The following is a 57,671-nucleotide window of genomic DNA, read 5'->3' on the forward strand; positions in this document are numbered from 1 at the left end:
AGTTAAATTTAAAAATAAAAAACGAATAAAATTCGTTTTTGGCGGAGATAGAAGCACAAAGTTTAATTTTTGCACTTTAGCCCCGCTTTTGGCAATACCATGTTATAGGCAGCCAAGTTTATTATTTCTGTTTTTGATTTAATACGTCAATTAAAAAGTCACATAAAGTCATTACAGAATTAACAGCAAGTTTTGCGTGATGTCGTTTTGTTTTAAACTTGTTAGCATGTCTGTCGCCTGCATTGTTACTTAGTCCAGCAAGTCCATTTATTGTTGTATCAAGACCTGATAATATTTGAAAAACAAAATCGGGAATTTCATCCTTTTTTATGTCGATTTTAAGTGCTTTTTTGGCTCTTGTCCATAAGTTTGTAATGTTTCCATCATTTTTGATTTCAACATTTTCTATTGTTTCTATGATATGTATCAAGACAGCTTCACAAAGTGTTCTTGCATTTGTAATGGCTCCGTTAAAATCGTCAGTCGAAATTTTTTGTTGACATTTTTCAATTTGTTCGCTTACAAATTCGTGTCCGATTGTTGAAATTGTTTCAGGTTCAATAAAATTTCCTTGCGTATCTGCAATTTTGTAAATGTTTGCTTTTTTGATTAAAGCAAAACCGTCATACTTTATTAGTTGATTAATTTCTTCGACAACTTTGCCTAATGTCTTTTCATCTCCTCCAAATCGTCTTGGGTCTACAAATTCTTCAAGGATTAATTTTAAACGAGGTGTCCCATTACTTTCGACAATTTTTTCTTTTGAATAGACCCAACGTGAAGGAAATCCGTTTTCATAAACGTCATCAAAACCACATTCGTTATAAAATGTCACAAGTTTCGGTCCTGACAAATATGGAGCAGAGCCTATATCTCCTGCAATGATTTTTCCGAGTTGTTCTGTTACTTTATTTGATATTTTCACCTTGTATGTTTCTTATGTGAGCTTTCAGGATTGGTTGCCTATAACATTATTATATACGCAAATATATATTAATCAACTTAAATAAACAATATCTACCTATGTAAACGGTAACTAATTTATATTTAGTTATATATATCAATATCATGCTTTTCGTATTTCGTATTGTTTTTATCAATATTTTGTAGATATTTGTTTTTTAACAATACAAAAAACGAATATCGTATGGAGGCATTATCCATAGAATTGAATATATCCGCATATTCTTTTGAATTGGGAAACCATCACGGAAAGGAAATCATCTGGATCACGTTTCCGTATGACAACAAACTGATCGCAAATCTCCGAAAACATACCAAAGCCAAATGGAGCAACTCCAATAAAAAATGGTATGTGCCAGATAATTCGATGTACAGGGAAATGTTCAGGCTCGAAGCCAAATATATCGGGACAGCGCTCCTGTCACACATACATGAGATAAACCGCCCCGCCTTCGAGCGCTATATCCAACAATTGAAACTCAAAGCATACAGCCAAAATACGATTCGGACATATTGTGCCGAGTTTGCCCAACTGCTCAAGATCCTCAAAAGCCATCCCGTCGACGAACTTACACCCGAAAGGGTCCGTGCGTATATCCTCTATTGTATCGATACGCTCAAACTATCCGAAAACCTGATCCACAGCCGTATCAATGCCATCAAATTTTACTTTGAGCAAGTGTTGTTCAGAGATCGTTTTTTTATAGAAATACCTCGTCCCAAGAAACCGAGTCTTCTGCCCAAAGTGTTATCTGCCGGCGATATCAAGAAAATGTTTGCCACTCTCGAAAACAACATCAAACATCAGCTTCTGCTCAAGTTATGTTATGGAATGGGGTTAAGGGTAAGCGAAATCGTCAACCTCAAAATTACTGACATCGATAGCAATAGGATGCAGGTACTGATTAGCCATTCCAAAGGGAAAAAAGATCGTTATGTCGTACTTCCAGAGTCGATCCTGGAGCTATTGCGAGCATATTACCTGCAATATCGTCCCAAGGAATACCTGTTCGAGGGACAGCGCGGAGGACAATATTCCGTTAGGAGCGTACAGGTCGTATTCAAAAAGGCAATGCAGAAAGCGAAAATCAACAAAAGGGTAGGAGTACACAGCCTGCGCCATTCGTATGCCACGCATTTGGTCGAGCAGGGTACGGACATCAGGTTCGTACAGGATTTGTTGGGACATTCAAATATCAAGACCACGATGGTCTATACACACTTGACCGATTCTAAAAAACGAAAGATAACAAGCCCCTTGGATAATCTATAAAATATTCAGAAAATATCCGCCATTTTGATATGGTAAAGTAAAACTAAGCCACATCCCGCATATCCACAGGTACTACCCGGGAGATACCCTGCTCGACCATAGTCACACCGTAGATAATGTCCGTACTGGCAATCGTGCGTTTATTGTGCGAGACGACGATAAACTGGGATTGTTGTGAGAATTCGCGTATGATATTGTTGAATTTGTCGATATTGGTGTCATCCAGTGGAGCATCCACTTCGTCGAATATACAGAATGGTGCTGGTTTCAGCAGGTATAAGGAAAAGAGCAGAGCTGTGGATGTCAAGGTCTTTTCTCCGCCCGAAAGTTGGTTGATGGACAAAGGTCGTTTGCCTTTCGGTTTGGCGATGATATCGATATCGGATTCCAGAGGGTTATCGGGGTTGCTCAGCACAAGGTCACAACTGTCTTCGGCATTGAATAGCGATCGGAAAACCTTGATAAAATTTTCGCGTACAGCTGTAAAGGCGTTCAAGAATTTTTCGTTGGCGGTGTCGTCGATTTCCTGGATAGTGGCCATCAGCGAGGATTTGGCTTCCAATAAATCGTTTTTCTCTTTGGAAATGAAATTATAACGTTCCGTAATCTCGTCGTAGGCTTCTTTGGCCATCGGGTTGATTGTACCGAAGTCATCCAGTTGTTTTTTCAAACGCGTACATAGTGAACCCAGTTCTTCGGCGGTCTGTTCGATGTCAGGCATTTCCCCTTCCAACAGCTCCTTGATGTCAATATTGAACTCTACGGATAGGCGTTCTTTCAAACTGTTCAAGTCTATTTGCAATGCTGTTTTCTTGTCCTTTATTTCGGTGATTAGAAAGTCGAGTTGATCTTTTGTCTTGCGCCGGGAAGCAATCTCTTCTTCGAGGTCGTTTATGGCTTTGCGCGAGGCATAGAAGTCCTCCTCCATTTCCCGCAGGGCATTTTCCAACGATTCCTTTTGTGCATACAGTTCTTTGAGATCTTCGTCGTTGGTATCGGTAAAGGTCAAAGCTTCCTGCATGTCGGTTTTGATCAGTTCCAGGTCGGTAGCATTTTTGTTTATACGGGTTTCTAGGGCTTCCTTTTGGCTCTCCCGGTATTCCAGGTCTTTTTGTACTCCGGATACCTTATTCTGCTGTTGATGCAGACGGATATTTTCCTGGTTGAAGGCGTTCGAACGTTCGGATAGCAGATCACTGAGATCCTGAAATGAGGTTTGCAGGTCGGCCAGTTGTTTTTGCCGTTCTTCACTTTCTGCCTTTAGTATTTTCAGTTCCGGCTCGGCTTTGGTCAGCTCCTGATCAATAGCCGCAAGCTTTTGTTCGATATCTTGCTTTCTGTTTTGGCTGGAAGAGATAAAGGCCTGGTATTGTTCCTGCTTTGTCTTGACGGAAGTCCATTCGTTCTGTACCCTGTTCAATTGGATACGTAGTTCGTCGATAATTTCCTTTTGGGATTGGGACTTCAAAGAAACCAAGAGACCTGCTTGCTCGTTTTCCGTAGCTTGCAGATCTGCTATGTGCTGATTAAGGGCTTTGATTTCCTTGGCCAGATTTTCGAGGTTTTTGGCACGACCGATACGTTTTCCTTCGAAAAGACCTACGGATCCACCGCTTAATCCCAGTTTATGTCGGCTGAATTTCCCTTCGTGATGTAATATCACCACATTCGGATCCGGCAAGACTGTTTCTATAGACTTCGGGTCGTTGGAGCGGAGAAGGTAAACGTTTTGCAGCAATTGCAGGCATAGGTCTTTGTACTTGTCTTCTACCTTGATGACTTGCATGGCTGGTATCAGTTGCTCGTGTGCCGGATCAGTTCCTTTATTCTTGGGTTTGCTTACCCCGTCCAGGACAAAGAAGTTTGCTCGTCCTCGTGAGGCATCACTGAGTAGGTTGATGGCCTGTATCGCATCTTCCGTCGTGTCGACCACATAGTGATTCATGACAGATTCCAGATAATTCTCAATGGCAATCCGATATTCTTCCTCGCAAAATAAAATGTCTGAAAACAACGGATACTGCTTTTGCCAACCTGCATTCTTTCGCAGAAATTTGATGGATTCGGGGAAGCCTTCCAGGTTGTCCACGAGGGATTTGGTCAGGTTGTATTCGTTTTGCTTAGCGTCCACGAGGCGTAGCTCTTTGTTCAATTCCTGTTGGATTTGGCTCAGGCGGTTTTCGGTAGACTGTATCTGGGCTATCAATGCGTTTTCGGCAGCCAAAGCTTGTTGATATTGCTCTTCCTGGACAGATAGTTTTTCCTGCAATTCCTCAACGACGGTGTTGAACTGTGTCAGCTCTTCCACTTTGGATGAGGTGTCGTGGATATTGCGTTGTGCCTCATGTTCCAAGGCTTCTTTTTGGATGTTTAGGACAGCAATATCTTTTTCTGTCTTGTAGATACGGTTTTGGTACTCGTTGTTTTCCCGATTTGCAGTGTCCAGCTTGTTTTTTGCACTGAGCTGTTGGGCTCTCAATTCCTCGACTTCTTCTTTCTGCTTGTGGATGTCGGTCTGAAAAATTTCCAATTTGGCCTGTTCTTCATACAGTTCCTCATGCAATCTTTTGAGCGTGGAATCTACATGTGTCAATTGTTGCTTGTCCAGATTGAGTTCGGTAAGGATACGCGATTGCCGTTCCTGCAAATGATGAAGACGCTCGTTTTTTATTTTCTTTTCCGATTCGTATGTGCGAACTTTATTGACATATTCGTTGGTGGCCTTTTGTTGGGCGCTGAGGTTTTTCTCCTTGGCCAGAATATCTTCCCGATCCTTACGAAGTTGCTGCTCCTTAGTGTCGATCTGTACCAATGTTTCCGACATCTTGCCTTGCAGGTCTTTTTCTTTTTCACCAAGCGATTGCAGATCGGTGCTGAAATTGTCGATACGGTAGTAAGCCAATCCTATACTGGCCTCTTTGTATTCTTCTTTGAGTTTGAAATACTTGTCTGCTTTTTTCGCTTGGTTTTCAAGGGACTTGAGATTTTTGGTGATTTCGTAGAGGAGGTCGTCTACACGTTCCAAATCACTTTCGGTATCTTTTAGCTTGCTTAATGTCTGTTTTTTACGAACCTTGTATTTGGAAATTCCGGCGACTTCTTCGAAGAGGTTGCGTCTGGAATTGTCCTTATTGGCGATGATTTCGTCGATCATCTTCAACTCGATGATGGAATAGGTGTCTGTGCCGATACCTGTGTCTAAAAACAAGTCGGTAATATCTTTCAGACGACATTTGACATCATTGAGCCGGTACTCGCTTTCACCATTGCGATAGAGTTTGCGTGTCACGGTCACTGTCGTGAATTCTGTGGGGAGAATGTTTTTGTTGTTGTCAAAAGTCAAGGATACCTCTGCGAGGTTCGCCGGTTTGCGGTTTTTTGTGCCGTTGAAAATGATGTTTTCCATCTTTTCAGAACGTAGGGTCTTGGTACTTTGCTCGCCCAATACCCAACGTATTGCATCCACAACATTGGATTTCCCGCAACCATTTGGCCCGACGATGGCGGTCACACCTTCGTTGAAGTTGATGGTGATTTTGTCGCCAAAACTTTTGAAGCCTTTGATTTCAAGTTTAGTTAACTCCATACAGATATTCGTAAATTATCAACTGACGAAATTATAGATTATTGTAAAGAATGAAAAAACAGGTTTTGCACATTTTGGAAGATTTCCACAGTGCTGTGAGGTGCGGGGTTGGGGATGCGAGTTGCCGGATACCTGTCAACTGTCCTCTGTCCACTGCCCACTATCCACTAAATAACTTTGTTTTTGTGGTTTTTTAAGCGATAATTATTTAAAATTCAATATTATTATTCCTAACTTTGGCGAACTCTTTATAATACTAGTATACACTACATTTAAATGGACAATCTGACATATTTGAGTAACGCCGATTCGAGCTACGTCGACGGCTTATATCAAGCGTACAAGGCCGATCCTAACTCCGTTGATTTTGGATGGCAGAAATTCTTTGAGGGATTCGATTTCGGACAAAGCAACGGGGCTCCCCTGGATACCGAAAATGTTTCTGAACATGCACTAAAAGAAATCAATGTTTTGAATATGATCCACGGCTACAGAGACCGTGGTCATTTGTTTACGCTCACCAACCCTGTGCGTGAACGTCGCAAATATTATCCCGGAAAAGAGCTCGAAACTTTTGGTCTTTCCGAAGCTGATATGGACACCGTGTTCAATGCCGGTGTAGAAATAGGATTGGGGCCAGCCAAATTGCGCGATATCCGTCAATTGATCGAAGATACATACTGCCGTTCTATCGGTGCTGAATTTAAGTACATTCGCAATCCAGAGAAAATTAAGTGGTTGCAGGATCGTATGGAAGCGGATCGTAATAAACCTAACTACAACGTCGAACAAAAGAAACGTATCCTGCAAAAGATCAACCGTGCCGTGGTATTTGAAAACTTCCTAGGTACAAAATTCCTGGGTCAAAAACGTTTCTCCCTGGAAGGCGCCGAAAGCTTGATTCCGGCGTTGGATTCGGTCATGGAAAAGGGTGCCGAACTTGGTATACAGGAATTCATGATCGGTATGGCTCACCGTGGACGTTTGAATGTGTTGGCCAATATCATGGGCAAACCATACAAGACGATCTTGTCCGAGTTTGAAGGTAAGATGTATAAAGAAGAGGATCCTGAATTGCAGTTTGGTGGAGACGTCAAATATCACTTGGGATATTCGTCAGATATCACTACAGATTCCGGCAAGAATGTACACTTGTCCCTTGCTCCGAACCCTTCTCACCTGGAGACAGTAGATCCTATCGTGGAAGGTATGGTTCGCTCGAAGATCGACATGAAATACGATGGCGACTCTTCCAAGATCGCACCGATCCTGATTCACGGTGATGCAGCTATTGCTGGACAGGGAGTCGTGTATGAAGTGACCCAGATGTCCAAATTGGATGGTTACAAGACAGGGGGGACGATCCATATCGTCATCAATAACCAGGTCGGTTTTACGACCAACTATAAAGATGCCCGTTCGGGTACGTATTGTACGGATGTGGCCAAAATTACCTCTTCTCCGGTATTCCATGTCAATGGAGATGATGCCGAGGCGGTGGTGTATGCGATCAATCTTGCCGTAGAGTACCGTCAAAAATACAAAACCGATGTTTTCATTGATTTACTGTGCTATCGTCGATTTGGACACAATGAGGCTGATGAACCGAAATTTACACAGCCTTTGCTATACAAAGCGATTGAAAAGCACGCCAATCCAAAAGAAGTTTACGCCAAGAAACTGATTGAAGAAGGTTCCATCGATACGGCCTATGCCAAAGAGGTGGAAAAGGAATTTCGCGATTATCTACAGACTCAACTGGATGCTTCCAAAGCTACAGAGAGTATAGAGGACGAAGTGCCTATGTTTGGCGGGGCATGGAAAGGCTTGCATCCGGCTAAAAAAATAGAAATATTCAAAGATGTGGATACGGCTGTATCGGCAGATATTTTCTTGGAGCTGGCGAAGCAGATCACCACATTGCCAAAAGACAAAAAGTTCTTCCGCAAAATATCGAAGCTTTTTGAAGATCGGGCTGCGATGATTGATAAGGACTCGTACGATTGGGCCATGGGCGAATTGATGGCCTACGCGACCTTGTTGAACGAAGGCAAACGTGTCCGTATATCCGGTCAGGATGTACAGCGGGGGACCTTCTCTCACCGTCATGCGGTATTGACCCTAGAAGATTCAGAAGAGAAATATGTGCCGCTTAGCCAGGTGAATGGTGGAGAGCGCTTCAATATATACAACTCTTTGCTGTCCGAATATGCAGTACTTGGTTTCGAATACGGTTATGCGTCGGCCAATCCGCAATGCCTGACAGTATGGGAAGCCCAATTTGGTGATTTTTACAATGGTGCGCAGATCGTTGTGGATCAATACCTCAGCAGTGCAGAGACCAAATGGAAACGCTCTAACGGCTTGATCATGATGCTACCGCATGGTATGGAAGGGCAGGGGCCAGAACATTCTTCGGGTCGTATCGAGCGCTTTCTGGAACTATGTGCCAATGACAATATGATCGTGGCTAACTGTACGACACCAGCCAATTACTTCCACCTGTTGCGTCGTCAATTGGTACGTGATTTTCGTAAGCCATTGGTTGTGTTCACACCGAAAAGTTTGCTGCGTCATCCGAAGGTTGTTTCGACATTGGCAGACTTTACCAAAGTTTCATTCCAGGAGATCATTGATGACAGCACAGTCAAAGCTGCTTCGGTCAAACGCGTGTTGTTCTGTTCAGGAAAGGTGTATTACGATCTATTGGAAAAACAACAGGCCGATAAGCGCAAAGATGTAGCGATCATCCGTATCGAACAGTTATATCCGGCTCCTGTACAACAATTGGAGGCTATCCGTAAAAAATACAATAAAGCCACCGATTTTATCTGGGTACAGGAAGAGAATGAAAATATGGGTGCATGGCCATATTACTGCCGCAAGTTCAGAAAAACGAACATTGAGTTTACAGATGTCATCACGCGCAGTGAAAGTGGAAGCCCTGCAACGGGATATATGAAAAAACATATAGCACAACAAGAAGAAATCGTTAACAAATCATTTGCATAAAACACTGAATTAAATCCAAACGTTGTATATTTACTTGTATAACATTGGTTTGAAAAGAAAAACACATATGAGCTTAGAAATCAAAGTCCCTACCGTCGGAGAATCGATCACAGAAGTGACATTGGCGCAATGGCTAAAACAAGACGGCGACTACGTCGAAATGGATGAAAACATCGCTGAACTGGAATCAGACAAAGCTACCTTTGAGCTGCCTGCGGAAAAAGCAGGTATCCTTCGTATCATCGCCCAAGAGGGGGATACATTGGAAATCGGTGCGGTGGTATGTACTATAGAAGATGGTGATGCACCGGCTGCTGGAGAGAAAAAAGCAGAGGCTCCGGCCGATCAGCCTTCTTCGGCTCCTGCGGCAACAAAAGAAGAGGAAGCATCCGAAAAACCAGAATCGTATGCTGCCGGTACAGCTTCGCCTGCTGCTGCAAAAATATTGCGTGAAAAAGGCATCGATCCATCCACAATCAAAGGAACAGGAAAAGATGGCCGTATCACAAAAGAAGATGCCGAAAAGGCTCAGGTACAGGCTGCTGCTCCTAAGGCAGAGGCTAAACCTGCAGCGACTACAGCTCCGGCCGCTACACCTGCGGTGAGCGGAGTACGCAACGAGCGTCGTGAGAAGATGAGCTCACTGCGTAAAACCATTGCGAAGCGTTTGGTATCGGTCAAGAATGAAACGGCTATGTTGACTACGTTCAACGAAGTCAATATGCAACCCATCATGGATTTGCGTGGCAAATACAAAGATGTTTTCAAAGAGAAACATGGTGTAGGACTAGGCTTTATGTCCTTCTTTACGAAAGCTGTCACAACAGCATTGAAAGAATGGCCTGCAGTCAATGCCCGTATTGACGAAAATGAAATTGTGTATTCGGACTTTGCGGATATTTCCATTGCCGTTTCGGCCCCTAAGGGATTGGTCGTTCCGGTAATCCGTAATGCAGAATCCATGTCTTTGTATGAAATCGAAAAGGCTATCGTCGAATTAGCAGGAAAAGCACGCGACAATAAGTTGACCATTGAAGAAATGACCGGAGGGACGTTTACGATTACCAATGGAGGTGTATTTGGCTCCATGATGTCTACGCCTATCATCAATGCGCCACAGTCCGCTATATTGGGTATGCACAATATCGTGCAGCGCCCGATAGCCGAAAATGGTCAGGTCGTGATCCGTCCGATGATGTACATTGCTCTGTCTTATGATCACCGTATCATCGATGGCCGCGAGTCTGTCAGCTTCCTTGTACGTGTAAAACAATTGTTGGAAGATCCTGCAAGACTACTTTTGGAAGTGTAAAACACACTTAGATATTCCTAATCCTTAAAAGGTCGTCTTTGTTAAAACAAGGACGACCTTTTTTTGAGATGCTCTAATATAATATGAGTTTTACGTAAGAAAAATCAAAAAACACTAAGTTTTAGCCTGCTTATACTTTGTAATATTAGATTTATAAAGTATTTTATATTTATCTTTGAGGCTACCTACAAAACAGGTAGCCTTTTTAATGGATATACACTTAGACCCTCAACTGATAACCAAATTCATTATGTTCTCCATCGTAGGAGCATCGGGTGTTGTTGTGGATTTTAGTGTTACGTGGTTATTCAAGGAAAAAGTCCGTATCCATAAATACATTGCCAATTCATTAGGTTTCATCGTTGCGACGATCAGCAATTACCTGCTCAATCGGTTTTGGACTTTCTATACTGTCGATGCACAGGCCAAATTCAACGAGTTTTCCAAATTCTTTTTTATCGCTTTGATTGGATTGGCTATCAATAATGCCATCCTCTATCTGTTTCACGAAAAGCTGAAATGGAACTTTTACCTATCGAAGCTTGTAGCAATCGGTATCGTATCGATATGGAACTTTTCGTTTAACTATCTGTACACATTTACCTCTTCCTAAGTTTTCATGAATAAATTTGTCAAACGTTTTACCATCTGGCATTTTCTTGTCCTCTGGTTTGTCATCAATCTGGTACAGGGCTGTTTGATGGAATTGCACGTAGACGAATCCTATTATTGGTTGTACAGTAAATTTCTGGATTGGGGGTATTACGACCATCCGCCAATGGTCGCTGTATTTATCAAGATTGGTAGCTGGTTGTCTCAGGCTGAAATAGGTGTGCGTATCGTGACTATTTTGACCAATGTCGCTGCGGTGTATTTCCTTTGGCAGATCGTCAAACCGTATGCCGATAATATTTGGCTATTCAGCACCTTATACTTTAGTTTTGCTATTTTTCATGTATTCGGTTTTATCAATTCGCCGGATAGTCCGCTCTTGTTTTTTGCGGTACTGTATCTCTATTTTTTGAAAAAGTATATCCAGGAAGAGAGGGTGGGATTTTCTACAGTGCTGTGGCTTTCGATTGCAATTGCCGGACTACTGTACAGTAAATACCATGGTGTCTTATTGCTGTTTTTTACATTGTTGGCCGAATGGAGATTGCTCCTGCGTGGTTCTTTTTGGTGTATTGTTGCTATTTGTACAGTACTCTATCTACCACATATACTCTGGCAGGTACAGCACGATTACCCTTCAATCCAGTATCACCTCTTTGAACGCAATGCAAGGGCTTACCAGATTTCATTTACCACGGACTATATCAGCAATCTTCTGTTGGTCATCGGGCCATTGACGGGTTGGTATGTCTACTACAAATTTTTCCGTCACAAGAGTGCCGATCGTTTTGTCCGGGTTTTGAAATTCATTTTTTGGGGATTTGTACTTTTCTTTTTCAGTACCTCGCTCAAGAGCTATGTACAGGCACAGTGGGTATTGCTCGCTTATATACCGCTGTTTATCATCGGGTATATTGCCCTTGCCAGACAATCCGTTCCGCGATGGTTTTATAGCTTATTGTACACGACTGCCGGACTCATCCTCATCTTACGTTTTCTGCTCATTCTCCCTATTCCGGCTATACAAAACATATCTGCCATAAAATCATTTTGGGGTCACAAAGATCTGGCAAAACAACTACGCACCTATACCAATGGCAAGTATATTATCTTTGACAATGGTTTTCAAGACCCGTCCTCCTATAATTTTTATAACCAGACCTTGACGGCCTTTTCTTACAATAACCGTTCATACCGAAAGACACAGTACGATTACTGGCCGATAGAAGACAGTGTGCGCCACAAGGATGTAATCTTTGTCCGTCCACACTCTTTCGAAAGCCCTGATCAAGATACCATACATACCCGACTGAAAGGGGATTGGTACGCTATTCGTGTAGATAGTGTGCGATTGTACCAAAAGGTTGATATTACGTGTGAGGATATTCCGAAAAAAATGGTCGCAGGCAAACAGTACCCAATCACATTAAAAATCCATAATCCGTATGGTGAAGAGATCGCATTTGCCAATGAGGGACAAAAATGGCCACTTTATTTCGAATACGGCTATACCCAATATATCTGGGATGCAGGCACATTTTTTGAATTTAAGGAAGATTATCATTATCTTAGGGTTCCATCAAAACAAAGCGTGTTGATCAAACTGAGTATTACCGCACCGGAGGAAACGGGCGATAGATTTCTGATGTTCTCCTTGCGTACCGAGCCCTTTGGCGGTCCCCGAAACAGTAAAAAATATCCTGTCTATGTCTCGCAAAAATAAACTTATCCTAAAATGAAACCACATAGAAGCATAGGGATTTTAGATTCTTCAACATCAAAAAAAAGAACACATGTAGGAAAACAAGTTTTCAACCATAGTCTATCCGCCAGTAGGCGGACAAGTCATGAAGCTACTGCAATGCCCTTGGGCATTCCTGCCTGCCAGACAGGCTTTAGAATGGTCATTAAATACTATGTCTCTATGTGGTTAGAAAAAATATCATGTACTAAAATTCTTGTCTTTTTCATCTTGGGTTTGTTGTGTCAGCAGGTATCTGCGCAACAATTGGAAGGAAATGTGGATTTTCATGGTTTTGCCGATAATCGGGAATATGGTGCTTCCGATAGATATCCACAGACTATTTTTGGAGCCCGTATCACACCCGAAGTCGGACTGTTGGTCGATGGTGTACACCGTATACGGGCGGGCGTATCGTATCTACATGAGTTTGGTACGAAGAACATCTTGAAACCTGTACGCCCGGTAGCTTATTACAACTACATGGACAAAGGTTTTGATTTCAAGATCGGTATGTTTCCCAGGCATGAATATCTCGACGAATACCCGAAAGCTATATTGAGTGATACGATCGGTTATTACCAACCCAATATCGAAGGTATGCTTGTCAGGTATAGCAACGAGAATTTCCATCAACAACTTTGGATCGATTGGAACAGTCGGCAGACCAGGGTGGATAGGGAGCAGTTTATGGTCGGTCTATCGGGGAATGTACACTTGGGTTCCTTGTTTTATGTGAAACACTTTGCCGCCCTGTGGCACAATGCCGGCGTCATGGCGGATCAGTCGGATCCCGATGATCATATCCGGGACAACGGAGCGGCTTCATTACATTTAGGTATGGATCTAAGTGACAAGAATTGGCTGGATTCCATCAATGTCAATGTAGGGGGGATCATCAACTACGATCGGTTACGGAATGTATACGACTGGCAGACGCCTAAGGGGTTTATAAGTGAACTGTATGTAGAGCATTCCCGTTTTTTTGTGCGGAATACCTTTTATACCGGACAATCCCTCTCCATTCCTTACGGTGATGTGTTTTATACATCCAAGCAATACAACAGACTGGATGTCGGATGGGTGCCTTTGCGGAACAAAAATCTCGAAGGTCGGTTTACGGCTGGGTTCCATTTTTCCGAAGGGGTAATGGATAATCAGCAGCAGTTTATATTGAGGTATAATATCGGAGGTAAACTACGTAAGTAGGCTCTGTTTTTTTCATGATGAGGGTGTCTCTAAAAGGGTCTGGCAATTTATTTAATCGTCATTTCGAACGAAGAGAGAAATCTATGGATGAATTTTAATCAACTTATTTTCAACTTGTTGAAAAATTGCTTAACCATAGATTTCTCGTCGTACCTCCTCGAAATGACGGCATGATGGACTTTTTAGACACTCCCTTTTATTCTTCATCCGTAGTGTGCTTCGCTTAACACTACGGATAGTAGAGGGCCTTGTTTACTCTGCTACCAATTCATTGTGTATCATGCGATAATTGTATTGCTGGATAAAGGCTCGCAGGTACTTGACCAATGTGTCCTGTTCAGGAATATTTTTGTGCAACAAATCCTTTTCCAGCCGACTATCCGATCGAAGATTGAACAAAGAGGTCGGTGCATCGCCATTGTACGTCATGAAGTAATCTCCCATAAAGAAATTGAACGATGATCCACCGATATTGTTGACCAGAAAATTATTCTTGGTTGTATCCAAAGCATCAAAACCGAATGAAAAATAAGGTTCGTCATAATGCAGGTAATTTAGTACGGTCGGCATAATGTCTATTTGTTGCACCAGTTTGTCCGATACGCCTTTGAGGTTACCGCCGGGATAATAAAAGATAATGGGGATCGCAAATTGATTGGGGAGTGTGTGGTATTCGGGTAGATAGCTTTGGCTGGAATGATCTGCACAGATGACAAAGAGCGTGTTTTTGTACCAGGAACTTTGTGATGCTTTGACAAAAAACTGCCTTAAAGCGTAGTCAGCGTATCCGGTCGGTTCGTGTAAAGGTAAAGGCCCCTTTGGAAACTTTCCCTTGTACTTTTCGGGAACTTTGAAAGGATGGTGTGAAGATAGCGAAAAGAAACTGGCAAAGAAGGGCTCTTTGAAAGTGTTTAGTTTGTCTGCCATGAACTGCATAAATGGCTCATCCCAAATCCCCCACATCCCATCGAAATCCTTATCGTTGTTGTACTCGTTTTTTCCAAAATACTGTTGGACCCCGGCCAATTGCATATACGCCGAAAAGCCCATACTCCCATTGGGTGCCCCGTGGAAGAAAGCCGTTTCGTAACCTTTGTCTCCCAGCAATTTGGCTATACTGGTCGTCTTATTGCCTGAATAGACCGATAATACAAAAGGCTCTCCGATCGAAGGTATGCCCGAAATGACGGAAGGAAGTGCATCAATGGACTTACGGCCATTGGCATACGATCGATGAAAAGTGTAGGCTTCTCCGATCAGGGAGTCAAGGAAAGGTGTGTAGCCCTTGTATGTACCATTATCGATATGCTTGTTATAGAAACCGATATTCTCCTTGCCAAAACTTTCCATAATCAGGAAAACTACGTTGAGCTTTTGAAAGGGGAGGCTGTCCTTGGGCAAGTGAATGACCGGATAGATTTTTTGTAGTTCTTCCGGATCATAATAATGTACCTCCTTGAGATCCACTGCTTCCAGGGTTTTCATGATGGCAAATGGCGTGTTGAGTACAATGTTCATCTCCTCAGGAGATTTGACATAATCTCCGGCGTTGCTCAATGTAATCGGTCGTGTACTATGCGCCCAATCGCCCCGCACACCTCCTATAAAGAAAAAGGCCACGACAAACATCATCACGAACTGAAAAAGATAGAGTTGCCAGCCCGACCGTCTGGGTTTCTCTACGGCGAAGGTGTCGTACAGCTTAATCAATATAAAAATAAGGGCGATAAATAGGAGTACCAGGTACCAGTAGCCAAGCAAGAAATCCCCTGCCAGTCTCAGTTTGTTCTCCTCATTGGCAAACTGCCCAAACACCGTGCTCGTTGTCCTTTTTAGGGTAAAGGGGTAATAAGCAAAGTCGATCAGGTTCAGGGCGATGCCTATGCTATTGGGTATGACAAAGGCATACTTGGACATCTTTTGGTATAGTGGTGTATATTTGAAGGGTACCGGCAGGATAACCATCAAGATATACAATATATTGAGGTATAGTAAAGCGACGAGATCAAACCGAACACCGCCTAGCATCATCGTGATGAATTCCCCTGTTTGGATGGCCGGAAACATATCCCTGTTAAAGAGATAAAATCCATACCTTAGTCCGGCATAGATAAGTAGTAAGCCTACAAATTGACTTAACAATACCCAGTAGCTACCTAAAAAACCTTTTGCTTTACATTTCCAGGACTTCGTGTTATCGTTGATCATACGGCAAATTAATTAAAATTTTGTTATTTTAATAGACGTCATTGCGAACTGAAGCTGTGGCTTAGCGCGGTGGGGTGAAGCAATCTAAAACCATTAAGGTGTGATGAGAGTCTGGGATAATTCCATAAATCCTTAGATTGCTTCGTTATTCATTCTCGCAATGACGTTGGTTGAATATTAATACCTCAAAAAATCCTGATAGACTCCTTGATAAAAAGCTTTGGCAATATTGAGCAGGCTGTCTGTCTTTGCCATGGGAAAATCCTTGTTCTGCAAATAATTGAGGGACTTGCCCACATTGTCGAAGGATACTACCTGTTCGGGCGTAATAATGCCAAAGGCGTCTTTTGAATTGTAAAAAGTTACCGGTGTTGTGGTGGTATTGAACAAGTCTTTGCTCCAATGATACCTATTCGTCGGCAAGTCTAATTGGCGAAGTAGCGTATGCGCCAAGTCGGTCTGTCCACCTATGCGGTGGAACACTTTTCCCCGGTATTGTTTTTTGATGACATCGCCATAAAACAACAACGGGATATGAAACCGTTGTGGTTGGGACAGATCCCATTTGTCGGCTGGAAGCCGATGGCCGTGATCTGCAATGAAAATAAACAGGGTGTTTTCGTACCAGGGTTGATTTTTCGCTTGGCTAATAAAGTCGTACACGATAGAATCTGTATAATGGGCTGTACTCCTGAATTTGTTCGCATTGGTGTCATCCCCAAATTTGTATGTGCCATTCAACCGAAAAGGTTCATGGTTGATCAACGTGAAGATTGTCGAAAAGAAAGGGGTAGGTTCTTTTTTTAAATCTTTCAACATCTTCTGAAAGACCAAATGGTCGTACACCCCCCACGAAGTACGTTCGGCATGTATGCTAAAGTTGCTGATATCAACGACACGGGATATACCATGTGTCAGCATATAAGACTTGAAATTATAAAATTCACTTTGACCGCCATGGTAGAAGGAAGTCGAATAACCAATTGAATCCAATTCCTGACCTATGGCAGGCATATTTTCATGTTTGGTGATATGTTTGATAATACTCTCAGGACCTTGTGCCGGGAAGCCACTCATCGTACCAATGATACCTTTATCCGAACGGTCTGCGGCCGCATAGACTTGATCAAACAGGATGCCGTCAGCAATAAGTTTTTCCATTTGGGGAGTTACACCTTCTTCTCCTCCCAAAGATTTGACCAGATTACCAACAAAGCTTTCTAAAATAACGAGGACAATATTGGGGCGTTTGGTTTGGAGTACCCACAAGGCAGAATCAGGTTCATTTTGAAAGACAGGTTGTAGTATCTGCTGTATTTCCTCTTTCTCTTTGTAAAAGTAATAAGGGTTCTTCGAAAGATTGCTGCCCGAAAAATAATCACTCAACAATGCCCAATGGGTATTGACAGCAGCATGATTGTAAAATGAATGGTCTGTAAAATAGGCTTTGCTGGGGTTGAGTGTTGCCGGTCCGTAACCTCCACGGATAAACGTGAATAAGATAAAGGCACCGATCAGTAGCTTGGAAAAATTGGGTACGAGCCCCTTGATATTGTACAAGTGTACATTTTTAAACATCTGTCGATACAGATAATACCCGCCACCTACACCCAAAGCAATAGCGAGCAAAGGAATAAATACGGGTGTAGCTTCTGCCGAGGCTACTGCCCCTGAAGGGGAAGCCCAAAAGGCGTCAATGGCTCGTTTGGAAATCTTGTCTCCCCATTCTCTGTAAATATTGATATTGACAAAGGAAACCGCAAAGAATACAAATAGTAATATACCTGTATATATACCAAGGATTTTACGTATGGATGGAGGATTTTTAAAGAAACTCAAGGTGCAATAGACCAAGAAGGGAAGAGCACAAATGTAGGATGCTGTCGAAAAGTCCAAAGCAAGTCCGTGAAAATAAATACGGAATACATCTATCCAATTGGAAATCCCTATTTTCTCATAAAAAGAAAATATGAATACTAACCTGTCTGTAAAACAGATGATTAGCCAAAATAAGAAATAGCGTATGAGAGCTTTTGCTTCATTTACGATGAGGGGCATGCATATTCCATTAAACGGGCAAATTTACATTAAATTAACACACAATTCATCATCTTTTAACGATTTTTAATAGAATGTTAATCTTATCTTCTCCCAATCCTTATCAGATTTATTGTGCTTTATACTGGTCCCCTGTCCGGCGAGGTGTGCCCAAAAGCCATAGTTGGTTGCCGGAGCATAGTCTACAAGTTGTTGTTCGAACCAAGCAGCGCCATCCAACCAATTTTGCTTATATTCGTAAATGAAATGCAAGCCGAGTATTTCACGGTCTTTATAGGAGAGATTGCCTGTTTCGTTGAGTGTACGCATGAGTTTGTTGATACCTTCATTTTCCGTCTGTCCCAACGCCCATTTTTGCAACAGGTCCGGATCTGAAATGCTCGTTTCGGTATTCATGAAGAATCGATTTGAAAATTTCTTTAACATGAACCGAAAATAATCTCTACGCAACAGCCCATCTAAGATGTGGTTGATGTTTTTTTTGTTCTGCGAAGATATTCGCTCGGAAAGAAAATGATAGGTAAGGATAGGCGATAGGGATCCAATGGCCAGATAAGGGGAGAGCCGTACGTAAAGGTCTTGATGGCCTGCCTCTGTTTGGAGAACGGATTCCAATTCGGCCAAAGCTGCCTTTTCACCATAATCGTATGGAAATTTTGTCTTACCATGCGTAGGCAATATCGTTTTTTCCAGATGGGGAGGAATATGGATTTGTGCAATATCGGGTAGGGCCTTTCTGACAGAGCTTTCTTTTTCTATTTTCTTGCGGAAAGTATTGAAATCTTCGGGGATATCGCGAATAGGGAAGGGAAGGTCTTCCTTGTGGTATAGGGTGTGACCTATGAAATGCTTAAGGTTGATTTTGATCTTCCATAAAGCCTCTTCTACTCGTTCAGAAATGTCCGTTTCGCGTTTGGCAACTTCCCGGTGATGGTACACCTCGTCCACGTCATATTTTTGGACAAGGTGAGGAATAATCTCTTCGGGCAGTCCTTCGTAGGTCAACAAGTCTCCACCCAAATGCTGGATTTTCTCTTTTAGAGACATGACAGTCCGTAAAGTATATTCGCGACGTAACTGTCCCGTGTTGAGAAAACCACGTTGGTTGACTTCGTAATATCGGGTATCAAAGATGTATACCGGTACGATGAAATCAGCCTTCTGGACGGCATTGTACAATATTTCATTGTCATGTATCCTTAAATCGTTTCTAAACCATACCAGAATAACCTTTTTGCTCATTGATTTGTCTTTAACTTAGAGACCCTCCTAAGAAATATCCAATAATTCTTTTATACTTTTTTGTTTGTCGCTGATCAATCCATACATATCTAAAGCATATACTGCAAAACAAACTTTTGCGTATTTGCTCTTTTGAAATCGTCTTCCGCCAATAGCCGGATAAATCTATACACCCCGGTAATTTATCGATGTTTAAACAATGAAAAGTGTATGTAAATACAACAAATATAGCATATTTACGTGCAATTATAGGGATTGTGAATCAATATTGACATAATATAAACAAAACGTTGCTGAAACAAAATGGAATAGATACGGTTTATATAGATACAAATTCAGTAGTGTTTTGATATGGAGGTTTTGGTTAGTGGTCTTCACTCATATTTGGGAAGGGCAAGTGTAAGCTACCTTCCGGACGACGGTTACCATGTGTACGGCCTGTCACGTGATACGCGCTTACTGTCGTACAAAACGAATATTCCTATCACAGCCAATATTACCAATGTCGACCTTATCAGGCGAGGGAAGGCTTATGAGGATTTTCGTCTGGACACGTTGGATTTAAGTTTTTATTTTACACAGATACCTGACTTAGACGATACGATAGCCATTCGGTACGAATTACTGTGTTTGCGCCACTTTATTTTGCTGTCTCAACGCAATGGTTGCAACAGGATAATCTATGTAGGCCGTATGTACGATAAATACTGCTTGGAAGGTATTAAAGCTTTGTTTGTAGAACTTCAGGTGGCTTACACCATCGTACTCAAAGATATAGCTATAGGTACAGATACGTCATTTGGACGCTTCTTGACAAAAATATCGGCAAACAGGTATGTATTTCTGTTTCGTCCGACAGAGAGATGTACGTTTTGTCCATTTGTGTTGGAAGATATTTTTCGATGGATAAAGCAGATACCGTGGAAGGAGGCTTTCGTGAATGAAGAGATTGAGTTTGGTGGTGCGCAGCTATGGGAATTGAAAGATATGTTAGTTGAGCAGGCCAAATATTTGAAAATCAATAATATGAAACGGATATTTTCCGTTCCGAACAAATATGCAGTACAATTATTGAATCAATTTCTTTATGGTATGCGCGCAGATTTGTACGATGAGTATATTCACCATATTACGAAAGGAAAATTTGCCGACAATTCGAAATGGCAGTCTCGGTTTTCATTTGAGTTTACGCCTATCCTATTCCAACCCTTTCCACCACTCGGTGTTTGATGGGATATCGTTCATGTAGACGATTTGCCCAATAGCTGGTAAAATGAGATTGACTTGATTTTCCTTGGCAGCTTTGGTCACACGTATCAAAGGTTCGTCCCAAGCATGGTTGGCCAATGGAAACTTTGCCGAATGTACGGGAATGACGTATTGTGCATGTAAATCTTTGGAGGCAGTGATCACTTCTTCGGGCATCATGTGTATGTATTTCCACATTTCGTTGTACTGTCCGTTTTCCAGAATAGCAAAATCAAAAGGTCCGTATTGATTACCTATTTCCCTAAAGTGTTTGCCATAGCCACTATCACCGCCTATGTATATTTTTTTTGTGCCTTGCAAGATAAATGAAGACCATAGGGTCGTATTTCTCTTGAAGGTACGTCCGGAAAAGTGCCTTGCAGTGGCCGATGTGAATTTGAGCCCTGCGACACTGGTCGAATCTCCCCAATACAGTTCTGTTATATTTTCATTTGGGTAACCCCATTTTTCGAGATGTGCTCCTACGCCAAGTCCTGTTACGATATGTTTGACTTTGTGCTTGAGCTTCATAAAGGTATTGTAATCCAAATGATCCCAATGGTCATGCGTGATGACGAGAATGTCAATCTCGGGCATGTCTTCAGCCGTATAGCTGTACTCGCTATTGAAAGCACGGACACTGAGACGCACGGGGGTGGCATATTTGCTGAATACAGGGTCAACGAGAATTTTTTTCCCATCCAATTGTAAGAGGTAAGAGGAATGTCCAAACCAAACGTATAGATTACTGTCTATGGGCAAGTGGTGGAGGTTGTTCTTTTTGACCGGGATCAAGCTTTTGGGAGAATTTCTTTCTCTTTTGCTTATGAAACTACGTAAAACATCGGTGTAGGAAGTACCTTCGGCCAGATCCGGAGTGTGTTCTATATTGTTAAATGCACCATCGCGATAGTTTGCTTTGCTTTCCATAAGGGCTAGACGTTCACCCGAAGGAACAGCCCCGAACCGATCATGACGCATATATAGAAGTCCTCCCACGATCAAGAGCACTATGAGGATAAGTAGAATTTGCATGCTTCGGACCAAAAATTTTTTCATACTGAATTGAATTTTCAAAACTAGTAGAAATTATCTAATCTAAAAGTCATAAAGACTTCCGAAGCATTACTTAATAATCCTTTTTATCTTATTTGATTTTTTGATCAATTTGTGTAGCCCTTCGTAATCTTCTTCTTTTATTTTGTCGTGAAGCTTCTGTAGCTGTTTGATATGTTCTTCGAGAACTTCCAATACGTTTGCGCGGTTTTGCTTAAAGATAGGGGTCCACATATCGGGCGATGATTTGGCCAGACGTACCGTAGATTCAAAACCCGATCCGGCTAATTCAAAAATACGGCCTTGGGACTTCTCTTTTTCCAGTACGGTCAATGCCAGTGCAAAAGAAGTCAAATGCGAGATATGGGATACGTAGGCGGTATGCATATCGTGCTCTTCGGCATTCATGAAGAGAGACTTCATTTCCAATTGTTCGGTGATGGTATCGGCCAGATCGAAAGCGTCTTCATCGGATTTAAAAGCCTCTACATAAACCATGTTCTTGTCCTTGAAAAGATCGGGAATTGCTGCTTCGGGCCCGGAATATTCGGTTCCGGCCATAGGGTGGGCGGCAACGTAGCGACCCCGTTTTGGGTGATCGGCAATCTGTTGCAGGATATTGATCTTAGTAGATCCCATGTCGATGACTACATGATCGGTGATGCGATCCAGGATATGAGGTGTAAGCTGCATGATGGCATCCACGGGTACGGTGAGGATAATGACCTTGCACTGTGCGATCGCTTCATCCAATGTCAGAAATTCGTCTACCAAATGAAGCTGGAGTGCTTTTTTGCGGTTTGCTTCGCTTTTATCAACACCGATGATTTTGTCGTATTGTTTGGTTTCTCTCAACTTTATGGCTGCCGAACCCCCAATCAATCCTACACCTACTATGGCTATATTCATTTTTCTACGATACTAATGTTTAATTGTTCGCAAAGTTAAGATAAAGTATTCTTAATACGATCAATTGCTTCTTCAAAAACCGAAGGTGGGGCGCATAAGCTTATGCGGATATAGCGTTCGCCTGCCGAACCGAATATACCACCCGGCGTGATAAACACATGGGAATCGTACAGTACCTTGTCGCAGATTTCGTAGCTATCCTTGAAATGTGTAGGAATTTTTGCCCATACAAATAATCCGACCTGGTCTTTGCTGTATGTACATCCCAATAGGTCCATAATTTCAAAAACTTTTTCTCTGCGTTTGCGGTACTCCTCGTTCAGTTGTGTGTACCAGGATGTATCGACTTTCAGTGCGGTAGCAGCGGCCAGTTGTAAGGGGAGAAACATTCCCGAATCCATGTTACTTTTGAAACGTAGAATTTCATTGATCCGTGTTTCGTTAGCGATCAGCATGCCGATGCGCCATCCGGCCATGTTGGAAGATTTACTTAAGGAATTCAATTCTATAGCCACATCCAATGCACCTTCTACAGAAAGAAGGCTTTGGGGCTGGTCATTCAATATAAAACTGTAAGGATTGTCATGGCATATCAATATGTTATGTTTCCTGCCAAAGGCAATGATCCTTTCGAAAAAAGTTGTATTCCCCAATGCACCTGTGGGCATATGCGGATAGTTGATCCACATCATTTTTACGGCTGACAGGTCGGACTTCTCAATTTCTTCCAAATCGGGAAGCCAGTGTGTATCTTCTTTCAGTTCGTAGGGAACGATCGTTGCCCCGCTGATACGTACCGCACTGGTATATGCCGGATAACCGGGATTAGGTACAAGTACCTGATCGCCATCTTGAAGATAGGTCATGCAGATATGGACAATACCTTCTTTGGAACCAATGAGCGGTAATATTTCTGTGTTTGGATTGAGTGTGACGTGATAATACCTTTGGTACCAATCGGCCATGGCCTGTCTGAGCGCCGGAGCACCCTTGTAGCTTTGGTATCCATGGGTGTTGGGCAAGGCTGCTTGTTCGCTCAATACCTTGATGACATCGGGGTGGGGTGGGAGGTCCGGGCTGCCTATACCCAGATTGATGATTTTGTGGCCAGCTTTGTTCAGCTCGTCGATCTCCCTCAGCTTTTTCGAAAAGTAGTATTCTTCCGTATGTTGTAACCTTTTGGCAACCTGAATGTCCATGATGTTTGAATTTGGCACTAAATTTATAAAATCTAAATGGTTTTGTGGATATTCTTGCAAAAGATTTCAATCACTTGTTTTTTTCTGTATTCAACAAGGACTTTGGAAGTCTTTAGGATGATCTTTTTTATGATTCTTGTGATGGTAATACTTTGCTTTCCGGACGGTGGATATCCAACAATTCTGCTTTTTTCAAAAAAATGTTTGTATTGACAGAAAAAGTTATGTATCTTCGGGTACGTACCCAATTATAAACTCTCGATTTGCCTAAAGATTGTCATTTCATGTTTGGGTAAACAATATATTGTTGGGGCTTATTTATGGTGAGAATCACACTTTGTCGTTAGTATGGATTTGTGGTCATGGTCATATTCAAAAAAATATAAGAGCACAACTATTGTGGTATAGAAATGGTATACATCAGGTTGTGTTACAGATATTGATAAAGAGTTAATGTTGAATTAATATAGAGTTTGTTTATTTGCATTGAAAAGTCCTGCCAGAGATAAAGAGGCAGTTATATTTTAAACAGTACTTTAGCGTATGTATCATCTGTATAGTGAACACGAACTTTTATTGGCTCTTAAACATGGAGACGATAGGGCTTTTGCAGAGGTTTATGAGCGCTATTGGGAACCTCTTTTTAAGCAAGCCCTATCTATGACTCATGATGAGGATATGGCGAAAGACATTGTTCAGGATAGTTTCGTTTGTCTTTGGGAGAAAATTTCGCATACCGAGATTACTAAATCTTTGCGGTCCTATCTGTTTATAGCTGTTCGTTCACGTGTGCTTAATCAGTTTGCACATGGAAAAGTGCAGGCGAAATATTTGGAATCCTTGGCTTCGTACCTTACCGAAGGTGAAAACCAAACAGATCTTCCTTTGCAAGAGAAGGTACTACAAGAACAGATAGATCGACAGATCGCCTCACTGCCTGAAAGGATGAGGACAATCTTCGAGATGAGTAGAAAAGAGTATATGAGTTACAAAGAAATAGCTGATGAATTGTACCTCTCGGACAAGACTGTGAAAAAACAAATCAGTAGAGCGCTCAAGATTTTACGGGTGAAATTAGATTTTCTCTTAAGCTTAACCATTGTTCTTTTCTTCTTTTGATAACCAAAACCTGGTTTCTTTTTAAAATTTTCAATTTTTTTCTTTTTGTGTACTACTTCCATGGTGGGTATCCTGTCTTCAATATATAGAGATACTGACTGATATACATGTATGGAACATAAGGAAGTTAAAGAATTATTGAAAAAATACCTGGCAGGCACATGTTCTCCCGAAGAAAAACGACGTATTGAAAGTTGGTATGCGGACCAATCCGAAAAACGTGATGAAAAGATATTTCAATATGATCGGGAAAAAATAAAGGAAGAACTTTGGGTAGATATTGTCAAAAACAAATCTGCCGGCAAGCGAAAGATCCGTTTGCGGCAGGCAACTATAGCCGCGGCAGCGGTTGTTCTGCTCGGTTTATTTCTCTATATTTTCAAAGAACCAATTTTACATCCGCAGCACAATGTTGTACAAGCCGAAAATTCACCTGTATTGCCCGGAGGCAATAAGGCCATATTGACGACAGGTGGAAAGCAGTATGTACTGAGCGATATGGCTGATGGCGTGGTCGAACAAGGAGATCATTTTAGAGTGGTCAAACAAGAAGATGGTGTTGTTTCTTTTGATGTAATCGAACAGTCAGGCTCTGCTGTGCCTGTTCTCAATACTATTGAGACTCCCAAGGGAGGGATATATAGGGTGACCCTGCCCGATGGATCGAAAGTATGGCTCAACAATGCATCTTCTATATCCTTTCCATCTAGTTTTGAAGCGCATCAGCGGGTGGTGCATATTCGAGGTGAAGTGTATTTTGAAGTTGCTCACGATGGCAGTCGCCCCTTTAAGGTATTGACACCACAACAGGAGATCGAAGTTCTGGGGACGAAATTCAATATTAATGCATATGAGGAAGAACCATTTGTCCGGACCACATTGATACAGGGCAGTGTCAAGGTCAAAGGACAGTCCAGCACACAGATACTCAAACCGGGATATGAAATGATATCTGCAAAAGACGGGCAGGATAAGATCGCACGAGCTGATATGTCTTCCGTCATGGCTTGGAAGGAAGGTATATTCCGGTTTGAGCGTGTACGCCTAGATGTACTGATGCGCCAACTGGCCCGATGGTATGATATAGACCTGGTCTACCAGGGCGCACTACCCAAGGATGAGTTTGTAGGTCAGATACGAAGAAGCGAACATATTGATAAAGTATTGGAAGTATTGCAGGACGGAAACGTAGATATCGTCCTGGAGGGTAGAAAATTAATTGTCGGACAAAAAAAATAAATGTATGGAAGAAAGAACCGTAGCATAGGCTTGGACAAAAAAACGGAAGTGCTACCAACACCTCCGTCAAGACCTTATCAGATAAGGTGTCCAAATCAGAAAAAATGACGTTTGTAAATCAAAAATCCTTAATTCAAACATTGCAAAAATATGAATTTAAACTGTTTAGGTAAAATACCTATCTACAAATTTCACTGTTCACAAATATTTCGACTTATGCGATTGACCATATTCTTTGTGATTTTGGGTACGCTGTTGTCTACAGCCAAGACCTATTCCCAAAAAGTCAGTTACAAAGGTGAGTATGTTTTGTTGGAAAAAGTTCTCAAGGACCTAGGCAAACAAAGCGGGCACCACCTTTTCTACAAGTACAATGAGATCAAGGATGTCCGGATCCGTAACATAGCATTGGTCAGTGTGGATCTTGAGACCGCTATGAAAGAGATTTTGGACGATCTTCCTTTCGAATATAAGATCAAGGACAATACCATCATTGTCAATAAATCATCAAAACCGAAAACTAACGTATACGCAGAGCGTACGAAGGTACAGACGCCTATATCGGGAACAGTGAGAGGAGTGGGAGGAAGGATACTTCCCGGGGCAACAGTATCGGTCAAGAATACAAATATTAGTACGATTACGAATCAGGAAGGCGTATTTCAATTGACAAATGTACCGTCTGATGCTGTGCTTGTGGTCAGTTTTTTGGGCTATGAACGGCAGGAAATCAAGATCGGTAACCGACAAACCATAGACGTCGTTTTGTCCGAAAATGAAACTTCTGTGGAAGAAGTGGTCGTGATCGGTTACGGTACCGTAGACAAAAAGGATCTGACAGGTTCGGTAGGAATAGTAAAGGTGGAGGAGTTGACCAAAGCTCCTGTTGCGTCTTTTGACCAGGCATTGGCCGGTCGGATAGCTGGTGTGCAGGTCTCTGCGGCAGAGGACGGACAACCGGGATCGGGGATGAATATTGTTATTCGTGGAGCTAACTCCTTAACGCAGGATAACTCACCATTATACGTCATCGACGGTTTCCCTATTGAAAACCCGGAGAATGCAGGTATAAACCCGGACGATATCGAGTCGATAACCGTATTAAAAGATGCTTCTGCCACAGCTATTTATGGTTCGCGGGCAGCAAATGGTGTCATTGTAATCGAAACCAAAAAAGGGAATGTAGGTGCTCCCGTTATTACCCTTAATTCATCTGTCGGCCCACAGATGACACCTAAAAAGATGGAAATGCTGAGCGCATACGAATTTGTGAAATATCAGATAGAGCGCTACGGCAATAGTGGTATGGTAAGGTACACACCTGCAGATCTGAACCCATCGCATGCCTCTTATGATCCGGCAGGTGCTTCCTTGGAATCTTATCGGAATATACAAGCTATAGACTGGCAGGACGAACTATTTAAAACCGGCCTTACCCAAATACATAATTTTTCGATCCGGGGTGGAACCAGGGAAACGAGATACTCTATCTCGGGTTCTGCCTACGATCAGGATGCGATCATCCTCAATACAGGGTATAAACGTTATCAGGCAAGAATTTCACTAGACCAGACCATCAATAAGAAGTTCAAGGTCGGGATGAACGCGAATTATAGCTACCAAAAAGGTTACGGACAAATTTTAGGACGTACTTCCGCGACATCTTCTACGACTATCAGCGGCTATCTGCTATATTCTACATGGGGATATCGTCCTGTCACCGGAAGAGAGGGGGATCTTGATTATGAATTGGGAGATATATTGGACGATATTGTAGACGAAGATGTTGACGATGAGGGTTCGGACTTCCGTATCAACCCCTTAGTTTCTGCCAGAGAAACGTTGCGCGAGCGTATCACGAACAATTTTACAACAAACGCCTACGCCACCTATAATTTTACAGACGACCTGGAACTGAAAGTAACTGGTGGTTTGACAGGTGTAATGTATCGCAACAATGCTTTTTACAACAGTAAAACGGTGCGAGGGACACCTTTGCGACCCAATAATATCAACGGTGTTAACGGATCTATCCGAAACAATCAACGGTTTGATTGGCTGAACGAGAATATCTTGACCTATAAAAAAAGAATCAACAGGGTGCATCGTCTGGAAGCGATGGTAGGGATGACTCACCAATCTAGACGCTCGACATTGGACGGGTTTTCCGCTATACAGGTTCCTAACGAAGAACTTGGGATATACGGTTTAGCGCAGGGATTGCCTTTAGAAAACTTTATCGGTGCAAGCGAAAGCAGGTTGCAGTCTTTTTTTGCGCGTGCAAATTATAACTACAGATCTAAATACCTCTTTACCGCGACTATGCGGGCAGACGGTTCGTCAAAGTTTTCGCCTCAAAACAGATGGGGATACTTTCCTTCCGGGGCATTTGCATGGAATATGGGAAGAGAAAACTTCTTTAAGGATATCCCTGCTGTTTCCGATGCCAAGCTGAGGATCAGCTACGGAGTAACAGGTAATAACCGTGTCAGTGATTTTGCTTATCTGCCTGCTGCTGAATGGAATGACCTAGCGAGTTATTCTTTCAACAATGTCCGTTATTTCGGGTTGAATATGGATCGATTGAGCAATCCTAACTTGAAATGGGAAAGTACCACACAATTTGATATTGGTTATGACTTGAGCTTATTTAAAGAACGTATCAACTTTGTGTTCGACTGGTATCGCAAAACGACAAAAGACCTGTTATTGAATGCACAGATACCCTACACCACAGGGTATAGCACTGCCTTTAAAAATATCGGAAGTGTACGCAATCAAGGTCTGGAATTCACTTTAAATACGGTCAATGTTCGCAGCAAAGATTTTATATGGGAAAGTAATTTCAATATCAGCTTCAACAAAAATAAGATATTGGCATTGAATGAAGATCAGCCGAATATGCTTTCCACGATGAGTTCCTTCGTCACCAGAATGGCGCAGGAGCCGATGTACATCGCTGAAGTGGGCGCACCTGCCGCTATGTTCTATGGACATATTTGGGACGGTGTTTACCAATACAGTGATTTTGACGAAATATCCTCCGGAGTGTACAGACTAAAGACGAATATTCCCGATAATGGCGATTCAAGAACGACTATTCAACCGGGAGACATCAAATACAAAGATCTGAACGGAGACGGTGTGGTCGATGCGAGCGATAAGACCGTTATAGGAAGTGGCTTGCCAAAGCATTTGGGCGGGTTTACCAATAATTTTAGCTACAAAAATTTTGATTTGAACGTACTGTTCCAATGGTCTTATGGAAACGATTTGCTCAATGCCAACCGTTTGATATTCGAAGGAAATATCACCAATGTGCATCACTTTAATCAATATGCAAGCTGGGCAGACCGTTGGACACCCGAAAATCCGAGCAACACCATACACCGCGCAGGTGGAGGCGGCCCACAGGTCATTTCTTCCCGTGTCATTGAAGATGGTTCGTACCTGAGACTGAAAACAGTGATGCTGGGATACACCATTCCGCAATCGGTGGCAAAGCGCATAGGACTTAGTTCCTTGAGATTGAATGTCGCCGCGCAGAACCTGTTGACATGGACCAATTATTCAGGTATGGATCCTGAGGTATCTGTGCATAATAGCGTGCTGACCCCTGGGTTTGACTTTTCGGCATACCCGCATGCCCGTACGTTGGTTTTTGGTCTTAAAGCGAGATTCTAAAATTATAGTAATGATGGTGACTATTAAAAGAAATATTATGAAAACATTAAAGAGTTTATTTGCCGTGCTCATTATTTTGATAGGCAGTTCCTGTTCAAATTTTCTAGACACCGAGCCGGAAGATTTCCTTTCTCCCGAGTTTTTTTACAAAAATGAAGAGCAGATAAATACGGCTTTGATCGGGATATACAACAAGATGTCCGATACACGAAACGGAGCCCCGCTGTATTCGTCAGCATATTTTACCTTTATGGGAACCGAAGGCGATGACGGGCTATACCGCAAAGGACCGGAGCGTACCCTGCCCGGACAGTTTTTATACAACCCTAGTGCGACTCACGTGGCCAATTTATGGAGAGCATTGTACGAGGGGGTAAACCTGGCCAATATGATGCTCGAAAAGCTGGACGATGCTGATATGGACGATGCCAAAAGAGAAATAGTAAGAGGAGAAACCATGTTTTTGAGAGGGTATTACTATTTTCTGTTGGTGTCCAACTACGGAAATGTACCGATGCCATTGCAGTCGACTGATACACCGGATTTCAATGACATAGAGCAGGCTCCTCCAACGAAGGTCTACGAGCAGATTACCAAAGATATGGAAGCAGCCTATGAGCTTGTTCCTACCGCTACGGAGGTAGGTTTCGGTGGCAGGGTCAACAAGTCTGCCGTTGCGGGGATACTTGCCCGCGTATATCTGTATTGGGCAGGTGAACCGATCAAGGATGTCTCGAAATACCAGAATGCCAGAGACTGGGCCTACGTTGTGATCAGTTCTGGCGAACATGAACTGAATCCATCTTTCGACGATGTATTTAGAAGATTAGCGGCAGATGAATACGATATCAAAGAATCTATTTGGGAAGTAGAGTTTTTTGGTAACCGTACCGACCGACCAAGACAGGCAGGTATGTTGGGGAACTATATCGGTATATATACGACTAGTCCGGAGGTAGGAGTCAGTAATGCCAATGTATGGGGATCAGGTAGGCTTTACCTATTGTACGAAGAGGGAGATTCCCGCAGGGACAGGACATTAGCTCCGTTTACCTATTCTCCATCGGACTCCAATATTGAGTCACCCCTCGCCAATACTGCTATTTGGACACGCTATGCCGGTAAATACAGGCGGTCGGAAGAAACGTTTGCTCCTAAATCACAGGGATATACACCTATCAATTTTCCTTTGCTCCGTTATGCGGATGTGTTGCTGATGTTTGCGGAAGCAGAAAATGAATTGAACGGTCCGAGCCCGGATGCAGTCAAATATTTCAATATGGTTCGACGTCGAGCATTTGGATTTCCTTATACCGATGCAGATCTACTGATCCCGAATCCTATAAGCGATGTGGCGGATGAGGATAAAACCGATAAAGTATCTTTTCTATTGGCGATTCAGGACGAGCGTTCCAGAGAACTGGCGTTTGAGTGTCTACGTAAGTTTGATTTGGTGAGATGGGGGACTTATATTTCTTCGATGAGAGCGCTTTCCGACCTTTATCTGACGGCAACCGAGCCTTCGGTTCCTTCAGCACAGGCGAGAACAGTCGCAGCGGCATTGGGAATGATTACGAATAGACATAAGTTGCTTCCGATACCTACGCGTGAGATGAATCTGAATAGGAAACTGGTACAGAATCCAGGATGGTAACGCTAAGAATTATATCATGAATATTGAATTTATAAAATATAAGATTATGAAAATAATGTATTTTTATCCGATATTATCCTGCTTGCTGTTTTTATTCGGTTGCAATAAGGATAACGATCTGATGGTAGATGCACCTTCGTTCAACGTTATTGACTATGCGGTGAGAGATGGTATTGATAGTTTGGGAAATCCTGTACAACAGATCGTATTTAATCTGGAAGGTAATGCCGATATCATTTCCTTCTATTCAGGGGAGGTATTTCATGAATATGCTTACAGAGACGGACATGTCATAGGCGTGGATGCGCTGACGATGTCGTTTGAATACCTTGCGGCGGTAGGTGCGGGAACAGATCCCGACTGGGACCAGCTGTCCGTACATGCGACTAATAGTTTCGATGGTACGGTGACCGAAGCAGGAGAGGGCTGGACAGATATCACGGCAAGGTTTGCTTTACCGAAGGCACATGATGCGACCACTCGTACCACGACCAGTGCAGATATTTCTGATCTGTTGGTCACCGGACAACCCTTGTACATTGCATTCAAATATATCACACCTCCGCGAACAGCATCGGCGGCATATACCACATGGGACATACATGAATTTAAAGTGAATGCAGAGACGGTTTTAGGAACAGAGACGGTTGCCAACCAAAGGGATGCAGCTTTGCCCTTATACCATTTTGGACCTGATGATGCCGATACACCGGGTAGGTCAGCTCGCACGGTCAGTCAGCCTACACGCTTGCGGTTCCGTGCAAATATCCTTGCAGAGAATCTCCCTTTTATGGCTGGAGTCTGGGCTGTATCACCTCCTATTGTTCTGGAGAAAGAGATAGATTTAGGGCCAGATAGACCCACTGGCATCAAAAGCCGCATTGATCCCGTATTAAAAGAATATGCGTATGTCTATGATAAGCCCGGTACCTACAAAGTTGCTTTTGTAGCATCTAATATCACGACCAAAGGTGAAGCAAAAGTAGTAAAAGAACTGAACATCATTGTTCCGTAAGAAGTAGTGGCACAGATAGAGATAAAACCTTAACATCGATATTCATGAGAAATAAATGGAGTTTTTTACGTTTTGTACAGGTTCTCCTGACATTACCTTTTTTGACGATCTCCTGTGGAGATAAGGAAGGAATTTATGATAGAGAAGGCCTTTCTCATCCTTCAGAACCTGTTATTACTACGCTGTCGCCGGAGACCGGGGTAGCGGGCGATGTAGTCACGATAACCGGAAACGGCTTCGGGACCGATCGTTCCAAAGTGAAGATCCGGTTTAGCACGATAGAGGCGACTGTTATTTCAGTTAACGACACGAAAATAGAAGTGGAAGCGCCTGAGGGATTTTCGGATAGGACAGCAAGTGTCCGGGTATTCGCTTCGAGCATGCCCTCCAATGCCGTAGATTTTTACTACATAGGTAACACTGCCCCCTTGCTTACCTCCGTGACTTCTACGTGTTTTTATAATTCTACAGTGGTTATCGCTGGAGCACACTTTAGCTTGAAAAAAGAGGACAATATCGTGAAGTTTGGGACGATAGAGGGGACAGTCGTAGAAGCGACAAAGAACACCTTGACGGTGCTTGCACCCGATTTAGGCGCTGCGACAAGTGCGGATATTACAGTAACCAAATTCGATCAGGTCTCGAATGCCTTGAATATTGATGTGGATATTGACCAAAATAAAGTTGCCACATACAGTTGGACGACGCATACGGCAAGGCCCGGACTTGTTTACAAAACCGGTGAGTTCACCTTGTTTGGTTCAACGACACGAAGGGTACATGTTTTGGACGTTACGTTGAATGCATCCAACACGTTGGGAATCGGCTTTTCGACCACCAATGCCGCTACCGTTACGATGTGCAATAACTATAGTGCGGTGGCCGGCATCAATGCGGGATATTTTCCGTTGGGCGAAACAGTGGACAAGGATCCTTATATAAGGATCAACGGAGAAACGGTACAGCAGGGCCATACTTCGGGTGTGAGTGTACATTTTGCAAATGCAGCTTTACTTATACACAACAATGTGGCGTCGGTCAGGCGATTGGGAACCAGTGGAGGTACACTGAATCAGGTGGCCGCTGCCATCCCGGTTTCGGAGGCCGAGAACATAATTGTGTGCGGGCCGATGCTGCTCGTTGACGGGGTAATCGATATTGTGAATCCCGATAATTCACATAATACACAGTCTACTGCGAGGACGGGGCTGGGCGTGACGGGCGATGGTAAACGTGTGTTTATGGTGGCTGTAGACAACAAAAATGGAGTGACGGGTGTAACCACGACACAATTGGCGAAGATATTACAGGCGTTAGGATCGCGCAATGCCATGAACTTCGATGGTGGGGGATCGACGACGATGTTTGTCAAGGATCATGGTACCAACGGCCTCGTCAATGTTCCGAGCGAAGGTGTGCAACGGGCTGTCCGGAGTATAGTTTACGTGAAGTAGATATGATAGGAGTTCGCACAGATAAATTTTAAATAGAAAAATAATACAAACATGAAAAGGATAAGAAAGAAGTTGGTAGTCATGGGATGTCTTTTTCTGGTGTTGGGCTGTAATGCGCAGAACACACCTGAAGATAAGCCGGAAACGGAATGGGCGTTTGCCAAATATTTGACATTGTCTAAAGCGCATGATCAGGCGTCCAATACAACCTATTATCTCACCCGGATAAAACATAAAGATGACAACGGTCATATCATCAGGCTTCACACGCAATTTGCAAACAGAGCGGAGGGAGAGACCGCCAGGGCTTTTGCGATACGGAACGAAACTGCTGTGACGATCAATGGTTCGCAGGGATTGGATAACCTGCCCGATAACCAGCGACAGCCCACAGGGATCCAGATTATAGACGGGGAGATCATACAGGATTTGAATACCACGGCGTATACGTTGGGGATTAAAGACAACAACGAACTCCTGGCGTATGCACCCGGTACCACTGCACAGGATATCCTGAACGATGGGACCAATACTGCGCTTACGGCTTTTTACCCGCTTATAGAAAACCATGAATGGGTATCGGACGAAGTGCTTGCAATAAGAGGCAATTCGGCTGTAAAGCATCCCCGTCAGGTGATCGCCCAGTTTGACAATCTTGACCTGTTGATTTTCAGCTGCGGTGGAAGAGGGTTTGACGGGGATGGCATGACTGCCAAAGAGATGATGAGGATATTGAAAGAGTTGGGCGTGCGATTCGCGTTTAACTTAGATGGTGGAGGCAGTACATCAACGGTGATTAAAGATCAGCTGATCACAAAAAAAATCGATAACAACGGAACCCGGGAAAGATTGCGTCCTAATTTTCTGTATGTCATGGAGGATAATTAACAAATTAAAGAAAACCAAAGAGTTATAAACATTGAATTTTTAAAAAAATAGAGTTATGAAATACTACGCATTTATTTATCGTACATTGATCATCATGACTATTGGCTCTCTGATGCTACAGGGATGTAAGAAGGGGGAAAACAACGACGACGATGGATCATCTGGTGAGTTTGAACTGGTAGGGTATACTGTTCAAGATGGCGTGGATACCGAAGGCAATCCCAAAAAGCGGGTCACTTTTCAGCTGAGCGGTACAGATGGACTTGATATTGCTTTCTTTTCGGGCGATATCGGTGGAAATTATGAAAACAGAGACGGCAGTGTTCAGAAGCTGGAAGAACTGAATCTGTCGTTCGAAACCAACTGTAGCTATGGAGATCAGGGTTGCGATGTGGATGTTTTCTCGATCATGGCTTCGACTGATTTTAACGGCGGCGATTCGGAGGCCGATATACGCGCGGCTGAATGGGAGAATATCACCGACAGGTTTACGATCTCACCGTTTGAGTCTGGAACTACAGTATATCACGAATCGGGTGTTGTGAACATTGCAGACTTGACCAGCGAGGGAAAACCACTTTATCTGGCCGCACGGCATATCACACAAAGTCAGGTCGTAGATGGTGTACTTGACAATATATATACGGCTTTCCGTGTTCGTAACTGGACAATGAGTGGTGGAATGGAAGGGGAAGCCCCAGTTGTATTGTCCACTACGATTGGGGAAGCGGGATTTAAGTTTGTTGAAATTGGTAATTTCCGTAGTGGTAGAAATGTGCTCAGCGCTACGACTCTCACGTTACGGGGGAACCACGGTAATGTTACTGCTAATATGGAACATTTGGATACAGAGACAGAATGTTGGGCGATCGCCGAGCCGATAACGCTGTCCGATATTAGTATTGAGCCCGACCGTCCGCTTCGGGTGAAGCAGAGCCATCAACCGGCAGTAAAGACTTTTGCTTTCAATTATAACGGTCCGGGCGAATATAATGCCGTATTCGTATTATCGAAAGATGATGGTAGTGGTGAAAGTGTGGCTAAGCACGTGACGATCGTCATCCCTGAATAATCGCTGTGACAGAGAGTTTTTTAAGATAGACAAATATTGAATATATGAATAGAAAGGAAGGTAATATAAATTGTCTAAAGCAAGCATTGGCATTTTGTGGGCTGTGGATAATGATGTCATTGTTTACGTGTGGTATTGCGCAACAGCGTCCCAAGATTGCTTATACCCCGGCAAAAGACCTTACACTCGTTGGCAAGATCGCTCCGACCGAAAAGATATTCCATCGGATAGATACCAATGTGTTTGACGATTTGCCTAGGGCTGTAAAGAAGCGTGTCGTGCAATCCGGAGGGTTGGCGGTGTCTTTCAAGACCAATAGTCCGACGATATATGCAAAATGGTGCACAGCCGGTACGACAGCTTCGGCGACGATGACTGGTGTGGCGTACAGAGGATTGGATCTTTATATCAAGAGAAACGGCCGTTGGCAATATGCCGGTATAGCCAGGCCACGTGAAGGGCAGGACTGCGCTTCCACCACGATTATACAGGGAATGGACAAGGAGGAAAAGGAATGCCTCTTGTACCTGCCATTGTACGATGAGACGACTCGCTTGGAAGTAGGAGTAGATGATGGCTCGACGATGCAGGCAGGCGCCTATCCCTTTCAGAAAAGGGTATTGGTATACGGGTCGAGTATAGTACAAGGTGCTTCCGCCAGTAGATCCGGACTTGCTTATCCGGCTAGGCTGTCGCGGGAGACAGGTATTGAGTTTCTCAATCTGGGAATGGGAGGGAGCGCTAAAATGGAAAAAAGTGTGGTCGATATGATTGCTTCCTTTGAAGCAGACGCCTTTCTGTTGGATTGTATACCCAACAGTTCGCCCAGTCAGGTGACCCAACGTACGGCCTATCTGATCGAAACCATTCGGAAGAAGCACCCCGATGCACCGATTATCGTGATGCAGAGTGTCATCCGGGAACGCGGATATTTCAATCTGGCATCGGGCAAGCGTATCAGGGAACAGAATGATAATGTCAAAACTGAGGTGGAGAAACTGCTCAAAAAGGGCATGAAAAATCTTTATTTTATTCCGGCAGATGACTTTTTGGGTCATGATCATGAGGGTACCATTGACGGAACCCACCCTAACGATATGGGATTTGATCGGATGATCAATGTCATCAAGCCCAAGTTAATGGAGGTACTTGTACCTATCGTGAATTAAGATTTGTGTTCTGACGTTACAAACGTCTTTCTCACTTCCCTTCGTTGCAACTTTCTCGATGCGGGGCGTGTTTGGGATAGAGGGACGCATAAAAATGAAGAGTGATTAAATATCTCGTCTTTCCGGCTCCGAGTGGTATATCGAGGATGTAATGAAAATTGCGACTGCATCGCATATATTTTGTGGTATTCAGTCATGTACAAAAAAATAGGAACAAAAAAAAATATTATGATACTAAAAAAGATAATAGCCGTAATGTTTGTTGTGGGAAGTATGTTATTCACTCCTGCGCATTCGTTAGATTTAATTAACAACTCAAGCGATCCGAAAGAGGAGCAAAGCCAAAAAGAACCGGTATTGATTTCTTTTACGATGAATGTTAAGGGAGGGACTCAAGCAACAAGCGGTTTTCACGTTTTGCTGTCCAAAGATTTTAAGGGAGGTGCTACCGCTAAGAACATAAATAGAGCCAAGTGGATAGATATCACCGACAGGTTTACGTTACCCAAATTGGAAACTGGAGATGAAGAAAAAAGTACATTTACCAAAGTGAGTGCGGATATTTCTGATCTTTTGAGTTCGGGCGGAACCTATACTATTGCATTCCAGCAGGTCGTTAAGGATCAAACGGTGCACGGCGCACAAAGCCAGATTCGGATCAGAAATTTCGAGATTGTAAAAGGAGAAGCCGGAAAAACATTAGTTGATCATACCAAAGCCGAGTGGGAATTGTTTACCAAAGGTAAATTTCGTCCGAACAGACCGAATATTTCAACTTCTCAGATCGTATTGCGTGGCAATCATGGAAAGACTTTGGACTACCTTCAAGCGGAGACAGAAGCATGGGTTGTTTCAAAACCACAAACTTTGGAAGATTGATAATTGGTACTTAATAAAATTCAGATAAAATTATGCGGTGGATAATCATTGGATGGATAGGTGTAAGTATTTTTGCTAGCGACTTCCTTTTTGCCCAGGGACCAGATATGGAGAGAAGACAACAATATCTCAAGGAAGTCCTTCAGATCAATATTGATCAACTGTTTCGGGAAAACACGCGTCGTGTGAGCGTACAGGATAGTGTTTGGACGGACTGGTTAAAGCGTTCCGGCGAATTGCCACCGGATTTTTCCCAAATGCGATCTACACCCATGCTGCCCGAGCCTTTAGTGCAGTACGAGGATGGACGAGAAACAGCCATCACCACGGACGCTCAATGGCAAAAAAGGCGCGATTGGATCAAAGAGCAATACCAATATTGGGTATCGGGTCATTTTCCTCCTGCTCCAGACAATCTCCAGGCCGTTATCTTGTCGGATACATTGACCAGAGGTGTGAGGATTCAAATGATACAGTTGAACTTTGGCCCCGGACATAGAGCAAAGATGACGTTTGAGCTGATGATTCCACAGTCTGAACAGGGTGATGAGAAGCGTCCGGTCTTTATGACACAGTGGAATCATCGGGACTGGGCACAATTGGCTGTCAAGCGGGGGTATATCGGCTGTGTATATGCGGGGGCCGACTTGAGGGACGATACGGATCCCTATATGTATATCTATCCGGATTATGACTTTAGCGGATTGGCCCGTCGGGCTTGGGGAGCTTCTAGGGTCGTAGATTATTTATTCACCCGGAAGGAGGTCAATACTGATCAAATTGCTATTTCGGGACATTCTCGCAATGGCAAGCAATCTTTGTGGGCAGCGGCTTTTGATGAGCGTATAGCAGCAGTCGTCTCGAGTAGTTCGAGTACCGGGGGAGATATGCCTTGGCGTTACTGTGATCCGCAATACGCTAGTGAGACATTGGATTATGTCACTGCTTGGAATGGACATTGGTTTCATCCGCGACTTAACTTTTTCTCCGGAAGAGAACACAAACTACCTGTGGATCAAAATCTATTGGCCGCATTAGTTGCGCCCCGAGCATTGCTGTTTCATTATTCTATTCTCGAGTCGGGGCTCAATTCCTGGTCTATCGAGCAGAATTATTATTCGGTAAAGAAAGTATATGATTTTATGGGTGTGCCTGAGCGTGTCGGTGTGCACACGCGGATGGGGGGGCACCTGCCTGTGCCTGCGAGAGATGTCGAGCAGACCATTGACTTTTTGGATACTTACTTCAAACGGCGTGACCAAAAGTGGCAAAACCAGCTGTATTTTGCCTACGACTATGAGGACTGGCTGAAACGAAATGAAGCTGAGCAGACGCAAGCCAAGGCAATCGGGAAAGTGCGTCTCTCCGATGCGTACAAGAGCTTAGAAGAATGGAATAGCAACAGAGATCATATTGCTTCAAGTTTGAATTGGCTATTGGGAGAAGAGCCTCCTGGTATCAGGGCTATTGATGTAGGTTCTTGGCCACGTCCCCAACACGATTGGATTGAAGGGACAAACCCTAAACCCGTGGTGAAGGGAGCCAAAGCTGTTTATATCAGTCCTTATGCGGCACTTGGTGACGGAATTTCTGCTGTATTGTACTGTCCGGCAGATAGTAAGGGTAATATGATGTTGCCTGAAAGCGGCAAGATCCCTGTGATCATATATTCACACCAATATGCGTACTCTACTGGGTTTTCCAAAGGTTACGACAAAAATGGACGTAAGGGAACAGCCGAACTGTTTGCTGAGTTAGTGAAAAGTGGTTTTGCCGTACTGGCAATCGATATGTACGGTTTTGGAACGCGTATCGAGGAAGCCAAAAATTTTTATACGCGCTATCCCAAGTGGTCGAAGATGGGCAAGATGGTTCGTGATGTGAGAAGTTGTATCGATGCAGCAGAAGATTTAGCGTATTTGGATAATGATCGTATTTACTTGTTAGGAAATACCATTGGTGGAAGCGTCTCTTTGATGGCGGCAGCATTGGATAGTAGGGTAGCAGGGGTGGCCCTTGTCGCTGCCTTCTCGCCGTGGCGAACGGCAAATAGTCAATACGAATCCATTCGCACGTATTCCCATCTTCACGGCTTTATGCCGCGTTTAGGTTTTTTTGCAGGACAGCCGGAGGACGTACCGGTGGATTTTGGTGAAATCATGGCTATGCTGGCACCTAAACCAGTACTCGTCGTCGCACCGGATATGGACCCGCATACCGATCATAAAGCTTTGCAGGAAATGTTAGCTTCGGTGAGATCCGTTTATCGGTTATATGGAAAAGAAAAACAGCTGCATACGGCTTACCCTCATGACATCAATCGTTTGTCGAGGGATCGGTATGGACTGGTTAGTAGTTTTTTTGTAAATTTAACTAAATGAAGAATAAGATGAAATATATAGGGATAATCCTGTTGCTGTTCGTCGTGGCCACAATAGGTTGTCATGCACAACAAAAGACAAAGCAAAGAGCAGAGAATTGGTATTCGTACAGCAAGCATTACGATGAACCATCCGAAACATTTTATTACCTTACCCGTATCAAGCACAAGGACAGTCAAGGCAACCTGAACAAGTTGAGGATAGCACACAGTACGGTATTGGAAGGCGAAGCAGTACATCAGTTTGCGAAGCGTATGGGAGCAGTTTTGGCCTTCAATGCTTCCATGGGGATAAAAAGAAAAACGGATGAGGACAAACTGTTGCCCGTAGGGATACAGATTTTGGAAGGGAAGATACTTCAACAACGCAAAAGCAGAGTTTACACGCTTGGCATCAAACCGAACAATGAACTGGTCGCCTATCCTCCGGGTACAACGCCGGAAATGATATTGAAAGACGGTACAGCAAATGCGCTGACGGCATTTATTCCATTGATCAAAAATTTCAAGCCTGTGGATGAAAGTCTGTTGGATTTGGTGCCAAACTTTAAAGCGGTACATCCTCGACAGATCATTGCGCAGATGGAAAATCTGGATATCGTGTTTTTAAGTTGTGGAGGTAGAGGTTTTGAAGGGAAAGGTATGTTAGCGACAGATGTTATACGCATTCTACAAAAAGAAGGGGTAAAATTCGCCTTTATGTTGGATGGTGGAGGAAGTACTTCTACCGTAATCGATGATACATTGATTACTCCCAAAATAGATAAACACGGCACTAAGGAACGCTTACGTCCAAATTTCCTATATTTCATGTCTCATCAGTAGATCAGGGCAATCGCATCAAAATAAGCCCCAGAGGGGCGAACCCTATGGTAAGGGCAAGCAACCCCACATCCAAGCTCCTTAGAGCCTGTTCCGATTATCGGAAAGCGACCATACCGTAAGGTCATCCCTATGGGATTTGATATAGAGATGACGGCTTTTTTACCGAAAAGGCATGCCTACGACATTTTTCATGACGGTAATATGTCCTATATCATACGACTGTTTCCATTGTACACCCTACCTTATCAAGGTTTTGGCGTTTTGATGCGGTTGCCCTATCAGTAGATGATAAGTGTAATAAATTTTTAATAATTTAAAAAAACATAATTTTGCAGTATGAAGACTATACACATTATTATATTCCTTGTTTCATTTCTATTTTCCGGTCGGGCTTATACCCAGGTAGATGAGGTTCAAAATCAGATATACAAGGATGACAACTATACGATTACCAAGCATTATGACGGGCCGTCCGAGACATTTTATTACCTTACCCGCATCAGGCACAAAGACAGTCAAGGCAACCTGAACAAAATGAGGACGGCACACAGTACGGTATTGGAAGGCGAAACGGTACATCAGTTTGCCAAGCGTGTGGGAGCATCGTTGGCCATCAATGCTTCTATGGGTATAAAAAGAAACAGTAAAGACGATAAGCTATTGCCTGTAGGTGTACAGATTATAGATAGCCATGTCGTACAAGACTTGCCACCACGTAAACATCGATATATCTTAGGGATCAAAGCCAACAATGAATTGGTCGCTTATCCTCCCGATACGACACCGGAGATGATATTAAAGGATGGTGCCTCAAGTGCCTTGACTGCATTTATTCCATTGATCGAAAATTTTAAACCGGTGGATGACGGTGTATTGAGCCTGACACCTGCATTTCAAGCCGTACATCCGAGACAGATCATCGCACAAATGGAGAACCTGGACATTGTGTTTTTGAGCTGCGGAGGGCGAGGTTTTGACGGAAAGGGGATGACGTCCATGGATGTTATCCGCATACTAAAAAATGAAGGGGTGAAATTTGCCTTTATGCTGGACGGAGGGGGCAGTACCTCTGTCGTCATAAACGGTACATTGATCACTCCCAAAATAGATAAACAGGGGACCAGGGAACGTTTGCGTCCTAATTTTCTGTATTTCCTGCCGTAATAAGACGGTTTGAAGAGTGAAATACACTTGTGCGCAGCGTTGCGCACAGGTGAAAAAAGAAGGTTTCTGCTACAAATCATGTCTCCACCTAAATTTATAAATCAGGGATTAAAAACATTATTTTAAATTAATATTTGCAATAACAAAAATGTTCCGTACCTTCGGGTACGTACACAATTATAGGTTCTACTGAATACCATGATAAAAGAAACATTATTTTATAATGCGGGAATTATACTGAAAGACCGGATTTTTTCTGGTGGAGTTCTCGTGGAAGGCACAAAGATCAAGGCGATCTATGAAGACAAAGATATTGATCTGCAACGTTTTGGAGATTGTATTTTGATTGATCTTCAACAGAAATATTTATCGCCAGGTTTTATTGATATCCATGTGCATGGTGGGGGGGGGTACGATTTTATGGATGGTACAGAAGAGGCATTTGAGCAGATAGCTACTGCTCACGCCCGGTACGGTACCACCTCTTTGGTGCCTACTACATTGACGACTACGCAAGAGCGATTGGTCGAGACGTTGGAAAGCTACGAAAGGATACAGAAGAAGCAGATCGATGGCGCACAGTTTTTGGGAGTACATTTGGAAGGTCCTTATTTTGCAATGAGCCAACGAGGCGCTCAGGATCCCCGATATATCCGCAATCCTGATCCGGCAGAATATACGGCTTTGATCGAAAAGTATGACAGTATCGTTCGTTGGAGTGCAGCACCCGAATTGGAAGGAGCATTGGAATTTGGCCAATACTTACGTTCCAAAGATATCATTGCTGCTATAGCCCATACAGACGCTGTGTACGAAGATGTGGTGAAAGCCCATGAGGTTGGTTATCGTTTGATGACACACTTTTATTCTGCGATGTCGGGTGTCACCAGGCGCAATGCATTCCGATATGCCGGTGTAGTGGAGGCAGGGTACCTCATCGACGACTTTGATGTGGAATTGATAGGAGACGGTATCCATTTGCCCGAGCCTCTTTTGCAGCTTATTTATAAAGTCAAAGGGCCGGACAGAATGGTGCTGATAACAGATGCTATGCGTGCTGCCGGCACGAACGACGAGCGTTCTATCCTTGGGAGCTATGATGATGGGATCGAGGTACTTGTTGAAGATGGGGTGGCCAAATTACAGGATCGGACAGCCTTTGCCGGGAGTGTGGCGACAGCCGATAGATTGGTGCGTACCATGTTGGGATTGGGCAATGTGCCTTTGGAAGAGATTATACGTATGATCAGCCTGAACCCTGCACGTGTGATGAAAGTGGCTGCTCAAAAAGGTTCGATAGAAGAGGGTAAGGATGCAGATTTGGTTGTCTTTGACGATAAGGTCAACGTTAGTCTTACCATGGTAAATGGTCGAATAGTATACAATGAGCTCGTACCTGCACAGATAGCGTAATAAATTGACGAAACCTGCACGAGCTACTTATCAAAGGGACATAAATAAATTGGCTCCTGCAAGCTTCATCACCTTTAAAACTTAGCGTAGCGATCTCATTGATGCCGCTAAAAACAGGCAAAATATCAATAAAACAATTTATTCGGATAGAAAAATAATATGGAAAAAAAAGTAGATAACCTTAGGGTCGAGACGTTCCCTACCCGGGAACAAATGGGTCGTGTAGCGGCTGAAGATGTACGTGCTGCTATTGAGGAGCTGCTGAGGAGACAAGAGGAAGTCAGCATCATTTTTGCAGCTGCTCCTTCACAAAGGGATCTGTACAAAGGTTTATTGGAACTTGATATCCCTTGGCAACGAATCAATGCCCTACATATGGACGAATACATTGGTATCACGGATGATCAACCACAGAGCTTTAGAAATTATCTAAAGGAAAACTTATTTGGCAAAGTGCCCTTCAAAACTATCCATTATATACAAGGAGAAACATCTGCTGTAGAGGCCGAATGTCAACGTTATACAGATATTTTGGCCACATACCAACCCGACATCGTTTGTATGGGTATAGGAGAGAATACCCACATTGCTTTCAATGATCCACCGGTAGCGGATTTCAACGATCCCGAAAAGGTAAAAAGAGTAGAATTGGACCAAGCGTGTCGGCAACAGCAGGTCAACGATGGCTGTTTTGCTACGATTGAAGATGTACCTACACATGCATTGACATTGACCATACCTACATTGACGTCCGCTTCCCGGATATTCTGTATTGTGCCGGGACCTACAAAAGCACAAGCTGTGTACCACACGCTGAATGAGGAAATCAGTGAGCGGTTCCCTTCGACTATCTTACGCAAACATGGACAAGCAAAGCTATACCTGGATAAAGAAAGCAGCGCGCTGATAGAAGATTAGAATAAATTTTTATCTTTACCCAATAAGATATCAGATCAACAATGCTTAAAAAGACTGAACTATCAGGAGTAAAGGAAATTGCCAGAAGAGCAAATGTCTCTATCGCTACGGTGGATCGTGTACTTCACAACCGTCCGGGTGTATCTGTCAAGACCAAAGAGAAAATAGATGCTATCATCAAGGAGATGGACTATAAGCCCAATCTTCTTGCGCGGAGCTTAGCCTCTAAGAAAACATTTCGCTTCGCGGTGCTGATACCGAAAGAATCGAGCGAGACGGAGTATTGGAAGGCTCCTTTACAGGGTATTCGTACAGCCTGGTCCGAAATACAGGTGTATGGTGTAGAGGTATCGTTCTTTTTGTACGATTTGAATGACCGGGCTACTTTTGATCAACAGGCTGCAAAGATCTTGGAAGAAGATTTTCACGGCGTCGTCGTTGCGCCATCTTTTATCAATGAAGCTATTGAGTTTTATAAACAATGTGAAACGGCAAAGATCAAATGTGTGTTTATCAACTCAGATGTCTCGAATGTGAAACCGCTGAGTTATATAGGTCCCGATCTGTTCCAGTCGGGTAAATTAGCGGGTAACCTATGTAAATACTTGGTGCCAGAAAAGGGTAATATACTGGTCTTTAATATTTCGAGAGTATTGGATGCTGAGCACCATTTGCTGAGAAAATCAGCTGGATTTGAGGCTTATTTTGAAGAGGCGAAATTGCCGGTGCATATTGATGTAATGACTGTGCATCAAACTGATTATCCGTCGGTGATTAGAGAGTTGTGTGCCTACTTGAAAGATAATCCGGTCGATCTGATATTTGTGACGAATTCCAGAGTCTTTACTATTGCCCGGTATTTTGAAGAAAATAATATTTCGGGAATCAAGTTGGTAGGATATGATTACCTGGAGCAAAACCTGCAATATTTGGAAAAAGGTATTATCGATTTTTTAATTTGCCAAAAACCAATAGAACAGGGATATCGTGCATTGTTGACCTTGTACGACCATTTTTTCCATCAGATCGGGGTGGAGAAGGTGCAGGCGATGCCTATCGATATCATTACAAAGGAAAACTATAAGTACTATAAAAATTAAAGAACATTTCCTCTGCTGGCAAAGGAAATGTTACAAAAATATTTGAGAAAATATTTTCGGGTACGTACCCTATTTACTATATTTATAAAATAATTCAAATAAACCGCTTTATGAACAGCTTGACAAGAAGAGACTTTTTGAGTGCCGGGTCACTGGCCATGCTTGCCCTTGTGGCCGATCGTGCTTCAGCTTCTGTACTGCAACATGTTTCGGCAGAAGGCAAACGGATAGGTATCATTGGACTGGATACTTCGCACTCGGTTGCTTTTGCAAAATCCATTAATGGAAATCCGGAGCAGTATCGGAACTTCAAAGTAGTCGCAGCGTATCCGTACGGAACCAAAACCATTCCTTCGGCTACAGACCGCATACCTAAGTATACAGAAGATATTCAGAAACATGGTGTGAAGATTGTACAGTCCATCAAAGAACTTTTGAAACAGGTGGATTACGTCCTATTGGAAACGAATGACGGACGTCTGCATCTAGAGCAAGCTAAAGAAGTATTCGAGGCCAAGAAAGCTCTTTTTATAGACAAGCCTTTGGCAGCCTCTTATAAAGACGCTATTGAAATTTTCAAATTGTCCGAACGACATAAAGTACCATTCTTCTCATCCTCATCGCTTCGCTATATCGAGGGTATGCAAGATGTTTTGGATGGCAAGTATGGTAAGGTACTGGGTGCAGATGTGTATTCGCCGGCAAAGTTGGATCCCAGCCATCCAGATTTCTTTTGGTACGGTATCCATGCTGTCGAAATGTTGTTTGCTGCATTGGGTACAGGGTGTAAGTCTATGTCTCGGACACATACCCCAGATACGGATGTGCTTGTAGGTTTGTGGGAAGATGGTCGTATAGGTACTGTACGTGGTACGCGCACCGGTAAAAGTGACTACGGTGGAACCATATACTGTGAGAAAGGTAATGTCAAGTTGGGATCATTCAAAGGATACAACCCCTTGTTGGAAAGGATCGTAGAATTTTTTGACACGAAAAAAGTTCCTTTTGATACACAGCAAACGTTAGAAATATGTGCCTTTATTGAGGCGGCAGACATCAGCAAAAATGCGCAGGGACGATCGGTCAATTTATCAGAAATAACCAGTAAATAATCATTTGATATGGAGAATAATTCAAGAAGAGATTTTATCAAGAAAACATTGATTGCTTCTACGGCGGTCGGTATGGGCGGCGTATTGTCCGGTTTTACGGCAAAGAGTTACAATCGCATTATCGGTGCAAACGAAAAACTTCGGATTTCGATGATGGGTGTCAACTCGAGAGGTGGGGCTTTGGCTCAAAACTTTGCAGCTCAGCCTAATAGTGAGATAATCCACATATGTGACGTGGATAGCAGAGCTATTGACAAATGTAAAAAAGGAATATCTAAATTCCAGAATACAGCCGTTACAGGCTTTACAGACTTTAGAAAATCGTTGGAGAGCAAAGATGTAGATATACTTGTCGTGGCGGCTCCTGATCATTGGCATGCACCTGCAGCTATTCTGGCTTCATCAGCAGGCAAACATGTGTACTTGGAGAAACCTTGTGGACACAATCCCCGTGAAGGTGAATTGCTGATTGCGGCGGTCAACAAGCACAAGAACGTTATCCAAATGGGTAATCAACGGAGATCTTGGCCGAATGTAGTCAAAGGTATACAGGAGGTGCATAGTGGGGCGATAGGTGAGGTGTATTATGCCAGAACCTGGTATACCAACAATCGTCCATCCATTGGTGTAGGAAAAAAAGTAGCCGTACCCGATTGGTTGGATTTTGAACTGTGGCAAGGACCTGCACCGAGGAGAGAATTCAAGGATAACCTGATACATTACAACTGGCATTGGTTTTGGCATTGGGGTACAGGTGAAGCCTTGAACAATGGTACGCATATGGTCGATTTGGCCCGTTGGGGACTACAGGTTAATTATCCGACAAGAGTAAGCTCAAATGGAGGACGTTATGCGTACAAAGATGATTGGGAAACACCTGATACACAAATCATCAATATCGAGTTTGGCCCGGATAAACTGATTACCTGGGAAGGTAGAAGTTGTAACGGCATGAAGACCGAAGGATCAAATGTCGGAGTAATGTTTTATGGCTCGAAAGGAGCATTGCAGATCGACGGCGGAAATTCGTATAAAGTATTTGATTTAAAAGGCAAATTGGTCAGAGAAGAAAAGGATAAAGGACCGATCGATACCGCTAGTCTGAGCAGTCCTTCGCAGCAGTTGGATGCTATACACATTCAAAATATGTTCTCAGCGATCAAGAATGGTACCAATCTGAATTCGGATATATTGAGCGGTCACCAGAGTACGCTTTTGGTTCAATTGGGAAATATCGCGTTGCGCGCAGGGAAGCAATTGGAAATCAATCCGTCCAATGGTCATATCCTGAATGATAAAAAGGCAATGAAAGAGTTGTGGTCCAGGGAATACGCCAAAGGTTGGGAACCAAAAATCTAATATAGAATGGCTACAACTACTACAAAAACGGCGGCAAGCCTGACCAAAAGGGAGACATCGATCTCTATTGTTATCATAGCTTTGATGTTCTTTATCTTCGGCTTTTTGTCGTGGGTAAATGCGACCTTGATACCGTACTTTAAAAACGCCTTCGAGCTGACACATTTTCAGTCTTATTTGGTCGCGTTTGCGTTCTATATAGCGTATTTTGTGATGTCTGTACCCTCTTCCTATCTGTTGAAAGCTGTTGGTTTCAAGAAAGGGATGATGGTCGGCTTTATGGCATTGGCACTAGGGACATTTATTTTTGTCCCGGCTGCCATGATGAGTACCTATGAAATATTCCTGTTGGGTTTGTTTACCATAGGTATCGGATTGGCAATTTTACAGACAGCGGCCAATCCGTACATTACTATCCTGGGACCCAAAGAACGTGCCGCACAACGTATCAGCATCATGGGTATCTGCAATAAATTTGCAGGTATTATTGCTCCTTTATTGTTGGCGGCAGTGTTATTGAGACCCGGTGATGGTGATACGGTTGATCTGCAGCGGGTTATTGTACCTTATGCTGTAGTGAGTGTCATCCTCTTGCTTATTGGGATATGGGTTCGGTATTCTCCACTGCCAGAGTTGAATACGGACGAAGAAAGTGAAGAAGTAGCGGTAGTCAATAGCACCAAGACCAGTATTTTTCAGTTTCCACATCTTGTATTGGGCGCGGTAGCTATCTTTCTACATGTAGGGGCGCAGGTGATTTCGATCGATACGATCATACCTTATGCTCAATCTATGGGGCTCACCCTCTATGATGCAAAAGCGTTTCCTTCATTTACATTAACTACGGCTATTGTGGGCTATATCTTTGGTATAGTGGTTATTCCTCGCTTCATCAGCCAAACGACTATGTTGAAGGCAGTGACTATACTAGGAGTAGCGCTTTCTTTCCTGATTGTTTTTGCAAAGGGAGAAGTTACCTTTTTAGGTTACTCTGTTGATATGTCTATTTGGTTTATCACCTTGTTGGGACTTTCCAACTCGTTGACATGGGCGGGTATCTGGCCGCTGGCGTTGGATGGTTTGGGTCGATTTACCAAGGTAGGTGCTTCATTGTTGATCATGGGACTATGTGGTAATGCAATTTTACCGATGTTTTACGGCTATTTTGCTGATATATACGGCGTACGTGAAGCATACTGGGTATTGGTTCCATGTTATTTGTACTTGATATATTATGCATTCAGTGGACATAAATTAAGAAGATGGTAAATACTTGCGAGCAATGTCATTAAGTTAAGCGTTTTTGTCATCCTGAACAACGTGAAGGATCTGTAAACCCTGCCTACCGCAGGCAGATATCCCTTTCAGTATCGCGAACAGATTCAATGTTGCATCAGCCCCACAGCCGCCAACACAGCCCTGATGCCTGCTTCGCAGTCGGCTAGCCTCAGAATGACATAAAAGAACGGTTACATCCGTAACTTAATACCATTGAACTTGCGAGAGATAGGAGAATAATAAATTATCAAATGAAAGTAAATGTATATTTGGGAATTTTAGCATTATCTGTAATGATAGGATGCGGTTCGGATAAGAAAATTCAAGATAATAGCGAAAAGGTGAGCCTATTGGTTATCGAACCTCAACATTTCCATGCGGCTTTGGTACAGAAGTATGTCCATGCCGAAATCGATTCGGTAGTCCATCTGTTTGCGCAGACCGATACAGCTGTCGAAGGCTATACGAAGCTGATCGAACAATACAATTCGAGAGAAACTGATCCGACGAATTGGAAAATAAAAACGTATTACGGCAATGACTTTTTGGATAAAGCGTTTGTGGGTGAGACAGGAAATGTAGTCGTACTGGCAGGAGACAACCAGAAAAAGATCGACTATATAGCCAGTTCAGCTGGACATGGTAGGGATGTATTTGCCGACAAGCCATTGGTTATCGAAACAAAAGGTTATCAAAAGCTAAAAGACTTATTGGAAGATGCTAAGGGTACTTCTTTAGTATACGATATCATGACCGAACGGTATGATGTCAAAAATCAAGTCGTTAAAGCGCTGATCAACAATCAGTCTCTTTCGGGAGGTATGCTGGTGAACGATCAGGAAGCCGCTATTCAATTCAGTAGCGTGCACCACTTCATCAAAGAAGTGTCCGGCAGTCCGTTGATTCGTCCGGTTTTGTTTTACAATACCGCACAGCAGGGCGAAGGGTTGGTGGATGTGACGACACATTATATTGATCTGGTGCAATGGATGTTATCTTCCGAACAACCTATTGATATTGCTAAAGATGTGAAATTGAACAAGTCAGTTCGTTGGAAAACAACGTTGACCAAGGCCGATTTTACCCGGTCAACCAATCTCCCCGATTATCCGGCGGCATTATCCGCATTTGTGGAGGAAAATAATACACTTGGTGTCTTCAGCAACGGAAGAATGGAATATGTCTTTAAAGATGTGCCTGTATCCATCTCGGTCAAGTGGAATGTTGAATCGAAAGATGGCAAGGGGGACCAGTTTCATGCCAGCTTTTTGACAAAGCAGTTTAAGATCGAGATCAAACCGGATGAAGTGGGGAAGGCTGCTGTATTTGTGACACCAAACCAGGATGATAATGAATTTGCAGGGCGACTGAATGATGCTCTTGCTTCGGTAGAAGATCTGCCGGGCTTGAAGTTTGAAAAAACGAGTAGTGGTGCATACAAGATTTTGATCCCGGATAATCTCTATTTGAGCCATGAAGATCATTTTGCGAAGGTGTTGAATCAGTTTTTGCAATACCGGAAAGAAGGTACACTGCCCGATTGGGAAAAATCTTTTATGCTGGCCAAATATTATTTGACGACCCAGGCTTTGGATCAGGCAAAAACAGTAGAAAATGAAGAAATTTAGTGTTATTATCTTGACAGTGCTTTCTTTGCAGTTTGCACACGGTCAGAAAGCAGAACTTTTTCGGGCAATATCCCCTTATTTTTCCCCACCCGATTCATTAAAGAATGATTTCGGTGATTTTAGATCTCCCTTGCTCTTTAATGATGGTACACCTGTAAAAACTGCTCAACAATGGGCAAAACGTAAACAGGAGATCAAAAAGGACTGGGAAAACTATCTGGGCAAATGGCCGGAACTGTACAAGGACCAGACTTTCGAATATCTGGATACGACCGACAAGGGGACGTATACGCAGTACACGGTAAGGTTTAAGTGGACACCCAATGAATCAACCGTGGGATTCCTCTTGGTACCGAAGAATGTGAAGGGGAAGATGCCTGCTGTAGTTACCGTATTTTATAATGCGGAGACCTCTATCGGTATCGGTACGCAGAGTCGACCTTTAGCACCGCACCGGGACTTTGCTTTACAGTTGGCCAATAGGGGATTTGTTACTTTGGCTATAGGCACAAAAGAGGCTTCTGAGCGAAATGAATTTTCCTTATACTATCCGTCAATAGATTCGGTATCTGTACAGCCGCTTTCGATGTTAGGCTACGCCGCTAATAATGCTTACTATGTTCTGGCCAACCGAAAAGACGTGGATGCGAAGAAGATTGGCATCGTTGGTCATTCTTTTGGTGGCAAGTGGTCCATGTTTGCGTCCTGTCTGACCGACAATTTTGCGGCAGCAGTCTGGTCGGATCCCGGTATCGTGATGCAGGAGGATCGTGGATCCATCAATTATTGGGAGCCTTGGTACTTAGGCTTTCATCCGAAACCTTGGCGAAAGCGAGGATTGATTACGAAAGAAAATCCGGCGTATGGTGTGTACGACCGATTGCGAAAAGATGGGCACAACTTGCATGAGCTACATGCGCTGATGGCTCCGCGTCCCTTCTTGGTATCCGGTGGATCTGAAGATCCTGTCACACAGTGGAGGCCATTGAATCATAGTGTAGCTGTGAATAAGTTGCTTGGGTATGAAAATCGTGTGGCCATGACAAACAGACCCAAACATGCCTTGACCGAAGATGCTACGGAAAATATTTATAAGTTTTTTGAGTATTTTTTGAAATACCAATAGGTTTATGAATAGTCTTGGTGGATTCGGACAGCTTAGTAACTGGAGTTTGAAACCGATTTGAAGGAAAAAGTGAAGTATGGGCTTGAATCGGAACAGAAAGTTTAAATCGTAAAACGATGTCAGAGAATTCTATAAGTCGAAGGAAATTTGTCACGAATAGCGCATTGGCCTTAGGGGGGATTATAGCGATGGAGACACCACTATTTGGAAAACCCGTTTCGGCCAGCGATACGGTTCGGGTAGGAATCATTGGTACAGGAAAGAGAGGCTTGGGGTTGATCAATTCGATGGCTAAGGTTTCGGGGTTGAAAATAGTAGCATGTTGTGATATTCTTCCCGAGAATTTGCAGGCAGCTATGGCCAAGGCTGATCCCCATGCCAAAGCTTATACAGCATATGAGAAGCTATTGGCCGACAAGGATGTCGATGCGGTCGTCATTGCTACTCCGTTGTATTTGCACTACCCGATGGCGGTGGCCGCCTTGGCTGCCAATAAGCATGTGTACCTCGAAAAAACGATGACGTTTACCATAGAGCAATCGTTGGATCTGGTCAAGAAAGCCTGGAATTCAAAATCAATTTTTCAAGTAGGGTTCCAATACCGAAGTTTTGCATTGTATCACAAGATAAAGGAAGTCGTGCAGGCCGGTTGGATAGGGGATACATACAGTTTTGAATGCCAGTACAACCGGAATTCAGATTGGAGATTTCCAGTAAAGGATCCTAAACAGGAAAAGCTCATCAATTGGAGGATGTACAAGGATCTGAGTGGAGGGCCATTGGCTGAATTGTGCGCGCATCAGATCGATGCGGTAAACTATATCACGGACAGTCACCCCGTCAAAGTCATGGGAATGGGAGGAATAGACTTTTGGAAAGATGGTAGAGAAACCTATGACAATATAAGGACGATATATGCCTATGCCAATGGTGCAAAAGCCACGTATACATCCGTGTTGTCCAATGCATTTAATGGTTATCATATCCGTATATTGGGCAATAAGGCGACAATCGAGATAGGACGGGATACCGCCTATATTTATGCCGAAACGACGAAGAAAGTTTTGGGGACGGTAGACGGTGTGACAGGAGCTACAGTCCTCAATGCTACACAGGGAAAAAAAACAGAGATTCCTTATCTGGAAGCGGGGCAAAAAGCAGTCGAACCGACAGTCAATGCTTTGAGCCATTTCTACGACTGCATAGTCAACAACAAAAAACCTATTTCCAATGTAGAGACAGGACGGGACACAGCCATAGCGATCTGTATGGGATTGAATGCTATGGAAACCGAAACGACGCAGTATTGGAAACCTGAATACGGGATGTAAAAGGGGCATGTCCGGAAGGTAGTAGCTACCGCTGTTCTTGTCATTCCGAGGAACGAGGAATCTATCTGCAAACTTAGATAAAGATGCTTTTATATGCAATTATAATCACGTTCAATAAAAAAGCAACTTTATCGATCTCTCCTCTACCGCTGAGAGACGACTTTTACAGAGGAAATATATTTAAAGTAGTTTTAGATCGTTATTCATTCGAGTTTGCCTTTTTATGGCATGAATGATTGCTTCGCAATTCCTATCGTCAGAATGACAAACTTTTCGGAAGTCTTTCGGCATAAATTATTATTTTGCTTAGTTATTTGCAAATAATATACAATTAGCGACTACTTTTGTCTAAATTTAGGAGCAAATCCAATATTTATGTCTAAATCAACTCTACATAATGAGCGAGCATTGTTGTTGAGGATAGTAGAAGGAGATGAGGAGGCTTTCTGCGCAGTTTTTGACCATTACAGCAAGTTTGTTTATTCATTCGGCTACAAATTGGTGCGCTCTTCGGAAGTGGCTGAAGAAGTTGTGCAGGATATATTTATGAAAGTGTGGGAAGGGAAAGAGAAATTGTTGGATATAGACAATTTTGGTGCATATCTCAATGTTTTGGTGAGAAATCATTCACTCAACTTGCTCCGACAACTGGCCAAAAAACAGACAGTAGATGTGCACACAGTTTCTGATCTTCCTGTACAGGACTATTCTACCGAACACACCATCGAGTATCGTGATACCTTGATGATATTGGAAGAAGTTTTGGCCGCCTTGCCAGATCACCAAAGGGAAATCTACCGATTATGCCACTTGGAAGGACTTCGATATGAGGAAGCAGCTGCCAAGATGGGTATTTCTCCCAATACGGTGCACTATCATATGAAATCAGCACTCAAAACTATCCGGGAATATTTAATAAAAAGGGGGGGTGCCTATCAAGCCTTATTGTTTTTCTTTTTCAATTTTTATTGATGTCTTAAAAGACACTTTACTGTCCTTAGAGTTCCGTAAGGCCTCTAAGGACTTTCTAAATATATGAGGGTGTCTAAAAAGTCCTCGTCATGTTGATCAGACCAAGATAGGGGAGCCCCTATCTCAATTCTATGGGTACGTATGGGATGGAGTCTACCAATATGATGATTTTGATATTGTAGATGATCAGTATGTGTTGAAAGAAGGTGTAACCGGCAATGGCACGACAAATGTTCAACCGGGCGATATTAAATATCGTGACCTGGACGGCAATTTGGAAATCGGGGATGCTGACCGGACGATCATCGGAAATCCATTGCCAAAGCATACCGGTGGTTTCGCCAATAATTTTAGTTATCGAGGAATTCAGTTGCATCTTTTCTTTCAGTGGTCATACGGAAATGACGCGATGAATGCGAACCGTATAATTTTTGAGGGCAATGCACTCAATCGGATGAATCTAAATCAATACTCCAGCTATGAAAATCGTTGGACACCAGATAACCCAAGCAATACTCTGCCTCGCATAGGAGGCCAAGGATTAAGAGGGGTATATTCTTCACGGACAATTGAGGATGCTTCATTCATCCGCCTCAAAACCTTTTCTTTGGGCTACGATATACCTTCCCAATTTCTGAAACGTCTACATATAAATAGTGCACAAGTTTCCCTTTCTGCTCAAAACCTGTTGACATGGACAAAATATTCAGGAATGGATCCGGAAGTATCCGTGAGATACTCTGCCCTTACTCAAGGATTTGACTATTCTGCATACCCTCGGTCAAGAAGTTACACTGTTGATATTAGGTTAACCTTTTAATTCAAAATTTATTATGAACCGAAATAGAAAAATACATATGTTGGCAGCCGTTACGTTTGTCTTGTTCGTATTGGCGGCATGCGACAGTTTTTTGGATAGTACGCCAAAGGACTTTTTATCTCCAGAAAATTATTATGAGACCGAAGAGCAATTGAACTATGGGTTAAATGGGGTTTATGATGTTCTCGGACATAAAGATATATATGGCGACGCGTTGATCAGTCGGATGGGTACTGAGGCAGACGAGGGCTTCTATGCCGTCAGTACATTCCGAGGGCCACAGGTATATGATTTTTCGTCATCAGACCCTTATGTTACAGGTTTGTGGAAGAGATTATACGATGGTATAAACCGTGCCAATATGGTCATTGAATACATAGACAAACCTGATATGTCGGAGGAAAGTAGAGCGAATATTTTGGGCCAAGCTAAGTTTCTGCGTGCATACTATTATTTTCTGCTGGTTATAAATTGGGCAAATGTGCCGTTGATTACTGATGTTGCCCATCCAGAAGAAAATCTGAACGCTCCTCAAAAATCACCAAAAGAAATCTATGAATTCATTATCAAAGAAATGAAAGAAGCAGAGTCGCTCGTAGAGGAGGCGTCGGCCGTCGGTTTCGGAGGACGGGTCAGTAAGTCTGCCGTACAAGGAATATTGGCACGGGTATGTCTTCATATGGCAGGCCATCCGGTCAATGACAAGTCGAAATACAGAGATGTACTCGAGTGGACCTCAAAGCTTATTGATCCTGGTTTCCACCGCTTGAATCCATCGTACGAACAGGTATTCATTAATTATGCAGAGGATGAATATTATATTGAAGAAAGTATTTGGGAAGTCGAATTTTGGGGAAATACAGCAGGTTCTTTCCGTGAAGGAGGACGAGTCGGGGTTAATACGGGTATCCCCACGACGAATGCAGCTATAGGAAATAGCTATGGGTTTATCCAAGTGACTTCTAGATTATATAATCGATACGAAGATGAAGATCTGAGGAGAGATTGGGCGATTGCCCCTTGGCGATACCAGAATGTTAATGGTGAACCTACAGAGGTGGCATGGAAACCTTGGCCGGATCACTCTATTTATCAACGTCACTGTGGTAAATGGCGTAGGAAATATGAACGTGTATCCCCAAAATCCACGAATGACTCTCCTCAGAATTTTCCATTGTTGCGCTTCTCGGATGTTTTACTGATGTACGCGGAGGCGGCTAATGAATTGTATGGTAGTCCTACATCCGAAGCATATGAAGCTATAAACAGGGTAAGAAGGAGAGCCTATGGATTTGATGAGTTACAATCGAATCCAGGTTTTGATCTGAGTGGAATGGATTATGAGATGTTTCAGGAACAAATCAGACAAGAGCGTTCTCGAGAATTGTGTTTTGAGGGGCTGCGAAAACACGATTTGATTAGATGGGGAATATTCGGCTCTATGATGAAAGATATTGCAAATGATTTTGAAATCGGCACGGATATATTTAATAGCACAAGATATGGAGGTTTGGCTGGGAAGAACGTCGAAGAACCCAAACACCTGCTATATCCGATACCCGCTAGTGAGAGAGGTCTAAAACCGTATCTGGTGCAGAATCCCAGATGGGAATAGCATGTTAAGAAGAAGTTTCAAAATCAACATTTACAAACAGACCTGGTATAAAAGCAATATAAAATATGAATATATATCAATATGGAAAATTGAAATATTATTCCTACAGGGCCCTTATTGTAAGCATATATAGTTTTCTGTTGGTGTTTCCCTGCCAAGCATCTACGCCTACCGTGGGTCTAGCAACGCTTTACCGCACCAAATGTTCAAAAGAGCGTGGCAAGGCTTGGATTGCCAACACTGAGCCGATTTTAGAAGACTGCTTCCAATTGCAAGACTCCGCAGGGATCAACAATCGTTCGCGTAAGCGAGTGATTGTAGCGTCTGATAGATGGGAGCGGAGACCTGTGCCTACGGTTTTTGACCGCTCCAATAGACCGGATGATTTAATCTTTTACGAAAGAGAAGAGAATCTTTATCCAAACGATGAGCTGTTAGCCAAACTTCCGGAAGGCGAAACTCTTATCAATAACGACCATTTGTTGAATGGAAGTGTACAAGGAAGTAAATATGGAACTATATCCATCGTAGCAACAACAGGCCAAAGTTTTGATCGGGCCCTAAATATTTCCGTCGAGGAGTTGCCGGACATTCCCTATTCTTATCAAATAGTCCTTAATGAAGACCTGAAAGGTAAGGCCGTGCATGGAGATAGGCTTTTGGTCAAAATTGCTATGCGAACACTATCAGGCGGGTTGACAGAAGCCCAACGAGGCAAAATCCAGCTGGTTATGGAAGAGGCAGGCAAGGATGGCACGTTCAAGAAATTGCTTTTGGAAGATGTCTCGGCCAAAGATACCTGGGAAACCTTTTATTTTCCGGTCGAGTA

Annotated in this window: 42 protein-coding genes (1 of these 42 running past the window's edge); 34 read left to right on the plus strand and 8 right to left on the minus strand. The window is 43.1% G+C overall.

Going from position 1 to position 57,671, the window contains the following annotated elements; genetic code table 11:
- Positions 1-121 precede the first annotated feature (121 nt).
- Positions 122-925: an abortive infection family protein gene (locus G5B00_RS18325; RefSeq protein WP_163872847.1), complete on the minus strand. Its 804-nt coding sequence runs from the start codon at positions 923-925 to the stop codon at positions 122-124.
- 222 nt (positions 926-1,147) lie between these two features.
- On the opposite strand from G5B00_RS18325, the gene G5B00_RS07410 reads away from it, so the two are divergent.
- On the plus strand, positions 1,148-2,236 hold the full coding sequence (locus G5B00_RS07410; RefSeq protein ID WP_163872850.1) for a tyrosine-type recombinase/integrase: 1,089 nt from the start codon (positions 1,148-1,150) through the stop codon (positions 2,234-2,236).
- A gap of 43 nt (positions 2,237-2,279) precedes the next feature.
- On the opposite strand, the gene smc is transcribed toward G5B00_RS07410, so the two are convergent.
- A complete protein-coding gene (gene smc / locus G5B00_RS07415) occupies positions 2,280-5,822 on the minus strand; it encodes a chromosome segregation protein SMC (RefSeq protein WP_163872852.1) in 3,543 nt (1,180 codons plus the stop codon).
- Positions 5,823-6,098: 276 nt separating this feature from the next.
- Here smc and G5B00_RS07420 point away from each other — a divergent pair, with 276 nt between their 5' ends.
- From G5B00_RS07420 to G5B00_RS07440, 5 genes are all read left to right on the plus strand, one after another.
- Positions 6,099-8,834 carry a 2-oxoglutarate dehydrogenase E1 component gene (locus G5B00_RS07420; RefSeq protein WP_163872855.1) on the plus strand — a complete coding sequence of 912 codons (2,736 nt, stop codon included), beginning with the start codon at positions 6,099-6,101 and terminating at the stop codon, positions 8,832-8,834.
- Between the two features lie 67 nt (positions 8,835-8,901).
- Complete coding sequence (gene odhB, locus G5B00_RS07425; RefSeq protein WP_163872858.1) at positions 8,902-10,146, plus strand: 2-oxoglutarate dehydrogenase complex dihydrolipoyllysine-residue succinyltransferase; 1,245 nt, start codon at positions 8,902-8,904, stop codon at positions 10,144-10,146.
- 208 nt (positions 10,147-10,354) lie between these two features.
- Positions 10,355-10,759: a GtrA family protein gene (locus G5B00_RS07430; RefSeq protein ID WP_205966342.1), complete on the plus strand. Its 405-nt coding sequence runs from the start codon at positions 10,355-10,357 to the stop codon at positions 10,757-10,759.
- Between the two features lie 6 nt (positions 10,760-10,765).
- A complete protein-coding gene (locus tag G5B00_RS07435; RefSeq protein WP_163872861.1) occupies positions 10,766-12,481 on the plus strand; it encodes an ArnT family glycosyltransferase in 1,716 nt (571 codons plus the stop codon).
- 12 nt (positions 12,482-12,493) lie between these two features.
- On the plus strand, positions 12,494-13,708 hold the full coding sequence (locus G5B00_RS07440) for a hypothetical protein (protein WP_163872864.1): 1,215 nt from the start codon (positions 12,494-12,496) through the stop codon (positions 13,706-13,708).
- 252 nt (positions 13,709-13,960) lie between these two features.
- On the opposite strand, the gene G5B00_RS07445 is transcribed toward G5B00_RS07440, so the two are convergent.
- The 3 genes from G5B00_RS07445 to G5B00_RS07455 form a co-directional block, all read right to left on the minus strand.
- Positions 13,961-15,916 (minus strand): LTA synthase family protein, encoded by a 1,956-nt coding sequence (locus tag G5B00_RS07445; protein WP_163872867.1) that lies wholly within the window; start codon positions 15,914-15,916, stop codon positions 13,961-13,963.
- 177 nt (positions 15,917-16,093) lie between these two features.
- On the minus strand, positions 16,094-17,974 hold the full coding sequence (locus tag G5B00_RS07450; protein ID WP_163872870.1) for an LTA synthase family protein: 1,881 nt from the start codon (positions 17,972-17,974) through the stop codon (positions 16,094-16,096).
- Positions 17,975-18,040: 66 nt separating this feature from the next.
- Positions 18,041-19,216, minus strand: a complete 1,176-nt coding sequence (locus G5B00_RS07455) for a deoxyribodipyrimidine photo-lyase (RefSeq protein ID WP_163872873.1) — start codon at positions 19,214-19,216, stop codon at positions 18,041-18,043.
- A 351-nt stretch (positions 19,217-19,567) separates the two neighbouring features.
- Here G5B00_RS07455 and G5B00_RS07460 point away from each other — a divergent pair, with 351 nt between their 5' ends.
- Positions 19,568-20,446: a hypothetical protein gene (locus tag G5B00_RS07460; protein WP_163872875.1), complete on the plus strand. Its 879-nt coding sequence runs from the start codon at positions 19,568-19,570 to the stop codon at positions 20,444-20,446.
- Here G5B00_RS07460 and G5B00_RS07465 read toward each other — a convergent pair.
- The 3 genes from G5B00_RS07465 to G5B00_RS07475 all read right to left on the minus strand — a co-directional run bounded on the left by G5B00_RS07465 (position 20,414) and on the right by G5B00_RS07475 (position 23,628).
- Positions 20,414-21,523 carry an MBL fold metallo-hydrolase gene (locus G5B00_RS07465; protein WP_240894419.1) on the minus strand — a complete coding sequence of 370 codons (1,110 nt, stop codon included), beginning with the start codon at positions 21,521-21,523 and terminating at the stop codon, positions 20,414-20,416. The two genes, G5B00_RS07460 and G5B00_RS07465, sit on opposite strands and share 33 nt — an antisense overlap.
- A 66-nt stretch (positions 21,524-21,589) precedes the next feature.
- A complete protein-coding gene (locus G5B00_RS07470) occupies positions 21,590-22,429 on the minus strand; it encodes a prephenate dehydrogenase (RefSeq protein WP_163872877.1) in 840 nt (279 codons plus the stop codon).
- 35 nt (positions 22,430-22,464) lie between these two features.
- Entirely contained in the window at positions 22,465-23,628 is a 1,164-nt protein-coding gene (locus tag G5B00_RS07475; protein ID WP_163872881.1) for a pyridoxal phosphate-dependent aminotransferase, read from the minus strand.
- Between the two features lie 543 nt (positions 23,629-24,171).
- Here G5B00_RS07475 and G5B00_RS07480 point away from each other — a divergent pair.
- The 27 genes from G5B00_RS07480 to G5B00_RS07610 all read left to right on the plus strand — a co-directional run.
- Positions 24,172-24,747 (plus strand): RNA polymerase sigma factor, encoded by a 576-nt coding sequence (locus G5B00_RS07480; protein ID WP_163872884.1) that lies wholly within the window; start codon positions 24,172-24,174, stop codon positions 24,745-24,747.
- Between the two features lie 111 nt (positions 24,748-24,858).
- The gene (locus G5B00_RS07485; RefSeq protein ID WP_163872888.1) at positions 24,859-25,986 is read left to right on the plus strand and encodes a FecR family protein; all 1,128 of its coding nucleotides are present in this window, start codon (positions 24,859-24,861) and stop codon (positions 25,984-25,986) included.
- Between the two features lie 216 nt (positions 25,987-26,202).
- Positions 26,203-29,670 carry a SusC/RagA family TonB-linked outer membrane protein gene (locus tag G5B00_RS07490; RefSeq protein WP_240894420.1) on the plus strand — a complete coding sequence of 1,156 codons (3,468 nt, stop codon included), beginning with the start codon at positions 26,203-26,205 and terminating at the stop codon, positions 29,668-29,670.
- 37 nt (positions 29,671-29,707) lie between these two features.
- Positions 29,708-31,324 carry a RagB/SusD family nutrient uptake outer membrane protein gene (locus tag G5B00_RS07495; protein ID WP_163872890.1) on the plus strand — a complete coding sequence of 539 codons (1,617 nt, stop codon included), beginning with the start codon at positions 29,708-29,710 and terminating at the stop codon, positions 31,322-31,324.
- Positions 31,325-31,370: 46 nt separating this feature from the next.
- On the plus strand, positions 31,371-32,339 hold the full coding sequence (locus G5B00_RS07500) for a DUF5017 domain-containing protein (protein ID WP_163872894.1): 969 nt from the start codon (positions 31,371-31,373) through the stop codon (positions 32,337-32,339).
- Between the two features lie 44 nt (positions 32,340-32,383).
- Positions 32,384-33,793 carry a phosphodiester glycosidase family protein gene (locus tag G5B00_RS07505; RefSeq protein ID WP_163872897.1) on the plus strand — a complete coding sequence of 470 codons (1,410 nt, stop codon included), beginning with the start codon at positions 32,384-32,386 and terminating at the stop codon, positions 33,791-33,793.
- Positions 33,794-33,844: 51 nt separating this feature from the next.
- On the plus strand, positions 33,845-34,681 hold the full coding sequence (locus G5B00_RS07510; RefSeq protein ID WP_163872901.1) for a phosphodiester glycosidase family protein: 837 nt from the start codon (positions 33,845-33,847) through the stop codon (positions 34,679-34,681).
- 55 nt (positions 34,682-34,736) lie between these two features.
- Positions 34,737-35,753 (plus strand): DUF5017 domain-containing protein, encoded by a 1,017-nt coding sequence (locus G5B00_RS07515; RefSeq protein WP_163872904.1) that lies wholly within the window; start codon positions 34,737-34,739, stop codon positions 35,751-35,753.
- A gap of 44 nt (positions 35,754-35,797) precedes the next feature.
- Positions 35,798-36,922: an SGNH/GDSL hydrolase family protein gene (locus tag G5B00_RS07520; protein ID WP_205966343.1), complete on the plus strand. Its 1,125-nt coding sequence runs from the start codon at positions 35,798-35,800 to the stop codon at positions 36,920-36,922.
- 228 nt (positions 36,923-37,150) lie between these two features.
- Entirely contained in the window at positions 37,151-37,801 is a 651-nt protein-coding gene (locus G5B00_RS07525) for a DUF5017 domain-containing protein (protein WP_163872907.1), read from the plus strand.
- A 32-nt stretch (positions 37,802-37,833) separates the two neighbouring features.
- Positions 37,834-40,182 (plus strand): alpha/beta fold hydrolase, encoded by a 2,349-nt coding sequence (locus tag G5B00_RS07530; protein WP_163872910.1) that lies wholly within the window; start codon positions 37,834-37,836, stop codon positions 40,180-40,182.
- Positions 40,179-41,006 (plus strand): phosphodiester glycosidase family protein, encoded by an 828-nt coding sequence (locus G5B00_RS07535; protein ID WP_163872914.1) that lies wholly within the window; start codon positions 40,179-40,181, stop codon positions 41,004-41,006. The genes G5B00_RS07530 and G5B00_RS07535 overlap by 4 nt, the downstream gene beginning before the upstream one ends.
- Before the next feature lie 129 nt (positions 41,007-41,135).
- Positions 41,136-41,291 carry a hypothetical protein gene (locus G5B00_RS07540; RefSeq protein WP_163872916.1) on the plus strand — a complete coding sequence of 52 codons (156 nt, stop codon included), beginning with the start codon at positions 41,136-41,138 and terminating at the stop codon, positions 41,289-41,291.
- Positions 41,292-41,342: 51 nt separating this feature from the next.
- Positions 41,343-42,170, plus strand: a complete 828-nt coding sequence (locus G5B00_RS07545; RefSeq protein WP_163872919.1) for a phosphodiester glycosidase family protein — start codon at positions 41,343-41,345, stop codon at positions 42,168-42,170.
- A gap of 198 nt (positions 42,171-42,368) precedes the next feature.
- Positions 42,369-43,583 carry an N-acetylglucosamine-6-phosphate deacetylase gene (gene nagA / locus G5B00_RS07550; RefSeq protein WP_163872922.1) on the plus strand — a complete coding sequence of 405 codons (1,215 nt, stop codon included), beginning with the start codon at positions 42,369-42,371 and terminating at the stop codon, positions 43,581-43,583.
- 159 nt (positions 43,584-43,742) lie between these two features.
- Entirely contained in the window at positions 43,743-44,501 is a 759-nt protein-coding gene (locus G5B00_RS07555) for a glucosamine-6-phosphate deaminase (protein ID WP_163872927.1), read from the plus strand.
- Positions 44,502-44,542: 41 nt separating this feature from the next.
- Entirely contained in the window at positions 44,543-45,601 is a 1,059-nt protein-coding gene (locus G5B00_RS07560; RefSeq protein WP_163872930.1) for a LacI family DNA-binding transcriptional regulator, read from the plus strand.
- Between the two features lie 110 nt (positions 45,602-45,711).
- Positions 45,712-46,713 (plus strand): Gfo/Idh/MocA family protein, encoded by a 1,002-nt coding sequence (locus G5B00_RS07565; protein WP_163872932.1) that lies wholly within the window; start codon positions 45,712-45,714, stop codon positions 46,711-46,713.
- 9 nt (positions 46,714-46,722) lie between these two features.
- The gene (locus tag G5B00_RS07570) at positions 46,723-48,072 is read left to right on the plus strand and encodes a Gfo/Idh/MocA family protein (RefSeq protein ID WP_163872935.1); all 1,350 of its coding nucleotides are present in this window, start codon (positions 46,723-46,725) and stop codon (positions 48,070-48,072) included.
- Between the two features lie 6 nt (positions 48,073-48,078).
- A complete protein-coding gene (locus tag G5B00_RS07575) occupies positions 48,079-49,341 on the plus strand; it encodes a sugar MFS transporter (protein ID WP_163872938.1) in 1,263 nt (420 codons plus the stop codon).
- Positions 49,342-49,601: 260 nt separating this feature from the next.
- A complete protein-coding gene (locus G5B00_RS07580) occupies positions 49,602-50,978 on the plus strand; it encodes a putative oxidoreductase C-terminal domain-containing protein (RefSeq protein WP_163872941.1) in 1,377 nt (458 codons plus the stop codon).
- On the plus strand, positions 50,965-52,104 hold the full coding sequence (locus tag G5B00_RS07585; RefSeq protein ID WP_163872944.1) for an alpha/beta hydrolase family protein: 1,140 nt from the start codon (positions 50,965-50,967) through the stop codon (positions 52,102-52,104). Before G5B00_RS07580 ends, G5B00_RS07585 begins: the two co-directional genes overlap by 14 nt.
- 116 nt (positions 52,105-52,220) lie before the next feature.
- The gene (locus tag G5B00_RS07590) at positions 52,221-53,435 is read left to right on the plus strand and encodes a Gfo/Idh/MocA family protein (protein WP_163872947.1); all 1,215 of its coding nucleotides are present in this window, start codon (positions 52,221-52,223) and stop codon (positions 53,433-53,435) included.
- Between the two features lie 375 nt (positions 53,436-53,810).
- On the plus strand, positions 53,811-54,407 hold the full coding sequence (locus tag G5B00_RS07595; RefSeq protein WP_163872950.1) for an RNA polymerase sigma factor: 597 nt from the start codon (positions 53,811-53,813) through the stop codon (positions 54,405-54,407).
- Positions 54,408-54,600: 193 nt separating this feature from the next.
- Positions 54,601-55,227, plus strand: a complete 627-nt coding sequence (locus tag G5B00_RS07600; protein WP_163872953.1) for a hypothetical protein — start codon at positions 54,601-54,603, stop codon at positions 55,225-55,227.
- A 13-nt stretch (positions 55,228-55,240) separates the two neighbouring features.
- Complete coding sequence (locus tag G5B00_RS07605) at positions 55,241-56,842, plus strand: RagB/SusD family nutrient uptake outer membrane protein (protein ID WP_163872956.1); 1,602 nt, start codon at positions 55,241-55,243, stop codon at positions 56,840-56,842.
- A gap of 65 nt (positions 56,843-56,907) precedes the next feature.
- Positions 56,908-57,671: the 5' end (the start) of an endo-1,4-beta-xylanase gene (locus G5B00_RS07610; protein ID WP_163872959.1), read on the plus strand. Its footprint extends 1,318 nt past the window's final position; only the first 764 of its 2,082 coding nucleotides appear in the window; it begins with the start codon at positions 56,908-56,910; its stop codon lies beyond the right edge, outside the window.

Source organism: Parapedobacter sp. SGR-10, from assembly GCF_011030405.1.
Classification (GTDB): Bacteria; Bacteroidota; Bacteroidia; order Sphingobacteriales; family Sphingobacteriaceae; genus Sphingobacterium.

Coding starts and splice junctions, on each gene's coding strand:
- G5B00_RS07410 (WP_163872850.1), top strand. CDS start 1,148: ATGGAGGCATTATCCATAGAATTGAATATATCCGCATATTCTTTTGAA.
- smc (WP_163872852.1), bottom strand. CDS start 5,822: ATGGAGTTAACTAAACTTGAAATCAAAGGCTTCAAAAGTTTTGGCGAC.
- G5B00_RS07420 (WP_163872855.1), top strand. CDS start 6,099: ATGGACAATCTGACATATTTGAGTAACGCCGATTCGAGCTACGTCGAC.
- odhB (WP_163872858.1), top strand. CDS start 8,902: ATGAGCTTAGAAATCAAAGTCCCTACCGTCGGAGAATCGATCACAGAA.
- G5B00_RS07430 (WP_205966342.1), top strand. CDS start 10,355: ATGGATATACACTTAGACCCTCAACTGATAACCAAATTCATTATGTTC.
- G5B00_RS07435 (WP_163872861.1), top strand. CDS start 10,766: ATGAATAAATTTGTCAAACGTTTTACCATCTGGCATTTTCTTGTCCTC.
- G5B00_RS07440 (WP_163872864.1), top strand. CDS start 12,494: ATGAAACCACATAGAAGCATAGGGATTTTAGATTCTTCAACATCAAAA.
- G5B00_RS07445 (WP_163872867.1), bottom strand. CDS start 15,916: ATGATCAACGATAACACGAAGTCCTGGAAATGTAAAGCAAAAGGTTTT.
- G5B00_RS07450 (WP_163872870.1), bottom strand. CDS start 17,974: ATGCCCCTCATCGTAAATGAAGCAAAAGCTCTCATACGCTATTTCTTA.
- G5B00_RS07455 (WP_163872873.1), bottom strand. CDS start 19,216: ATGAGCAAAAAGGTTATTCTGGTATGGTTTAGAAACGATTTAAGGATA.
- G5B00_RS07460 (WP_163872875.1), top strand. CDS start 19,568: ATGGAGGTTTTGGTTAGTGGTCTTCACTCATATTTGGGAAGGGCAAGT.
- G5B00_RS07465 (WP_240894419.1), bottom strand. CDS start 21,523: ATGAAAAAATTTTTGGTCCGAAGCATGCAAATTCTACTTATCCTCATA.
- G5B00_RS07470 (WP_163872877.1), bottom strand. CDS start 22,429: ATGAATATAGCCATAGTAGGTGTAGGATTGATTGGGGGTTCGGCAGCC.
- G5B00_RS07475 (WP_163872881.1), bottom strand. CDS start 23,628: ATGGACATTCAGGTTGCCAAAAGGTTACAACATACGGAAGAATACTAC.
- G5B00_RS07480 (WP_163872884.1), top strand. CDS start 24,172: ATGTATCATCTGTATAGTGAACACGAACTTTTATTGGCTCTTAAACAT.
- G5B00_RS07485 (WP_163872888.1), top strand. CDS start 24,859: ATGGAACATAAGGAAGTTAAAGAATTATTGAAAAAATACCTGGCAGGC.
- G5B00_RS07490 (WP_240894420.1), top strand. CDS start 26,203: ATGCGATTGACCATATTCTTTGTGATTTTGGGTACGCTGTTGTCTACA.
- G5B00_RS07495 (WP_163872890.1), top strand. CDS start 29,708: ATGAAAACATTAAAGAGTTTATTTGCCGTGCTCATTATTTTGATAGGC.
- G5B00_RS07500 (WP_163872894.1), top strand. CDS start 31,371: ATGAAAATAATGTATTTTTATCCGATATTATCCTGCTTGCTGTTTTTA.
- G5B00_RS07505 (WP_163872897.1), top strand. CDS start 32,384: ATGAGAAATAAATGGAGTTTTTTACGTTTTGTACAGGTTCTCCTGACA.
- G5B00_RS07510 (WP_163872901.1), top strand. CDS start 33,845: ATGAAAAGGATAAGAAAGAAGTTGGTAGTCATGGGATGTCTTTTTCTG.
- G5B00_RS07515 (WP_163872904.1), top strand. CDS start 34,737: ATGAAATACTACGCATTTATTTATCGTACATTGATCATCATGACTATT.
- G5B00_RS07520 (WP_205966343.1), top strand. CDS start 35,798: ATGAATAGAAAGGAAGGTAATATAAATTGTCTAAAGCAAGCATTGGCA.
- G5B00_RS07525 (WP_163872907.1), top strand. CDS start 37,151: ATGATACTAAAAAAGATAATAGCCGTAATGTTTGTTGTGGGAAGTATG.
- G5B00_RS07530 (WP_163872910.1), top strand. CDS start 37,834: ATGCGGTGGATAATCATTGGATGGATAGGTGTAAGTATTTTTGCTAGC.
- G5B00_RS07535 (WP_163872914.1), top strand. CDS start 40,179: ATGAAGAATAAGATGAAATATATAGGGATAATCCTGTTGCTGTTCGTC.
- G5B00_RS07540 (WP_163872916.1), top strand. CDS start 41,136: ATGGGATTTGATATAGAGATGACGGCTTTTTTACCGAAAAGGCATGCC.
- G5B00_RS07545 (WP_163872919.1), top strand. CDS start 41,343: ATGAAGACTATACACATTATTATATTCCTTGTTTCATTTCTATTTTCC.
- nagA (WP_163872922.1), top strand. CDS start 42,369: ATGATAAAAGAAACATTATTTTATAATGCGGGAATTATACTGAAAGAC.
- G5B00_RS07555 (WP_163872927.1), top strand. CDS start 43,743: ATGGAAAAAAAAGTAGATAACCTTAGGGTCGAGACGTTCCCTACCCGG.
- G5B00_RS07560 (WP_163872930.1), top strand. CDS start 44,543: ATGCTTAAAAAGACTGAACTATCAGGAGTAAAGGAAATTGCCAGAAGA.
- G5B00_RS07565 (WP_163872932.1), top strand. CDS start 45,712: ATGAACAGCTTGACAAGAAGAGACTTTTTGAGTGCCGGGTCACTGGCC.
- G5B00_RS07570 (WP_163872935.1), top strand. CDS start 46,723: ATGGAGAATAATTCAAGAAGAGATTTTATCAAGAAAACATTGATTGCT.
- G5B00_RS07575 (WP_163872938.1), top strand. CDS start 48,079: ATGGCTACAACTACTACAAAAACGGCGGCAAGCCTGACCAAAAGGGAG.
- G5B00_RS07580 (WP_163872941.1), top strand. CDS start 49,602: ATGAAAGTAAATGTATATTTGGGAATTTTAGCATTATCTGTAATGATA.
- G5B00_RS07585 (WP_163872944.1), top strand. CDS start 50,965: ATGAAGAAATTTAGTGTTATTATCTTGACAGTGCTTTCTTTGCAGTTT.
- G5B00_RS07590 (WP_163872947.1), top strand. CDS start 52,221: ATGTCAGAGAATTCTATAAGTCGAAGGAAATTTGTCACGAATAGCGCA.
- G5B00_RS07595 (WP_163872950.1), top strand. CDS start 53,811: ATGTCTAAATCAACTCTACATAATGAGCGAGCATTGTTGTTGAGGATA.
- G5B00_RS07605 (WP_163872956.1), top strand. CDS start 55,241: ATGAACCGAAATAGAAAAATACATATGTTGGCAGCCGTTACGTTTGTC.